Source organism: Streptomyces sp. NPDC031111 (assembly GCF_055570675.1).
Genome location: NZ_JBVIGS010000007.1, coordinates 288,519 through 344,540 on the forward strand (window position 1 = coordinate 288,519; position 56,022 = coordinate 344,540).

56 protein-coding genes and 1 riboswitch (1 of these 57 cut by a window edge) are annotated in these 56,022 nt (G+C 70.5%); of the genes, 32 read left to right on the forward strand and 24 right to left on the reverse strand.

Features of this window, described 5'->3' with window-relative positions; genetic code table 11:
* Positions 1–398 precede the first annotated feature (398 nt).
* Positions 399–893 (reverse strand): MarR family winged helix-turn-helix transcriptional regulator, encoded by a 495-nt coding sequence (locus ACZ470_RS17255; RefSeq protein ID WP_468427993.1) that lies wholly within the window; start codon positions 891–893, stop codon positions 399–401.
* Positions 894–1,123: 230 nt separating this feature from the next.
* Between ACZ470_RS17255 and ACZ470_RS17260 the strand changes: the two genes are divergently transcribed.
* Positions 1,124–1,948: a lysozyme gene (locus ACZ470_RS17260; RefSeq protein WP_468427995.1), complete on the forward strand. Its 825-nt coding sequence runs from the start codon at positions 1,124–1,126 to the stop codon at positions 1,946–1,948.
* Between the two features lie 96 nt (positions 1,949–2,044).
* Here ACZ470_RS17260 and lon read toward each other — a convergent pair whose 3' ends face one another.
* Complete coding sequence (lon, locus tag ACZ470_RS17265) at positions 2,045–4,459, reverse strand: endopeptidase La (RefSeq protein WP_468427997.1); 2,415 nt, start codon at positions 4,457–4,459, stop codon at positions 2,045–2,047.
* Between the two features lie 151 nt (positions 4,460–4,610).
* On the opposite strand from lon, the gene ACZ470_RS17270 reads away from it, so the two are divergent.
* From ACZ470_RS17270 to ACZ470_RS17300, 7 genes are all read left to right on the forward strand, one after another.
* Positions 4,611–5,300 carry a spermidine synthase family protein gene (locus ACZ470_RS17270; protein WP_468427999.1) on the forward strand — a complete coding sequence of 230 codons (690 nt, stop codon included), beginning with the start codon at positions 4,611–4,613 and terminating at the stop codon, positions 5,298–5,300.
* Between the two features lie 125 nt (positions 5,301–5,425).
* Positions 5,426–6,166 (forward strand): response regulator transcription factor, encoded by a 741-nt coding sequence (locus ACZ470_RS17275; RefSeq protein ID WP_468428001.1) that lies wholly within the window; start codon positions 5,426–5,428, stop codon positions 6,164–6,166.
* Positions 6,163–7,275, forward strand: coding sequence for a sensor histidine kinase (locus ACZ470_RS17280; RefSeq protein WP_468428003.1), 1,113 nt, complete (start codon positions 6,163–6,165; stop codon positions 7,273–7,275). Before ACZ470_RS17275 ends, ACZ470_RS17280 begins: the two co-directional genes overlap by 4 nt.
* Positions 7,276–7,566: 291 nt before the next feature.
* On the forward strand, positions 7,567–11,370 hold the full coding sequence (locus ACZ470_RS17285; protein WP_468428005.1) for a multifunctional oxoglutarate decarboxylase/oxoglutarate dehydrogenase thiamine pyrophosphate-binding subunit/dihydrolipoyllysine-residue succinyltransferase subunit: 3,804 nt from the start codon (positions 7,567–7,569) through the stop codon (positions 11,368–11,370).
* A gap of 80 nt (positions 11,371–11,450) precedes the next feature.
* Positions 11,451–11,630, forward strand: coding sequence for a DUF6104 family protein (locus tag ACZ470_RS17290; RefSeq protein ID WP_003992906.1), 180 nt, complete (start codon positions 11,451–11,453; stop codon positions 11,628–11,630).
* Between the two features lie 731 nt (positions 11,631–12,361).
* Entirely contained in the window at positions 12,362–13,234 is an 873-nt protein-coding gene (locus tag ACZ470_RS17295; RefSeq protein WP_468428007.1) for a DUF4097 family beta strand repeat-containing protein, read from the forward strand.
* 1 nt (position 13,235) lies between these two features.
* Positions 13,236–14,276: a helix-turn-helix transcriptional regulator gene (locus ACZ470_RS17300; protein ID WP_468428009.1), complete on the forward strand. Its 1,041-nt coding sequence runs from the start codon at positions 13,236–13,238 to the stop codon at positions 14,274–14,276.
* Positions 14,277–14,283: 7 nt separating this feature from the next.
* On the opposite strand, the gene ACZ470_RS17305 is transcribed toward ACZ470_RS17300, so the two are convergent.
* The 4 genes from ACZ470_RS17305 to ACZ470_RS17320 form a co-directional block, all read right to left on the reverse strand.
* The gene (locus tag ACZ470_RS17305) at positions 14,284–14,847 is read right to left on the reverse strand and encodes a Clp protease N-terminal domain-containing protein (protein WP_468428010.1); all 564 of its coding nucleotides are present in this window, start codon (positions 14,845–14,847) and stop codon (positions 14,284–14,286) included.
* On the reverse strand, positions 14,847–15,056 hold the full coding sequence (locus ACZ470_RS17310) for an HTH domain-containing protein (RefSeq protein ID WP_030860301.1): 210 nt from the start codon (positions 15,054–15,056) through the stop codon (positions 14,847–14,849). The genes ACZ470_RS17305 and ACZ470_RS17310 overlap by 1 nt, the downstream gene beginning before the upstream one ends.
* A 104-nt stretch (positions 15,057–15,160) precedes the next feature.
* Positions 15,161–16,126 (reverse strand): zinc-binding dehydrogenase, encoded by a 966-nt coding sequence (locus ACZ470_RS17315; RefSeq protein WP_468428012.1) that lies wholly within the window; start codon positions 16,124–16,126, stop codon positions 15,161–15,163.
* Positions 16,127–16,285: 159 nt separating this feature from the next.
* On the reverse strand, positions 16,286–17,524 hold the full coding sequence (locus ACZ470_RS17320; protein WP_468428014.1) for an NAD(P)-dependent malic enzyme: 1,239 nt from the start codon (positions 17,522–17,524) through the stop codon (positions 16,286–16,288).
* Between the two features lie 582 nt (positions 17,525–18,106).
* Here ACZ470_RS17320 and ACZ470_RS17325 point away from each other — a divergent pair.
* Genes ACZ470_RS17325 through ACZ470_RS17335 form a run of 3 tightly spaced genes read left to right on the forward strand, consistent with a single transcriptional unit; the run spans position 18,107 to position 20,793 of the window.
* Positions 18,107–19,063, forward strand: coding sequence for an ABC transporter substrate-binding protein (locus ACZ470_RS17325; RefSeq protein WP_468428016.1), 957 nt, complete (start codon positions 18,107–18,109; stop codon positions 19,061–19,063).
* Between the two features lie 30 nt (positions 19,064–19,093).
* A complete protein-coding gene (locus tag ACZ470_RS17330; RefSeq protein ID WP_468428018.1) occupies positions 19,094–20,032 on the forward strand; it encodes an amino acid ABC transporter permease in 939 nt (312 codons plus the stop codon).
* On the forward strand, positions 20,029–20,793 hold the full coding sequence (locus ACZ470_RS17335) for an amino acid ABC transporter ATP-binding protein (RefSeq protein WP_468428019.1): 765 nt from the start codon (positions 20,029–20,031) through the stop codon (positions 20,791–20,793). Before ACZ470_RS17330 ends, ACZ470_RS17335 begins: the two co-directional genes overlap by 4 nt.
* A 57-nt stretch (positions 20,794–20,850) precedes the next feature.
* Here ACZ470_RS17335 and ACZ470_RS17340 read toward each other — a convergent pair whose 3' ends face one another.
* Entirely contained in the window at positions 20,851–21,621 is a 771-nt protein-coding gene (locus ACZ470_RS17340; protein WP_468428021.1) for a class I SAM-dependent methyltransferase, read from the reverse strand.
* A gap of 100 nt (positions 21,622–21,721) precedes the next feature.
* Between ACZ470_RS17340 and ACZ470_RS17345 the strand changes: the two genes are divergently transcribed.
* Positions 21,722–22,372 carry a CGNR zinc finger domain-containing protein gene (locus ACZ470_RS17345; RefSeq protein ID WP_468428023.1) on the forward strand — a complete coding sequence of 217 codons (651 nt, stop codon included), beginning with the start codon at positions 21,722–21,724 and terminating at the stop codon, positions 22,370–22,372.
* Here the strand turns inward: ACZ470_RS17345 and sodX are convergent.
* A complete protein-coding gene (gene sodX / locus ACZ470_RS17350) occupies positions 22,255–22,689 on the reverse strand; it encodes a nickel-type superoxide dismutase maturation protease (protein ID WP_468428025.1) in 435 nt (144 codons plus the stop codon). The genes ACZ470_RS17345 and sodX overlap by 118 nt on opposite strands.
* A gap of 146 nt (positions 22,690–22,835) precedes the next feature.
* Between sodX and sodN the strand changes: the two genes are divergently transcribed.
* The 4 genes from sodN to ACZ470_RS17370 all read left to right on the forward strand — a co-directional run bounded on the left by sodN (position 22,836) and on the right by ACZ470_RS17370 (position 24,940).
* Positions 22,836–23,231: a superoxide dismutase, Ni gene (gene sodN, locus ACZ470_RS17355; protein WP_004983535.1), complete on the forward strand. Its 396-nt coding sequence runs from the start codon at positions 22,836–22,838 to the stop codon at positions 23,229–23,231.
* A 105-nt stretch (positions 23,232–23,336) separates the two neighbouring features.
* Positions 23,337–23,759, forward strand: a complete 423-nt coding sequence (locus ACZ470_RS17360; RefSeq protein ID WP_468428026.1) for a helix-turn-helix transcriptional regulator — start codon at positions 23,337–23,339, stop codon at positions 23,757–23,759.
* A gap of 9 nt (positions 23,760–23,768) precedes the next feature.
* Positions 23,769–24,197, forward strand: a complete 429-nt coding sequence (locus ACZ470_RS17365) for a VOC family protein (protein ID WP_468428028.1) — start codon at positions 23,769–23,771, stop codon at positions 24,195–24,197.
* Entirely contained in the window at positions 24,194–24,940 is a 747-nt protein-coding gene (locus ACZ470_RS17370; protein ID WP_468428029.1) for a VOC family protein, read from the forward strand. Before ACZ470_RS17365 ends, ACZ470_RS17370 begins: the two co-directional genes overlap by 4 nt.
* A 33-nt stretch (positions 24,941–24,973) precedes the next feature.
* On the opposite strand, the gene ACZ470_RS17375 is transcribed toward ACZ470_RS17370, so the two are convergent.
* From ACZ470_RS17375 to ACZ470_RS17410, 8 genes are all read right to left on the reverse strand, one after another.
* Complete coding sequence (locus ACZ470_RS17375; RefSeq protein WP_468428031.1) at positions 24,974–25,207, reverse strand: hypothetical protein; 234 nt, start codon at positions 25,205–25,207, stop codon at positions 24,974–24,976.
* 27 nt (positions 25,208–25,234) lie between these two features.
* Positions 25,235–25,819, reverse strand: coding sequence for a dihydrofolate reductase family protein (locus tag ACZ470_RS17380; RefSeq protein WP_468428033.1), 585 nt, complete (start codon positions 25,817–25,819; stop codon positions 25,235–25,237).
* A gap of 133 nt (positions 25,820–25,952) precedes the next feature.
* Entirely contained in the window at positions 25,953–26,285 is a 333-nt protein-coding gene (locus ACZ470_RS17385) for a hypothetical protein (RefSeq protein WP_468428035.1), read from the reverse strand.
* Positions 26,286–26,288: 3 nt separating this feature from the next.
* Entirely contained in the window at positions 26,289–27,974 is a 1,686-nt protein-coding gene (gene ctaD / locus ACZ470_RS17390) for an aa3-type cytochrome oxidase subunit I (RefSeq protein WP_468428149.1), read from the reverse strand.
* Positions 27,975–28,111: 137 nt separating this feature from the next.
* A complete protein-coding gene (locus ACZ470_RS17395) occupies positions 28,112–28,651 on the reverse strand; it encodes a hypothetical protein (protein ID WP_468428036.1) in 540 nt (179 codons plus the stop codon).
* Positions 28,652–28,830: 179 nt separating this feature from the next.
* Positions 28,831–29,466, reverse strand: coding sequence for a GNAT family N-acetyltransferase (locus tag ACZ470_RS17400; protein WP_468428038.1), 636 nt, complete (start codon positions 29,464–29,466; stop codon positions 28,831–28,833).
* A gap of 192 nt (positions 29,467–29,658) precedes the next feature.
* Positions 29,659–30,759 (reverse strand): family 2 encapsulin nanocompartment cargo protein polyprenyl transferase, encoded by a 1,101-nt coding sequence (locus ACZ470_RS17405; protein ID WP_468428040.1) that lies wholly within the window; start codon positions 30,757–30,759, stop codon positions 29,659–29,661.
* Between the two features lie 133 nt (positions 30,760–30,892).
* Positions 30,893–32,299 (reverse strand): family 2B encapsulin nanocompartment shell protein, encoded by a 1,407-nt coding sequence (locus ACZ470_RS17410; RefSeq protein WP_468428042.1) that lies wholly within the window; start codon positions 32,297–32,299, stop codon positions 30,893–30,895.
* A 295-nt stretch (positions 32,300–32,594) separates the two neighbouring features.
* On the opposite strand from ACZ470_RS17410, the gene ACZ470_RS17415 reads away from it, so the two are divergent.
* The 3 genes from ACZ470_RS17415 to ACZ470_RS17425 all read left to right on the forward strand — a co-directional run bounded on the left by ACZ470_RS17415 (position 32,595) and on the right by ACZ470_RS17425 (position 34,696).
* Entirely contained in the window at positions 32,595–33,185 is a 591-nt protein-coding gene (locus tag ACZ470_RS17415; RefSeq protein ID WP_468428043.1) for an N-acetylmuramoyl-L-alanine amidase, read from the forward strand.
* Between the two features lie 135 nt (positions 33,186–33,320).
* Positions 33,321–33,782: a DUF6010 family protein gene (locus ACZ470_RS17420; protein WP_468428045.1), complete on the forward strand. Its 462-nt coding sequence runs from the start codon at positions 33,321–33,323 to the stop codon at positions 33,780–33,782.
* Positions 33,779–34,696: a 1-aminocyclopropane-1-carboxylate deaminase/D-cysteine desulfhydrase gene (locus ACZ470_RS17425; RefSeq protein ID WP_468428047.1), complete on the forward strand. Its 918-nt coding sequence runs from the start codon at positions 33,779–33,781 to the stop codon at positions 34,694–34,696. The genes ACZ470_RS17420 and ACZ470_RS17425 overlap by 4 nt, the downstream gene beginning before the upstream one ends.
* 10 nt (positions 34,697–34,706) lie before the next feature.
* Here the strand turns inward: ACZ470_RS17425 and ACZ470_RS17430 are convergent, their stop codons facing one another.
* Positions 34,707–36,299 carry a Na+/H+ antiporter gene (locus ACZ470_RS17430; RefSeq protein ID WP_468428049.1) on the reverse strand — a complete coding sequence of 531 codons (1,593 nt, stop codon included), beginning with the start codon at positions 36,297–36,299 and terminating at the stop codon, positions 34,707–34,709.
* A gap of 60 nt (positions 36,300–36,359) precedes the next feature.
* On the opposite strand from ACZ470_RS17430, the gene ACZ470_RS17435 reads away from it, so the two are divergent.
* The 3 genes from ACZ470_RS17435 (at position 36,360) to ACZ470_RS17445 (ending at position 38,449) form a co-directional block, all read left to right on the forward strand.
* Positions 36,360–36,620 (forward strand): UBP-type zinc finger domain-containing protein, encoded by a 261-nt coding sequence (locus ACZ470_RS17435; protein ID WP_468428051.1) that lies wholly within the window; start codon positions 36,360–36,362, stop codon positions 36,618–36,620.
* A gap of 258 nt (positions 36,621–36,878) precedes the next feature.
* A complete protein-coding gene (locus tag ACZ470_RS17440; RefSeq protein ID WP_004925829.1) occupies positions 36,879–37,292 on the forward strand; it encodes an ATP-binding protein in 414 nt (137 codons plus the stop codon).
* A 17-nt stretch (positions 37,293–37,309) separates the two neighbouring features.
* The gene (locus ACZ470_RS17445) at positions 37,310–38,449 is read left to right on the forward strand and encodes an RNA polymerase sigma factor SigF (RefSeq protein WP_468428053.1); all 1,140 of its coding nucleotides are present in this window, start codon (positions 37,310–37,312) and stop codon (positions 38,447–38,449) included.
* A 7-nt stretch (positions 38,450–38,456) separates the two neighbouring features.
* Here the strand turns inward: ACZ470_RS17445 and ACZ470_RS17450 are convergent, their stop codons facing one another.
* Positions 38,457–38,900, reverse strand: a complete 444-nt coding sequence (locus ACZ470_RS17450; RefSeq protein WP_468428055.1) for a hypothetical protein — start codon at positions 38,898–38,900, stop codon at positions 38,457–38,459.
* A gap of 116 nt (positions 38,901–39,016) precedes the next feature.
* On the opposite strand from ACZ470_RS17450, the gene ACZ470_RS17455 reads away from it, so the two are divergent.
* Positions 39,017–39,985, forward strand: a complete 969-nt coding sequence (locus tag ACZ470_RS17455; RefSeq protein WP_468428057.1) for a diacylglycerol/lipid kinase family protein — start codon at positions 39,017–39,019, stop codon at positions 39,983–39,985.
* Positions 39,986–40,303: 318 nt separating this feature from the next.
* A complete protein-coding gene (locus ACZ470_RS17460; protein ID WP_037937783.1) occupies positions 40,304–40,561 on the forward strand; it encodes a WhiB family transcriptional regulator in 258 nt (85 codons plus the stop codon).
* A 194-nt stretch (positions 40,562–40,755) separates the two neighbouring features.
* On the opposite strand, the gene ACZ470_RS17465 is transcribed toward ACZ470_RS17460, so the two are convergent.
* Positions 40,756–42,222 carry a sensor histidine kinase gene (locus ACZ470_RS17465; RefSeq protein ID WP_468428151.1) on the reverse strand — a complete coding sequence of 489 codons (1,467 nt, stop codon included), beginning with the start codon at positions 42,220–42,222 and terminating at the stop codon, positions 40,756–40,758.
* A gap of 521 nt (positions 42,223–42,743) precedes the next feature.
* Here ACZ470_RS17465 and nagB point away from each other — a divergent pair.
* From nagB to ACZ470_RS17500, 7 genes are all read left to right on the forward strand, one after another.
* Positions 42,744–43,529, forward strand: a complete 786-nt coding sequence (nagB, locus tag ACZ470_RS17470; protein ID WP_468428059.1) for a glucosamine-6-phosphate deaminase — start codon at positions 42,744–42,746, stop codon at positions 43,527–43,529.
* A gap of 189 nt (positions 43,530–43,718) precedes the next feature.
* Positions 43,719–44,483, forward strand: a complete 765-nt coding sequence (locus ACZ470_RS17475) for a GntR family transcriptional regulator (RefSeq protein ID WP_468428061.1) — start codon at positions 43,719–43,721, stop codon at positions 44,481–44,483.
* A 205-nt stretch (positions 44,484–44,688) separates the two neighbouring features.
* Entirely contained in the window at positions 44,689–44,955 is a 267-nt protein-coding gene (locus ACZ470_RS17480) for a DUF3311 domain-containing protein (protein ID WP_468428062.1), read from the forward strand.
* Positions 44,952–46,580, forward strand: coding sequence for a monocarboxylate uptake permease MctP (gene mctP, locus ACZ470_RS17485; protein WP_468428063.1), 1,629 nt, complete (start codon positions 44,952–44,954; stop codon positions 46,578–46,580). Before ACZ470_RS17480 ends, mctP begins: the two co-directional genes overlap by 4 nt.
* A 79-nt stretch (positions 46,581–46,659) precedes the next feature.
* A complete protein-coding gene (locus ACZ470_RS17490; RefSeq protein WP_468428065.1) occupies positions 46,660–47,166 on the forward strand; it encodes a GNAT family N-acetyltransferase in 507 nt (168 codons plus the stop codon).
* Between the two features lie 15 nt (positions 47,167–47,181).
* Positions 47,182–47,343: riboswitch (cobalamin riboswitch) on the forward strand.
* A gap of 124 nt (positions 47,344–47,467) precedes the next feature.
* Positions 47,468–49,831 carry a ribonucleoside-diphosphate reductase subunit alpha gene (locus ACZ470_RS17495; RefSeq protein ID WP_468428067.1) on the forward strand — a complete coding sequence of 788 codons (2,364 nt, stop codon included), beginning with the start codon at positions 47,468–47,470 and terminating at the stop codon, positions 49,829–49,831.
* On the forward strand, positions 49,831–50,844 hold the full coding sequence (locus tag ACZ470_RS17500; RefSeq protein ID WP_468428068.1) for a ribonucleotide-diphosphate reductase subunit beta: 1,014 nt from the start codon (positions 49,831–49,833) through the stop codon (positions 50,842–50,844). The genes ACZ470_RS17495 and ACZ470_RS17500 overlap by 1 nt, the downstream gene beginning before the upstream one ends.
* Before the next feature lie 30 nt (positions 50,845–50,874).
* On the opposite strand, the gene ACZ470_RS17505 is transcribed toward ACZ470_RS17500, so the two are convergent.
* Positions 50,875–51,099 carry a hypothetical protein gene (locus ACZ470_RS17505; protein ID WP_468428070.1) on the reverse strand — a complete coding sequence of 75 codons (225 nt, stop codon included), beginning with the start codon at positions 51,097–51,099 and terminating at the stop codon, positions 50,875–50,877.
* Between the two features lie 93 nt (positions 51,100–51,192).
* On the opposite strand from ACZ470_RS17505, the gene ACZ470_RS17510 reads away from it, so the two are divergent.
* On the forward strand, positions 51,193–52,155 hold the full coding sequence (locus tag ACZ470_RS17510) for a helix-turn-helix domain-containing protein (protein WP_468428072.1): 963 nt from the start codon (positions 51,193–51,195) through the stop codon (positions 52,153–52,155).
* 19 nt (positions 52,156–52,174) lie between these two features.
* On the opposite strand, the gene ACZ470_RS17515 is transcribed toward ACZ470_RS17510, so the two are convergent.
* The 4 genes from ACZ470_RS17515 to ACZ470_RS17530 all read right to left on the reverse strand — a co-directional run.
* Entirely contained in the window at positions 52,175–53,542 is a 1,368-nt protein-coding gene (locus tag ACZ470_RS17515) for a bifunctional albaflavenone monooxygenase/terpene synthase (protein WP_468428074.1), read from the reverse strand.
* The gene (cyc1, locus tag ACZ470_RS17520) at positions 53,539–54,624 is read right to left on the reverse strand and encodes an epi-isozizaene synthase (protein WP_468428076.1); all 1,086 of its coding nucleotides are present in this window, start codon (positions 54,622–54,624) and stop codon (positions 53,539–53,541) included. Before cyc1 ends, ACZ470_RS17515 begins: the two co-directional genes overlap by 4 nt.
* Before the next feature lie 216 nt (positions 54,625–54,840).
* A complete protein-coding gene (gene def / locus ACZ470_RS17525) occupies positions 54,841–55,491 on the reverse strand; it encodes a peptide deformylase (protein WP_468428078.1) in 651 nt (216 codons plus the stop codon).
* Between the two features lie 124 nt (positions 55,492–55,615).
* Positions 55,616–56,022, reverse strand: partial view of a tetratricopeptide repeat protein gene (locus ACZ470_RS17530; RefSeq protein WP_217129553.1) — the final stretch only. Its footprint extends 574 nt past the window's final position; only the last 407 of its 981 coding nucleotides appear in the window; its start codon lies off the right edge, out of view; the stop codon is at positions 55,616–55,618.

A 56,022-nucleotide genomic window follows, 5' to 3' on the forward strand; every position in this document is an offset into this window, starting at 1 on the left:
GGCCACCACGCCCAGGTGACCGCGCGCGGAAGGTCGCCACGCGCGAGAAGCCTCACGCCCACGATGTCCCCGCGCGCGGGAAGACACGACGCCCAGAGGCGACCACGCTCAGGGGGCACCGCACGGGAGGCCGCCGCGCGCGAGGTCGCCACATGCGGCAGACCACCCCCCCCCAGGAGCCACCACGCCCAGGTGACCGCGCGCGGAAGGTCGCCACGCGCGGGAAGCCATCGCGCTCGGGGTTCCACCATCGCGTAGACGCACCCCCCGCGTTGCAAACGCGCGCGCCACACCCGAACGCGCTCGCGCGGACAGGGGGCCGCCGGCCCATCTCGGCCGCACCGGCGGCGCAGGCACCCCTCGGCTTCAGCCGCCGGGCGGGAGCCGGTGGCGGTCCGTCACTTCTCCATCCCCCGGTTCAGCTGGTTCAGCAGTCGGGCGAGTTCCGTGACCTCGGCCGGGTCCCAGTCGGCCAGCCGGCCGGCGTAGCGCGCCCGGCGGGCCTCGCGGACCCTGCTCACCCGTTCGTGTCCCTCCTGTGTGAGGGCGATCAGCCAGGCGCGGCCGTCGGCCGGGTCCGGCTCGCGGGCGACGAGCCCGAGCTCCTCCAGCGCGCGCAACTGCCGCGACATCGTCGCCTTGCCGACCCCGATGTAGGCGGCGAGCTCGGTGGCCCGCTGTCCGCCGCACTCATCCAGACGGACCAGCAGCCCGTACGCGGACGGTTCCAGGTCGGGATGGACCGCGCGGGCCATCTCCCCCTGGCTGGCCCGGGCGCGCCGCAGCAGCACCGTCAACTCGCGCTCCAGCGCGAGGAATCCGGGCTGGTCCACACCCGGCGCGGGCTCCGGGGAGGCGGTGCGCCCGCCGCCGTCGTTTCCGTCTTCGTGCACGTCTGCCCCTGCTTCGGTTTTCCGGTTCTGAAAGTTTCCCGCCAAGTGGCGACGTCGCCGCAGCTCCACCAGTATTTCGCAGGCGTAGACCAACGGCAGTGCGCGGACGTTTCCGCACCGTCGTGGTCCACGTGCGCAGTTTCCTTACCAGGCGATTACGTGGCATGCCCACTACATGCGATGTGGGTCACATTCCGGGTTCGCCCCCACCGACCTTTCGGAGATGCGTCATGCCTGTGCACAGATCCGGCCTCACCCGTATACGCGCGCTCGCGACCGCCGGAGCGGTCCTGCTCGCGGTCCTCTCCCTCCCTCCCGCGGCCGTGGCCGGCGAGTCCGCCCCCACCGTTCCCCCGCGCGGCTCCGCCCACATGGGCATGGGCGTGGTCGCCCATGACGGCAGCGGCGGCCGCCCCACCACCCGCGCCACCCAGACGGAGGGGGTGGACGTCTCCAGTCACCAGGGCGACGTCGCCTGGCAGACCCTGTGGAACAGCGGGGTCAGATGGGCCTACGCCAAGGCCACGGAGGGGACGTACTACACCAACCCGTACCACGCGCAGCAGTACGACGGCTCGTACGACGTCGGCATGGTCCGCGGCGCCTACCACTTCGGCACGCCCGACACGTCGAGCGGCTCCGCCCAGGCCGACTACTTCGTCAACCGCGGCGGCGGCTGGTCCGGCGACGGACGGACCCTGCCGGGCGTGCTGGACATCGAGTGGAACCCGTACGGCGACGACTGCTACGGCAAGTCGCAGAGCGCGATGGTGAGCTGGATCCGCGACTTCCTGGACCAGTACCAGGCCCGCACCGGCCGGAACGCCGTCATCTACACGGCCACCAGTTGGTGGAAGCAGTGCACCGGCAACTACGCCGGCTTCGCCTCCACAACTCCGCTGTGGATCGCCCGGTACGCGTCCACCGTGGGCGAACTGCCCGCCGGCTGGAGCACGTACACGATGTGGCAGTACACCTCGACCGGTCCGACCGTCGGCGACCACGACCGCTTCAACGGCACCCTCGACCGGGTGCGGGCCCTCGCGCTCGGCTGATCCGCCCGGGTCCCACCGTCCCACCGTCCCACCGGACACGGTGAAGGCCCGGGCCTCCCTCACGGGACCCGGGCCTTCCCTTTCCGGCCGCGTCCGTCACGCCGCGACCGGAACCTCCGGCGCCGCGCCGTTCGTCGCCGGCGACAGCGCCAGCTCCAGGACCTGGCGGACGTCGGTGACGGCGTGGACGTCGAGCTTGTCCAGCACCTCCGCCGGGACGTCGTCCAGGTCGGGCTCGTTGCGCTTGGGGATGATCACGGTGGTGATCCCCGCCCGGTGCGCGGCGAGCAGCTTCTGCTTCACCCCGCCGATCGGCAGCACCCGTCCGGTCAGCGAGACCTCGCCGGTCATCGCCACGTCCGTACGGACCAGCCGGCCGGAGAGCAGCGAGGCCAGGGCGGTGGTCATGGTGACGCCCGCGCTCGGGCCGTCCTTGGGCACCGCGCCCGCCGGGAAGTGGATGTGCGCGCCCCGGTCCTTCAGGTCGCCCACCGGCAGCTCCAGCTCGGCGCCGTGGCTGCGCAGGAAGCTCAGCGCGATCTGCGCGGACTCCTTCATCACGTCACCCAGCTGGCCGGTCAGGGTCAGCCCCGCCGCGCCCGTCTCCGGGTCGGCCAGGGACGCCTCCACGTAGAGTACGTCCCCGCCGGCGCCGGTCACGGCGAGCCCGGTGGCGACACCGGGGACGGCGGTGCGGCGCTCGGCCGGGTCCTGGGCGGACTCGGGCACGTGGTGCGGCCGGCCGATCAGATCGCGCAGATCGCCCTCGGTCACGGTGAAGGGCAGCTCGCGCTCGCCCAGTTCGTGCCGGGCCGCGACCTTGCGCAGCAGCCGCGCGATGGACCGCTCCAGGGTGCGCACGCCCGCCTCGCGCGTGTACTCGCCGGCCAGCTTGCGCAGCGCGCCCTCGTCGATCGTCACCTCGTCCTTGTCCAGCCCGGCCCGCTCCAGCTGGCGCGGGAGCAGGTGGTCGCGGGCGATGACGACCTTCTCGTCCTCGGTGTAGCCGTCGAGGCGGACCAGCTCCATGCGGTCGAGCAGGGCCTCCGGGATGGCTTCGAGGACGTTGGCCGTCGCGAGGAACACGACGTCGGACAGGTCGAGCTCGACCTCCAGGTAGTGGTCCCGGAAGGTGTGGTTCTGCGCCGGGTCGAGGACTTCGAGCAGGGCCGCGGCCGGGTCGCCGCGGAAGTCGGAGCCGACCTTGTCGATCTCGTCCAGCAGGACGACCGGGTTCATCGAACCGGCCTCCTTGATCGCCCGCACGATCCGGCCGGGCAGCGCACCGACGTACGTACGGCGGTGGCCGCGGATCTCGGCCTCGTCGCGGACGCCGCCGAGGGCGACCCGGACGAACTTGCGGCCCATCGCGTGGGCGACGGACTCGCCGAGCGACGTCTTGCCCACGCCCGGCGGACCCACCAGGGCCAGCACGGCGCCGCCGCGCCGCCCGCCGACCACGCCGAGGCCCCGGTCGTTCCGCCGCTTGCGCACCGCCAGGTACTCGGTGATCCGCTCCTTCACGTCCTCCAGACCCGAGTGCTCCGCGTCCAGTACGGCCTGGGCTCCCCGGATGTCGTACGCGTCCTCGGTGCGCTCGCTCCACGGCATCTCCAGCACCGTGTCGAGCCAGGTGCGGATCCAGGAGCCCTCGGGCGACTGGTCGGAGGACCGCTCCAGCTTGTCGACCTCCTTGAGCGCGGCCTCGCGGACCTTCTCCGGCAGGTCGGCGGCCTCGACGCGGGCGCGGTAGTCGTCGGACGCCTCACCCTCCTTCTCGCCGTTGAGCTCGCGCAGCTCCTTGCGGACGGCTTCGAGCTGGCGGCGCAGCAGGAACTCGCGCTGCTGCTTGTCGACGCCCTCCTGGACGTCCTTGGCGATGGTCTCGGCGACGTCCTGCTCGGCGAGGTGGTCGCGCAGCTGCTGGGTGGCGAGCTTCAGCCGGGCCACCGGGTCGGTGGTCTCCAGCAGGGCCACCTTCTGCTCGGTGGTGAGGAAGGGCGAGTAGCCGGAGTTGTCGGCGAGCGCGGAGACGTCGTCGATGGCCTGGACCCGGTCCACGACCTGCCAGGCGCCGCGCTTGCGCAGCCAGGCGGTGGCGAGCGCCTTGTACTCCTTGACGAGTTCGGTCACGTGTCCCGGCAGCGGGTCGGGCACGCTCTCGTCGATGCGGGTGCCCTCCACCCACAGCGCCGCGCCCGGCCCGGTGGTCCCGGCGCCGATGCGCACGCGGCCGCGGCCGCGGATCAGGGCGCCCGGGTCTCCGTCGGCCAGCCTGCCGACCTGCTCGACCGTGCCCAGCACGCCGGTACCGGCGTAGGTCCCGTCGACGCGTGGCACCAGGAGCACCTTCGGCTTTCCCGGTGCGGTGCGGGCGGCGGCCTGGGCGGCCTCCACCGCGGCGCGCACATCGGAATCGCTCAGGTCCAGCGGAACCACCATCCCGGGCAGCACGACCTCGTCGTCGAGCGGCAGCACAGGCAGGGCGAGCGGTGTGGACTCAGCAGCCATGATCTCCCCTTCGGCAGTCAAGTTGAGCTATGCCGACTCAATGCATGTGAGCCGCCGAATGTTCCCGGGGCCGCGTTCGCTCTGAGCGATCACCGCTCCGGGCCCCTGGAGGCCCCGGCCGCCGCGACGAGGGAGCTGCCAGGATGAACGCATGTCCACCCCGTACGACATTCCCGAAGCCCCCGAAGTCCTGGACCGCCGCGAGGGCCCGTACGGCGAGGTCGTGCTGCGCAGGCACGGTGACCTGTTGCAGATCATCGCCAACGGCTGCTTCCTGATGGACACCTCCGACGGCCGTTCGGAGCGGCGGCTCGTCGAGGCCGCCCTGGCCGCCCTCGGCGCCCGCGCGGAGCAGGGACCGCATGTCCTGATCGGCGGCCTCGGGGTGGGCTTCTCGCTCGCACACGCCGCCGGGCAGCCCTGGGGACGGATCGCCGTGGTGGAGCGCGAGCCGGCGATCATCGGCTGGCACCGCGAGGGACCGCTGGCCGAGCTCTCCGCCGAGGCCCTGGCCGACCCGCGTACGGAGATCGTCGAGACGGACCTCGTCGGTTACGTCAATGAGACATCGGACACGTTCGACGCGCTCTGCCTGGACATCGACAACGGGCCCGACTGGACCGTGACCGAGGACAATGACAGCCTCTACTCACCCGCCGGACTGGCAGCCTGCACAAGGGTGTTGAGGCCCGGCGGGGTACTCGCGGTGTGGTCCGCCAAGCCGTCCCCGGAATTCGAGGGAACCTTGCGGAATGCCGGGTTCCGTCGGGTGCGTACCGAAGAGATCCCCGTTGCCCGGGGCGTTCCGGACGTCGTGCACATCGGCGTCCGCCCTGGATAGCAAAGGCGCGGTGACTCCCCGTACGCTGCTGCCTTGGCGCGGATCATTCAAGCGTCAATCGCAGTGATGCGCAGACGACGGATCACCCCACGGATTCCGGAAAAAGCACACCTCAGGGGCGGGCGATGGAGCAGACACACACCTCCCACAGCGGCACGGCGACGACCACCCCCGGCGCACAGCGGCGGGTCCTGGTGGTCGAGGACGATGCGACGATCGTGGACGCCATCGCGACCCGCCTTCGTGCCGAAGGGTTTCTTGTGCAAACGGCGGGCGACGGCCCGTCCGCGGTGGACACGGCGGAGGCCTGGCAGCCCGACCTGCTGATCCTCGACATCATGCTGCCGGGCTTCGACGGCCTGGAGGTCTGCCGGCGCGTGCAGGCCCAGCGGCCGGTCCCGGTGCTGATGCTCACCGCGCGTGACGACGAGACCGACATGCTGGTCGGGCTGGGCGTCGGCGCCGACGACTACATGACGAAGCCTTTCTCCATGCGGGAGCTGGCGGCACGCGTGCATGTGCTGCTGCGCCGCATGGAACGGGCGGCCCTCGCGGCGACGACCCCGCGCAGTGGCATCCTGCGCCTGGGCGAACTGGAGATCGACCACGCGCAGCGCAGGGTGCGGGTGCGCAGCGAGGACGTCCACCTGACGCCCACCGAGTTCGACCTCCTGGTCTGCCTGGCGAACACCCCCCGCGCGGTGCTCTCCCGGGAGCAGCTCCTGGCCGAGGTCTGGGACTGGGCGGACGCCTCCGGCACCCGCACGGTGGACAGCCACATCAAGGCGCTGCGCCGGAAGATCGGCGCCGAGCGCATCCGCACCGTGCACGGCGTGGGCTACGCCCTGGAGACGCCGACGCCATGAGCGACGGGCCGGCCGGACGCAGAGGCCCCGGGGCACAGCAGCCCTGGGGCGGTGTACGCCCGTTCTCGATCCAGACCAAGCTGGGGGCGCTCGTCGTCGTCTCGGTCCTGATCACCACCGGACTGTCGGTGATCGCCGTGCACACCAAGACGGAGCTGCGCTTCATCACGGTCTTCTCGATGATCGCCACGCTGCTCATCACGCAGTTCGTGGCGCACTCGCTCACCGCGCCGCTGGACGACATGAACGCCGTGGCCCGGTCCATCTCGCACGGCGACTACACCCGGCGGGTGCGCGAGAACCGCCGCGACGAGCTGGGCGACCTGGCCCAGACGATCAACGTCATGGCGGACGAGCTGGAGGCCCAGGACCGCCGGCGCAAGGACCTGGTGGCGAACGTCTCGCACGAGCTGCGCACGCCCATCGCGGGTCTGCGCGCGGTGCTGGAGAACATCGTCGACGGCGTCACCGAGGCCGATCCCGAGACGATGCGCACGGCCCTGAAGCAGACCGAGCGGCTGGGACGCCTGGTGGAGACGCTCCTCGACCTCTCCCGCCTGGACAACGGCGTGGTTCCGCTGAAGAAGCGGCGGTTCGAGGTGTGGCCGTATCTCTCCGGGGTGCTGAAGGAGGCCAACATGGTCGCCTCGGCCCGCACGGGCATGACCTCCGGGTCGGGCGGCCACACCCGCGCGGACGTCCATCTGCACCTCGACGTGTCGCCGCCGGAGCTGGTGGCGCACGCCGACCCGGAGCGCATCCACCAGGTCATGGCCAACCTCATCGACAACGCGGTCAAGCACAGCCCGCCGCACGGCCGGGTGACGGTCAGGGCGCGCCGCGGGGCCGAGCCGCAGTCGCTGGAGCTGGAGGTGCTGGACGAGGGGCCCGGCATTCCGCGCGCCGAGTGGCACCGCGTCTTCGAGCGGTTCAACCGGGGCAACGTCAACCGGCCGCACGGCCCGGGCAGCGACGGCGGCACCGGTCTCGGGCTGGCGATCGCCCGCTGGGCCGTGGATCTGCACGGCGGCCGGATCGGAGTGGCCGAATCCGAGCGGGGCTGCCGGATTCTCATCACTCTTCCGGGAGCGTCATCCGTACCAGGTTGACGTAAAGTTCGAAGCGGAGCGGCAAGATCCATCCGTGTTCGCACTGACGGACACGTGTGATCAGGCAGAGGCCCGCGCGAGCTGCGCGTCGGGGCCCGGCCGAGTGATCCCTGAAGCGGCTCGAAGATTCGAAACCAGGGTTGTTTCCCGCCATTTCCCACGCCGAAACACGCGCTGCGATGTGACTTACGCGACGATGAACGGGCCCGGCCTGACCTTCTCGCTCTTGGGGGCGTAGCCTTTATTTCCGCTGTCCATCATCTTGCGAAGCGGAAGAGGGCGGTTGACGCCGTGTCGCCACAGTCCCCCAGTAACTCGAGCATCTCGACCGACACCGACCAAGCGGGCAAGAACCCCGCTGCGGCCTTCGGTGCCAACGAATGGCTCGTCGACGAGATCTACCAGCAGTACCTCCAGGACCCGAACTCGGTGGACCGAGCCTGGTGGGACTTCTTCGCCGACTACAAGCCGGGCGCGCCTGCGACCTCGGCCCCGGCGGGTACCGCGGCCGCGGGGGCCGCGGGAACCACCAGTACGCCTCAGCCGGCCGCACCGGCCCAGCCCGCGGCGCCCGCTCCGGCGCCCGCGCGGCCCGCCGAGGCCGCGCCCGCCGCACAGCCGGCCGCCAAGGCCCCGGCGCAGGCTCCCGCCCCGGCCAAGGCCGCGGCGCCCGCCGCCAAGCCGGCCGCCGCGAAGCCGAAGGCCGAGCCTGCCGGCGAGGCCAAGCCGGGCCCCGAGCAGGTGGTCCTGCGCGGCCCGTCCGCCGCCGTGGCGAAGAACATGGACGCCTCGCTGGAGCTGCCCACGGCCACGTCCGTGCGCGCGGTCCCGGTGAAGCTGCTGTTCGACAACCGCATCGTCATCAACAACCACCTCAAGCGGGCCCGCGGCGGGAAGATCTCCTTCACGCACCTCATCGGCTACGCCATGGTCCAGGCGATCAAGGCGATGCCGTCGATGAACCACTCGTTCGCGCGAGTGGACGGCAAGCCCACCCTGGTGAAGCCGGAGCACGTCAACCTCGGTCTGGCCATCGACCTGGTGAAGCCCAACGGCGACCGCCAGCTGGTCGTCGCGGCCATCAAGAAGGCCGAGACGCTGAACTTCTTCGAGTTCTGGCAGGCCTACGAGGACATCGTCCGTCGCGCCCGCGACAACAAGCTGACGATGGACGACTTCACCGGCGTCACGGTCTCCCTGACCAACCCCGGCGGCCTCGGCACCGTCCACTCCGTGCCGCGTCTGATGCCCGGCCAGTCGGTGATCATGGGCGTCGGCTCCATGGACTACCCGGCGGAGTTCCAGGGCACCTCCCAGGACACCCTGAACAAGCTCGGCATCTCGAAGGTCATGACGCTCACGTCGACCTACGACCACCGGGTGATCCAGGGCGCCGCCTCCGGCGAGTTCCTGCGCGCGGTCGCCAACCTCCTCCTCGGCGAGAACAACTTCTACGACGAGATCTTCGAGGCGCTGCGCATCCCCTACGAGCCGGTCCGCTGGCTCAAGGACATCGACGCCTCCCACGACGACGACGTCACCAAGGCCGCCCGGGTCTTCGAGCTGATCCACTCCTACCGGGTCCGCGGCCACGTCATGGCCGACACCGACCCGCTGGAGTACCGCCAGCGCAAGCACCCCGACCTGGACATCGTCGAGCACGGCCTCACCCTGTGGGACCTGGAGCGCGAGTTCGCCGTCGGCGGCTTCGCCGGCAAGTCCCTGATGAAGCTGCGCGACATCCTCGGCGTGCTGCGCGACTCGTACTGCCGCACCACCGGCATCGAGTTCATGCACATCCAGGACCCCAAGCAGCGCAAGTGGATCCAGGACCGCATCGAGCGCTCGCACACCAAGCCGGAGCGCGAGGAGCAGCTGCGCATCCTGCGCCGGCTGAACGCCGCGGAGGCGTTCGAGACCTTCCTCCAGACGAAGTACGTCGGCCAGAAGCGCTTCTCGCTGGAGGGCGGCGAGTCCGTCATCCCGCTGCTCGACGCGGTGCTGGACTCGGCCGCCGAGTCCCGCCTGGACGAGGTCGTCATCGGCATGGCCCACCGCGGCCGGCTGAACGTGCTGGCGAACATCGTCGGCAAGTCGTACGCGCAGATCTTCCGCGAGTTCGAGGGCAACCTCGACCCGAAGTCGATGCACGGCTCCGGCGACGTGAAGTACCACCTGGGCGCCGAGGGCACCTTCACCGGCCTGGACGGCGAGCAGATCAAGGTCTCCCTGGTCGCCAACCCCTCGCACCTGGAGGCGGTGGACCCGGTCCTTGAGGGTGTCTCCCGCGCCAAGCAGGACATCATCGGCAAGGGCGGCACGGACTTCACCGTCCTGCCGGTGGCGATCCACGGCGACGCGGCCTTCGCGGGCCAGGGCGTGGTGGCCGAGACCCTGAACATGTCGCAGCTGCGCGGCTACCGCACCGGCGGCACGGTCCACGTCGTGATCAACAACCAGGTCGGCTTCACCGCCGCCCCGGAGTCCTCGCGCTCGTCGATGTACGCGACGGACGTGGCCCGCATGATCGAGGCCCCGATCTTCCACGTGAACGGCGACGACCCGGAGGCGGTCGTGCGCGTCGCGCGCCTGGCCTTCGAGTTCCGCCAGGCGTTCAACAAGGACGTGGTGATCGACCTCATCTGCTACCGCCGCCGCGGTCACAACGAGTCGGACAACCCGGCCTTCACCCAGCCGCTGATGTACGACCTGATCGACAAGAAGCGCTCGGTGCGCAAGCTGTACACCGAGTCCCTCATCGGTCGCGGCGACATCACCCTGGAAGAGGCCGAGCAGGCGCTCCAGGACTACCAGGGCCAGCTGGAGAAGGTCTTCACGGAGGTCCGCGAGGCCACTTCGCAGCCCGCCTCGGTGGAGTCCCCGGACCCGCAGGCCGAGTTCCCGGTCGCCGTGAACACCGCGGTGACCACGGAGGTCGTCAAGCGGATCGCCGAGTCCCAGGTGAACATCCCCGACCACATCACCGTCCACCCGCGTCTGCTGCCGCAGCTCCAGCGCCGGGCGGCGATGGTCGAGGACGGCACGATCGACTGGGGCATGGGCGAGACCCTCGCCTTCGGCTCGCTGCTGCTGGAGGGCGTCCCGGTCCGGCTCGCCGGCCAGGACTCCCAGCGCGGCACCTTCGGCCAGCGCCACGCGGTCATCATCGACCGCAGCACGGGCGAGGAGTACACGCCGCTCCAGTACCTCTCCGAGGACCAGGCGCGGCTCAACGTCTACAACTCCCTGTTGTCCGAGTACGCGGCGATGGGCTTCGAGTACGGCTACTCGCTGGCCCGCCCCGACGCGCTCGTGCTGTGGGAGGCGCAGTTCGGTGACTTCGTCAACGGCGCCCAGACGGTCGTGGACGAGTTCATCTCGTCGGCCGAGCAGAAGTGGGCCCAGACCTCCGGTGTGGTCCTGCTCCTCCCGCACGGCTACGAGGGCCAGGGCCCGGACCACTCCTCGGCCCGTCCGGAGCGGTTCCTCCAGCTCTGCGCCCAGAACAACATGACGGTCGCGATGCCGACGTCGCCGTCGAACTACTTCCACCTCCTGCGGTGGCAGGTGCACAACCCGCACCACAAGCCGCTGGTCGTCTTCACCCCGAAGTCGATGCTGCGCCTGAAGGCCGCGGCGGCGAAGGCGGAGGAGTTCACCACCGGTCAGTTCCGCCCGGTCATCGGCGACGCCTCGGTCGACCCGGCCGCGGTGAAGAAGGTCGTCTTCACGGCCGGCAAGGTCTACTACGACCTCGAGGCCGAGCGGCAGAAGCGCGGCGCGACGGACACGGCGATCATCCGCATCGAGCGCCTGTACCCGCTGCCGGGTGCGGAGCTCCAGGCGGAGATCAAGAAGTACCCGAACGCCGAGAAGTACCTGTGGGCCCAGGAGGAGCCGGCGAACCAGGGTGCCTGGCCGTTCATCGCGCTCAACCTGATCGACCACCTCGACCTGGCGGTCGGTGCCGACATCCCGCACGGCGAGCGTCTGCGCCGCATCTCGCGGCCGCACAGCTCGTCCCCGGCGGTCGGCTCCGCGAAGCGCCACCAGGCCGAGCAGGAGCAGCTGGTGCGCGAGGTCTTCGAGGCGTAACCGGCAGCCGTACGCGCGGGCCGCATCCCCTGTCACGGGGGGTGCGGCCCGTCCGCTTTCCCGCCCATATCCTTGTCCTCATGTACTTCACGGACCGTGGCATCGAGGAACTGGAGAAGCGGCGCGGCGAGGAGGAAGTCACCTTCGAGTGGCTGGCCGAGCAGCTGAGGACGTTCGTCGACCTCAACCCCGACTTCGAGGTCCCGGTGGAACGCCTGGCCACCTGGCTCGCCCGCCTGGACGACGAGGACGACGAGTAACCCTCACGTCCCCCGCGGGCAGCCGCATGCCGCGCTGTCCGCGGGCAGTCGTGCCGCAGGGCGGCACGAGTGGGCGGCGACGGCACCGCAAACGCCGGGCCGCACAAACCCACCCCCGCACCCGTGCATACCCGCGGCCAGCCGCACCCCGCGGCACCCTCCGCAGGCAGCCGCATGCCGCGTCAGCCGCGGGCAGTCGTGCCGCAGGGCGGCACGGGTGGGCGCGACGGCACCCCGCAAACGCCGGGCCGCACAAACCCACCCCCGGCACCCGTACGTACTCGCGGGCAGCCGCATTCCGCACTCTCCGCGGCCGGCCGCACCCCGCGCCCTCCGCAGGCAGCCGCATGCCGCGTCAGCCGCGGGCAGTCGTGCCGCTGGGGCGGCACGGGTGGGCGCGACGACACCCCGCAAACGCCGGGCCGCACAAACCCACCCCCGCACCCGTGCATACCCGCGGCCAGCCGCACCCCGCGGCGCCCTCCGCAGGCAGCCGCATGCCGCGTCAGCCGCGGGTCGTGCCGCAGGGCGGCACGGGTGGGCGCGACGGCACCCCGCAAACGCCGGGCCGCACGAACCCACCCCCGCTCAGCACCAACGCGCAGACACCCCAGCACCCAAGGATCACCAGAACGAGTGTCTTGACTTTGCCGCGCCGCGATATATCGTGAATCACGTAAGACGCGATATGCCGCGTCGTCGGGTACGCCCGTTCCCAGGAGGTCGTCAGCATGTCCGAGTCGTCCGTAGCAGAGCCCACAAAGCTCACCTTCGACGCCCCCGTGCACGAACTCCACGTACGCATCGTCAACGGAACAGTGAACGTGGTCGGCACCGACGAAGGTTCCGCCCGCCTGGAGATCTCCGAGATCGAGGGCCCACCCCTGGTGGTCACCGAGAAGAAGGGCGTCCTCACGGTCGCCTACGACGACCTGCCCTGGAGGGGCTTCCTCAAGTGGCTGGACCGCAAGGGCTGGCACCGCAGCGCGGTGGTCTCCCTGGCCGTCCCCGCACACACCCGGGTCGAGGTCGGCGTGGTCGGCGCCGGCGCCGTCGTCTCCGGCATCCGGGGCCCCGCCGCGGTGAAGGGCGTCACGGGCGACACGACCCTGGTCGCCGTCTCCGGCAAGGTCCGCGCGGAAACCGTCTCCGGGAACGTGGAGGCCCAGTCCGTCACCGGCGACCTCCGCTTCGCCTCCGTCTCCGGCGACCTCACCGTCGTCGAGGGATCCGGCCCCTCCGTGCGGGCGGACACGGTCAGCGGCTCCATGATCGTGGACCTCGACCCCGACGGCCCCACCGACGTCAACCTGAACAGCGTCTCGGGCGAGATAGCCATCCGGCTGCCGTACCCGGCGGACGCCGAGGTCGAGGCCAACACCGCGAGCGGCGCCATCTCCAACGCCTTCGAGGACCTCCGGGTACAGGGCCAGTGGGGCGCCCACAAGCTCACCGGCCGGCTGGGCGCGGGCAGCGGCAAGCTGCGCGCCACCACCGTCTCCGGCTCCATCGCCCTGCTGCGCCGCCCGGCCGGGGAGGACGATCCCGAACCGCGGGACGGATCGGGAGACAATGCCGGTACGACCGACAAGAAGGTGCTCTGACATGCCCCCCGTCTTCGCCCACGGACGCCTCCGTCTCTACCTGCTGAAGCTGCTGGACGAGGCCCCGCGCCACGGCTACGAGGTGATCCGCCTCCTCGAAGAGCGCTTCCAGGGGCTGTACGCGCCGTCGGCGGGCACGGTCTACCCCCGTCTGGCCAAGCTGGAGGCGGAGGGCCTGGTCACGCACACCACCGAGGGCGGCCGCAAGGTGTACTCCATCACGGACGCCGGCCGCGCCGAACTCGCCGACCGCAGCGGTGAGCTCGCCGATCTGGAGCTGGAGATCCGGGAGTCGGTCGCCGAACTGGCCGCCGAGATCCGGGCCGACGTCAGCGGCGCGGCGGGTGATCTGCGCCGCGAGATGCGGGCCGCGGCCGGCAAGGCCCGCCAGAGCCGTACCGGCGAATCCTCCACCGAGGAGGAAGGTCTCTTCGGTGACTTCGGGGTCTTCGGCGACAAGGACGCCTGGCGCGCCGCCAAGGAGGAGATGCGCCGCGCCAAGCAGGAGTGGAAGGAACAGGCCCGGCGCGCCAAGGACGAGAGCCGCCGCTCCCGCGAGGAGGCACAGCGCGCCCGCCGCCAGGCCAAGGAGGCCCAGGACAGGGCGCAGGAGGAGGTGCAGCGCATCATGCGGCAGGTCCAGGAGCAGGTCCAGGGCCACTTCGCCCGGGGCGACTGGCCGACGGGGCTGCGCGAGGGCCTGGGCGAACTGGCGAAGGAGATGGGCGGGTTCGGCAAGGACTTCGCCTTCGGCCGCACCGGCGCGGGGACGGCCACCGGCAAGACCTCGGAGCCGTCGTACTCCCAGACCCCCGAGGACTTCCCCGCCGACTACACCCCCGCCTGGGCTCACGAGGACGCCGCGGACTCCACCGGCGACCCCGCCCGCGACCTGGACCGTCTGCTGGACCGCTTCCGGGACGACATCCGGGACGCGGCCCGCGACCACGGGGTCACGTCGGACCAGCTCCGCGACGCCCGCCGCCATCTGTCCACGGCGGCGGCCCACATCGGGGTGATACTGCGCACCCCGAAGGTCTGACCCGCCGTCAGCCCGCCTTGGCCTCGCCGCCGCCGTACAGCACCCTGGTCACGGACTCGTACGTCACGCCGTGGTCGGCGAGGACCTCGGCGGGGACGCCGGGGCGGACGGTGAGGGCGAGCAGGATGTGCTCGTCGCCGATCCGGCGGTCCCGCAGCCCGGCGGCGGCCCGCAGGGCACCCGTGAGCACCTCCTTGGCCGTGCGGTCGAAGGGCCGGTGTCCCGACTTCCGGCCGCCGGCCTTCCGGTCGCCGGACATGGCCCCGGCCCCGTGCACCTCCTCCACGCGGGCCACGATCTCCGGCACATCGATCCCCAGTCCGGCGAGGGCGTCGGTGTCGGCCTGGGACAGTCCGGCCCGCCGCCGCGCCTCCTCCAGCGCCGCCCGTACCGACGCGCGCCGTTCGCCGGCGCCGAGGGCGGCCAGCGCGAACGAGGCCCGGCTCCCTTCCCGGTCCAGGAGGGCGAGCAGCAGATGCTCGGCGCCGACCCGCTCGGCTCCCGTCTCCTCCGCCTGCCCGACCGCGCCCTTCACCACGTCACGGGCGTCCTTCGTGAACCGCTCGAACATCAATGCCTCCCGTACTTCTTGTGCACGGCCTGCCTGCTGACCCCGAGCTCGGTGGCGATCTCCTGCCACGACCAGCCCTGATTGCGCGCGTTGCGCACCTGCACGGTCTCCAGTTGCTCCAGTAGCCGGCGCAGGGCGGCGACGGCCCGCAGGCCGACCCGTGGATCGCGGTCGCCCGCCCGCTCGGCGAGGTCGGTTGCCTCAGTCATACTGTCAACCTACGTTGACATCACCCGAATGTCAACCACGGTTGACATGACGACGGCCGGCCCGGAGAACCGGACCGGCCGTGAAGAGAGGCGGGACCCCGCCGTCAGGGGTTCGTGAGCACGATCTTGCCGAACTGTCCGCCGGACTCCATCCTTTCGAAGCCCTCCCGCGCCCGGTCCATGGGCAGCGCCTCGTCGATGACGGGCCGTACACCGGTGGCGGCGCAGAAGGAGAGCAGGTCCTCCAGCTCGTCCTTGGTCCCCATGGTCGACCCGACGACCTTGAGCTCCAGGAAGAAGATCCGGGTCAGCTCGGCGTGCGAGGGCCGGTCACCACTGGTGGCGCCGGAGATCACCAGCGTGCCACCGGGGCGCAGGGACTTCACCGAGTGGGACCAGGTGGCCGCCCCGACGGTCTCGATCACCGCGTCCACCCGCTGCGGCAGCCGCGCTCCGGGCTCCACCGCCTCCACGGCGCCGAGTTCCAGCGCCCGCTTCCGCTTGGCCTCGTCGCGGCTGGTGGCGAAGACCCGCAGCCCCGCGGCCTTGCCCAGCGCGATCGCGGCCGTGGCGACGCCGCCCCCGGCGCCCTGCACCAGTACGGAATCGCCCGGCCGCACCCCGGCGTTGGTGAACAGCATCCGGTACGCCGTGAGCCACGCGGTCGGCAGACAGGCGGCCTCCTCGAAGGAGAGCTCCTTCGGCTTGGGCAGGACGTTCCAGGTGGGCACGGCGACCTGCTCGGCGAAGGTGCCCTGGTAGCGCTCGGTCAGGATGGAGCGGGGCTCCTTGGGCCCCACCCCGTGGCCGCTCTGGCCGATCACCGAGTGGAGGACGACCTCGTTGCCGTCCTCGTCGACACCGGCGGCGTCGCAGCCGAGGATCATCGGCAGCTTGTCCTCCGCGAGGCCCACGCCCCGCAGTGACCAGAGGTCGTGGTGGTTGAGGGAGGCGGCCTTGACCGTGACGGTGCTCCAGCCGGGCCGGGACTCGGGAGCGGGACGCTCTCCCAACTCCAGACCCGTCAGCGGCTGGTCACGGTCGATTCGGGCGGCGTAGACAGCGAACATGACCTTGACGATAGGTTCCCCGTCCCGCCGAAGGAACCAGGCCCCGCTGTGAGACACGCCCTCTTGCCACGCGGCGGCGGTGGCCACCCGGTCGGACCAGTGCCCGGCAACGGAATCGGCCCCGTCCACGCGGGGACGGGGCCGACGGGGAAGCACGCCTCAGCGGCGGGCGACACCCTCCGCCCGGGCGGCCGCGGCGACCGCCGCCGTCACCGCGGGGGCGACCCGCTCGTCGAACGGGGACGGGATGACGTAGTCGGCGGCGAGATCGTCACCGACCACCGAGGCCAGCGCCTCGGCCGCCGCCAGCTTCATCCCCTCGGTGATCCGGGAGGCCCGCACCTGGAGCGCGCCCGCGAAGATCCCCGGGAACGCCAGCACGTTGTTGATCTGGTTCGGGAAGTCCGACCGCCCGGTGGCCACGACGGCCGCGTACTTGTGCGCGACCTCCGGGTGCACCTCCGGGTCGGGGTTGGCCATGGCGAAGACGAACGCGCCCTCGGCCATCGACGCCACCGCAGGCTCCGGCACCGTGCCGCCGGAGACGCCGATGAAGACGTCGGCGCCGGCCAGCGCCGACTCCAGCGAGCCCGAGAGGCCGGCCTTGTTGGTGAACGACGCCAGCTCCGCCTTGATCGGCGTGAGGTCGTCGCGGTCGCGCGACACGACGCCCTTGCGGTCGGCCACGGCGACATCCCCGATGCCGGCCTCGACCAGCATCTTGGCGATCGCGACACCCGCGGCGCCCGCGCCCGAGATCACGGCCCGCAGGTCGCCCAGCGGGCGTCCGCTCAGCCGCGCCGCGTTCCGCAGCGCCGCCAGCGTCACGACCGCCGTGCCGTGCTGGTCGTCGTGGAAGACCGGGATGTCCAGCCGCTCCTGGAGCCGCCGCTCGATCTCGAAGCACCGGGGAGCCGAGATGTCCTCCAGGTTCACCCCGCCGAAGGAGGGGGCGAGCCGGACCACCGTCTCGACGATCTCGTCCGCGTCGGTGCAGTCCAGGGCGATCGGGACCGCGTCCACCCCGCCGAACTGCTTGAAGAGGATGGCCTTGCCCTCCATCACCGGGAGGGAGGCCTCGGGCCCGATGTCACCGAGCCCCAGAACGGCCGTACCGTCCGTCACGACGGCGACGACCTGCGACTTCCACGTGTAGTCGTGGACGAGGTCCGGCTGCTCGGCGATCGCGCTGCACACCTTCGCGACGCCGGGCGTGTAAGCCAGGGACAGATCGTCCTTGTCGCGGATCGGCACGGTGGCCTGCACAGCCATCTTGCCGCCGCGGTGCAGCGCGAACGCCGGGTCGAAGGAATCCAGGGGCGCTGCCCCGCTCTCCGGTTCCTTGTGACCGTTCCGGCTTTCGCTGTCGCTGCGAGGATTGACAATCTCCGCTGCCACTTGGTTTTACCCCTTAAGTGTTCATGGTTTGAGGGTTGCCACTCCTGGTGAGGGGTGGGCGGGACCGCGCAAGGCCCGAAGGGTTGATGCGTACGGGCCGAACACGACGGGCGCGCCGCACACGCGCCCTGAGCCCCGGATGAGGGGTGTAAAGAACCTTCTTACCGGACGGACGCCGTCGGCGACGAGTCCATAACGCGAAGGTCACATGCCGTCGTCCTGACGTGTCGCTTGTTATCAGGACAAGGCCGGGATGAAGTAGGAGCAAGCCCACAACCACGACAAAAAGCTCGGTGGACTGGTCCACATCCTGGGATGCACCGGAGATCTTCCGGCCGGAACGGTTGATTCCCGCAGACTGTCCGGCCAGATGTCCCGGAGTGATGCGGTTCGGGGGTCACCCGTTATCCGATTTTGACATCACGAGCCCCCTGAATGGCTCAGTCCGAATGGCAAGATGCCGTAATCGCACGAGGTCGCGACACTCGAAGACGTGTGTTCTCGTCGACCTGCGGCGCTGCCGATGCCCATCGGCAGTGGCCACCCATCGGCATCTCCACCCATCCGCCGGAGGAACCCACCATGACCGCAAGCACCACCCGTCGTACCACCGCCGCGCGCTCACGGATTGCAGCGGTCGGCGCGATCGCGGTCGCAGGCGCACTGCTTCTCACCGGCTGCGGTGACCAGACGGAGAAGGGCAGCGACAACAGCACCGCGGACTCGTCCACCGCGCCCCTCGCCGACAAGCTCCCGGCCGACATCCGCGACGCGGGCGTCATCAAGGTCGGCTCGGACATCGCGTACGCCCCCGTCGAGTTCAAGGACGAATCCGGCAAGACGGTCGGCATCGACCCGGACCTCGCGGACGCCATGGGCAAGCAGCTCGGCGTGAAGTTCGAGTTCGAGAACGGCACCTTCGACACGCTGCTCGGCGGTCTGCGCTCGGACCGCTACGACATCGCGATGTCCGCCATGACCGACACCAAGGACCGCCAGGAGGGCGTCGACTCCGACACCGGCAAGAAGGTCGGCGAGGGCGTGGACTTCGTCGACTACTTCACCGCCGGTGTCTCGATCTACACCAAGAAGGGCGACGACCAGGGCATCAAGACCTGGGCCGACCTGTGCGGCAAGAAGCTCGTCGTCCAGCGCGGCACGGTCTCGCACGACCTGGCCAAGGCCGAGGCGGAGAAGTGCCCGGCGGGCAAGACGATCACCATCGAGGCCTTCGACAACGACCAGCAGGCCCAGACCCGTCTGCGTGCGGGCGGCGCCGACGCCGGGTCCTCCGACTTCCCGGTCGCCGCGTACGCCGTGAAGACCTCCGGTGGCGGCAAGGACTTCCAGCTGGTCGGCGAGCAGGTCGACGCCGCCCCGTACGGCATCGCGGTCGCCAAGAGCGACACCGAGCTGCGGGACGCCCTCAAGGCCGCGCTCGACGCGGTGATCGAGAACGGCGAGTACCAGAAGGTCCTCGAGAAGTGGGGCGTCACGGAGGGCGCCGTCGAGGAAGCCACCATCAACGGCGGCAAGTGACCGCCCCGGCGGCACTGAAAGGCAACACCCGTGACTGCTGACATCACCAAGACGGACGGACCGGCGGGGACCCCGCCGGCCGGTCCGGAGGCCATCAAGGCCGTTCCGGTCCGGCACTACGGCCGTTACGTATCGGCCGTACTCGCCCTCGGGATCTTCTTCGCACTCGTCTGGGCGTTCGCGAACGGCGACATCAACTGGGGCGCGATCCCCGACTACTTCTTCAACGACCGCATCCTCACCGGCGTCCGCGAGACGCTCTGGCTGACCTTCCTGTCGATGGTCATCGGTATCGCCGGCGGCCTCCTGCTGGCCGTGATGCGGCTCTCCAAGAACCCGGTGACCTCGTCGATCGCCTGGTTCTACATCTGGTTCTTCCGTGGCACGCCGGTCCTGGTCCAGCTGTTCGTCTGGTTCAACCTGGGCTTCGTCTTCGAGTACGTCAATCTCGGACCGGTGTACAAGGACGAGTGGTCCCAGTTCATGACGCCGTTCCTGACGGCGCTGCTCGGACTCGGCCTGAACGAGGCCGCGTACATGGCGGAGATCTGCCGCGCCGGTCTGCTGGCCGTCGACGAGGGCCAGACCGAGGCCGCCCACGCGCTCGGCATGAGCCACGCCAAGACGCTGCGCCGGATCGTCGTCCCGCAGGCCATGCGCGTGATCGTGCCGCCCACGGGCAACGAGGTCATCAACATGCTGAAGACCACGTCCCTCGTCGCGGCGGTCCAGTACTACGAGCTCCTGCGCTACGCCCAGGACATCGGCACGACCTCGGGCGCCACGGTGGAGATGCTGTTCCTGGCGGCCGCCTGGTACCTGATCCTCACCTCGATCCTCAGCGTGGGCCAGTACTACGTGGAGCGGTACTACGCCCGCGGGTCCAGCCGCCAGCTGCCACCCACCCCGTGGCAGAAGGTGCGTGCCCACCTGACGTCCCTCTCCAGCCGCAAGGGGGCCACGGCATGACGAACGCGATGGTCAAGGCGGAGGGCGTCCACAAGTCCTTCGGTCCCGTGGAGGTGCTCAAGGGCATCGACCTGGAGGTGAAGTCCGGCGAGGTGTTCTGCCTCATCGGCCCCTCCGGCTCAGGCAAGTCCACCTTCCTCAGGTGTATCAACCACCTCGAGAAGATCAACGCCGGGCGTCTGTACGTCGACGGCGAGCTGGTCGGCTACCGCCAGAAGGGCGACAAGCTGTACGAGCTCAAGGACAGCGAGGTCGCGCTGAAGCGCCGGGACATCGGCATGGTCTTCCAGCGCTTCAACCTGTTCCCGCACATGACGGCCGTCGAGAACGTCATGGAGGCGCCGGTCCAGGTCAAGGGCGTGAGCAGGACGCAGGCCAGGGAGCGCGCGATGCAGCTCCTGGAGCGCGTGGGCCTCGGCGACAAGGCCGGGAACTACCCCTCGCAGCTCTCCGGCGGCCAGCAGCAGCGCGTGGCGATCGCGAGGGCCCTCGCGATGGACCCGAAGCTGATGCTCTTCGACGAGCCGACCTCGGCGCTCGACCCGGAGCTGGTCGGTGACGTCCTCGACGTCATGCGCGACCTCGCCGAATCGGGCATGACGATGGTCGTCGTCACCCACGAGATGGGCTTCGCCCGCGAGGTGGGCGACAGCCTGGTCTTCATGGACGGCGGTGTGGTGGTCGAGTCGGGCAACCCGCGCGACGTCCTGACCGACCCGCAGCACGAGCGCACGAAGGCGTTCCTGTCCAAGGTGCTCTGAAGCGACACGCGAAGGGGCGGTACGGAGTCCGTACCGCCCCTTCGCGTTCCCCTCCGGCTACTTCAGGGCGAGCAGCAGGGTGTCCGACGGGGAGCACCACACCGGGCGCGCCTCGCCGAACCCCTTCTCGCGCAGCACACGGGCGTGCCAGGCCGCCGGCGGCATCTCACCGTCGGCATGCTCGCCGTAGATCTCGAAGCGGCGGGCCGTGGGACCGGCGAGTACGGGGTCCTCGGCGGCGAGCCGCCACCACTCCGCCCAGTCGAGGGAGCCGTCCCGCTTGGCCCGGTCCATGCGCGCGTGGCGCAGGGCGCGCTCGGCCGCGTTGATCCGGGGCGTGGTGTCGTCGATCATGTGGTCCGCGTTCATGAAGACACCGCCGTCGCGGACGAGGCCCGCGATGTGCCCGTAGAGGTCGGCGAGGGGTTCCCGGTGCAGCCAGTGGAGGGCGGTCGCGGTCAGCACGGCGTCGTAGGAGTCGTACGGCAGTTTCGCCCGCCAGTGGGGATCCTTGAGGTCGGCGGCGACGAAGGTGGCCCGCTCGTCGCCCGCGAAGGTGCCCTCGGCGATGGCGAGCAGCGCCGGGTCCAGGTCGACGCCGGTGCTGGTGGCGTCCGGGAACCGGTCGAACAGCCGCGCGGTGATGCTGCCCGTGCCGCAGGCGAGGTCGAGTACGCGCGGGGCGGTGCCGACGAGGGCCTCCACCATGTCGAGCATGATCCGGAAGCGTTCCTCGCGGTCCGGCATGTACCACTCCTGCTGCCGGTCCCAGCTCTGCTGCCAGGCCCGCCAGTCGGTGGTGGCCGTACTGGTGTCCGCGTCCGTCATCGAGCGCCTCCCTGGTGTACGTCACGTAATACCCTGGATCCACGACCGTCTGTTACCCGACCGCACGCACGACCATAGAGCCCCTGCGTAAGGACTACAAGTGGAACTGGCCTATTACTCGGATTACGCCGTACGCCTCGTCAACACCGAGGAACCGGCCCGGGGGAAGGACACACTGACCTCGGTCGAGGCCGTGCGCGATCTGTTCGGCGAGAACCGGTCGGCCGCCCGTCGCGCGACCGACGCCGATGTGACGCGGTTCCGCTCGGTCCGGGCCCGGCTGCGCTCGGTCTTCGAGGCGGCGGACGGCGGCGACGAGACCCTCGCGGTCGACCTGCTGAACTCGCTGCTGCTGGAGTTCCCGGTGAGCCCGCAGATCTCCGGGCACGACATCCGCGACGACGACGGCAGCCCGCTGTGGCACATGCACCTGGCCGACCACCCGTCCAACGCGACCGCGGGCTACGCCGCCATCGCCGCGATGGGCCTGGCTTTCCACCTCACCGAGTACGGCGTGGACCGGCTCGGCCTGTGCGAGGCGTCGCCCTGCCGCAACGCCTACCTGGACACCTCGACCAACCGCTCGCGGCGCTACTGCTCCGACCGCTGCGCCACCCGCGCGAACGTGGCCGCCTACCGGGCGCGCAAACGCCTGGAGGCCGACCGGTCGGAGAACACGGGCCTGGCCGACGACAGCGCCCAGCCCACCACGGCCAGCGGCGAACGCCGCCCGGAGCTGCGCGGCCGGTAACGGAACCGGACCCGGCCGAGCACCAGCTCGTCGGGCACCACCCCGTAGTCGGTGCTGTCACCCCCCGCGTACGCGTTGTCCCCGAGCACCCACCAGCCGCCGTCGCGCCGCTCGGCGGCCCGTTTGACGACGAGCAGGTCCTGCTGGAACGGATGCCGCAGCACGATCACGTCACCGCGTCTGACCCGGGCGCCGTAGTGCACCAGGAGCCGGTCCCCGTGGTGCAGCGTGGGCACCATGGACGGCCCGGTCACCTCCGCCAGCCCGAAGGGCAGCGGCGCCCTGGCCCGCTCGGCGTCCTGCGACAGCTCCGGCATCTCCCGGCACCTCCCCGGTTCTTCCTCCACCAGTCTCAGTCTGACCCCGGACTTTTGTCCTAAGCCCGCGGGGGCACCCGCGAAAAGCCGTCCGCCACGGAGTAATGTCCAGTGTGAGAAGACGATCACGAGGAAGGAAACGCTCCATGCTTTCCCGCCTGTTTGCCCCCAAGGTCAAGGTCAGCGCGCACTGCGACCTGCCCTGCGGTGTCTACGACCCGGCCCAGGCCCGCATCGAGGCGGAGTCGGTGAAGGCCGTCCAGGAAAAGATGGCCGGCAACGACGACCCGCACTTCCAGGCCCGTGCCACGGTCATCAAGGAGCAGCGCGCCGAGCTGGCGAAGCACCACGTCTCCGTGCTGTGGAGCGACTACTTCAAGCCCCCGCACTTCGAGAAGTACCCGGAGCTGCACCAGCTGGTCAACGACACCCTGAAGGCCCTCTCGGCCGCCAAGGCGTCGACGGACCCGGCGACCGGCCAGAAGGCCCTGGACTACATCGCCCAGATCGACAAGATCTTCTGGGAGACCAAGAAGGCCTGACCCGGCCTGTGGGAGTTCCGAAGGGCCCCGCCGCTCCGTGCGGCGGGGCCCTTCGGCGTTCGGGGACGGCTGCCCCGGTCGCGGGGGGCGTGCGATGCTGGGCGGATGGAGCTGGAGGATCTGGTGCGGCTGCGGCGGGCCCGTGACCGGATGGACCGGGAGTACGCCGAGCCGCTCGACGTCACGGAGCTGGCGCGGACCGCGCTGATGTCGCCCGGACACTTCCAGCGCAGCTTCCGCGCGGCCTACGGGCAGACGCCGTACGCCTATCTGATGACCCGGCGCATCGAGCGCGCCAAGGCGCTGCTGCGGCGGGGCGATCTCACGGTGACGGAGGTGTGCCTCGCGGTGGGCTGCACCTCCCTCGGGTCGTTCAGCTCCCGGTTCACCGAGCTGGTCGGGGAGACGCCGAGCGCGTACCGGGCCCGGTCGCACGAGGAGAGCGCGGTCATTCCGCCGTGTGTGGCACGGATGTACACCCGTCCGGTCCGGGGCCGGGCCCGGGCCAATCCGAGCGAAACCTTCTAGCGTGGGCGTATGGACACAGGAACGGATGTGAAACTCTCCCAGTGCTTCATCGCCGTCGACGACCACGACAAGGCGCTGGCCTTCTACCGCGACGTGCTGGGGCTCGAGGTCCGCAACGACGTGGGTTTCGAGGGGATGCGCTGGGTGACGGTCGCCTCGCCGGAGCAGCCGGACGTGGAGATCGTGCTGGAGCCGCCCGCCGCGAACCCCGACGCCTCCCCCGGTGACAAGCAGGCCATGGCGGAGCTGCTGGCCAAGGGCATGCTGCGCGGGGTCAATTTCACCACCACCGACTGCGACGCCCTCTTCGAGCGGGTCCGGGCCGCCGGTGCGGACGTGCTCCAGGAGCCGGTGGACCAGCCGTACGGAGTGCGTGACTGCGCGTTCCGCGACCCGGCGGGGAACATGCTGCGCTTCATGGAACGCCCCGGACGGTGAGCGTTCGCTGGACGTACGCCTTCATCGACCGGCCCGCCTCCGAGGCCGGCCGGGCCGGTGAGTTCTGGACGGCCGTCACAGGGACCCGGCTGTCCGAACCCAGCGGGGACAACGGGGAGTTCACGACCCTCCTGGCGGACGGCGCCGACCCCTGCGTGGGCCTCCAGAGGATCGTTTCGGGCCGGGGCGGCGCTCATCTCGACTTCTCCGTGGACGATGTGCCGGAGTTCGTCGCGCACGCCTCGCGGGCGGGCGCGCGGACGGTCGCCGAGCACGAGGGGTGGGCCGTACTGCGGTCGCCCGCCGGGCAGTTGTTCTGCGCCATACCCTGGCACGGGGAGTCGGTCCGGGCGCCCGTCGTGCGCGGCAGCCGTCTGGACCAGGTGTGCCTGGATGTGCCGCCGTCCGGTTTCGACACCGAAGTCGCCTTCTGGGGCGGCCTGTTGCCCGCCTGGGACTCCGCGCCCGGCTCACGCCCGGAGTTCCACGTGGTCAGGCCGCCGGCCGGGCTGCCGGTGCGCGTTCTGCTCCAGCGACTGGAGGAGGAACGGCCCGTCTCCGCGCATCCGGACCTCGCCTGCGCCGACATCGGCGCGACCCGGGCGCGGCACGAGGAGCTCGGTGCGGTGTTCGTGGCGGCGTTCGGACACTGGACGGTGATGCGGGACCCGGTGGGCGGCACCTACTGCCTGACCGGCCGTGATCCGGAGACGGGCGGCCTCACCCACCGGTCCGACCAGTAGGCCGTGCCGAGGCGGACCGTTGCCACCGCGCGGTCAGCGCTTCGTGCGGCCCGAGTCCTCGGTCTCCCTCGGCGCCGGCGCGGAGCCGGCTTCCTCGGCCCGGGCGTCGTCCCTCCCGGCCTCGTGGCCGGGGAACGCCTCGCACTTCGGGTTGCGGCACGGTCCGCGCACCCACACCGGTACCCACGCGCCCAGCGTCTTGTGGCGCCGGATCTCCATCTCCACTGGCTGTCCGCAGGCGGGACAGACGGGTTGTTCGCTGTCCATGCCCCCAAGGGTAGGCCCGGCGCCCGTTCAGCGCTTCCTGCTGTACGTCCGCACCAGCACTCCGTTGCCGAACGTGCGCACCGACTCCAGGGTGAAGTGCGTGATCGAGAAGCCGGAGGCGAACATCGGCATGCCGGATCCCTGCACGATGGGATACGTCTTGATGATCAGCTCGTCGATCTCGTCGACCAGTTCGCCGGCCAGCTGGGCACCGCCGCACAGGTAGATGTCGAGCTCGCTGTCCTCCGCCTTCAGCTCGCGCACCCGGCCGACCAGGTCGTCCGCGATGATGTCGACGTTGGGGTCGGGCGACTCCGTCAGCGTGCGGGAGGCGACGTATTCGCGCAGGTGGGCGTAGGGGCTGGTGATGCCGTCCCGCAAGGCCAGGTCGTAGCTGCCCCGGCCCTGGATGATCGTGTCGAACCGCTTGTTCGGCAGGTCGTCGACGTTCATCTGCCTGCGGCCGTGGGTCGGGATGGTCTCGGGGTACTCCGCCGCGAGGAATCCGAAGAACTCCTCGTCGACGTAGGCGAACATCGCCGACGCGTCGCCCTTCGGGTCCCCGATGAAGCCGTCGATGGAGCAGGCGATGTAGTACGTGAGCTTTCGCAACGCGGTCTCTTTCCGTGGACTGCCTCGTGTGAACAACTCCAGTTGTAGTACTTCGCTTGTAGTGGTGCAAGGTAATTGGCGGGATCGGGGACAAGTGGGAGTTGGAGGTTCCGGATTTCGCGGTATCCGGCGATCACGGCGGGGACGGTGGCGGCAACCGCGCCCACTGCCGGGCCGCCTCCCGCTGCTCACCGACGCGTCGCACGGCGGCACCGGCCCACAGGACGACGGCGGCCGTTCCGCCCAGGGCCGCCACGACCGCCGGCATCCACCACGCCGTGGCCACGAGCAGCACCGGGGCGAGCGCCCCGAGCGTGCCCCAGCCGGTCAGACAGGCGAGCGCCGCGGTACGGCGGGACAGTGGCCGGTCGGCTCCGGCGCGCAGGTCGATGAGGGCCGGCAGGTACCAGACGGATCCGGCGGCCGTCAGCACCGCGCATCCCAGGGCCAGAACGGGCTGCGGCACGGCTCACCGCGCCGATTCGAGCGCGGCGATCTCGGGGTGGTGCAGGTCGAACGCCGGGGACTCGCTGCGGATCCGCGGCAGGGTGCGGAAGTTGTGCCGCGGGGGTGGGCAGGAGGTCGCCCACTCCAAGGAGCGGCCGTAGCCCCAGGGGTCGTCGACGCCGACCGGCTTGCCGTACTTGGCCGTCTTCCAGATGTTGTAGAAGAACGGCAGGATCGACAGGCCGAGCAGGAACGACCCGATCGAGGACAGGGTGTTGAGGGCGGTGAAGCCGTCGGCCGCGAGGTAGTCGGCGTACCGGCGCGGCATGCCCTCCACGCCCAGCCAGTGCTGGACCAGGAAGGTCAGGTGGAAGCCCACCGTCAGCGTCCAGAAGGTGATCCTGCCGAGGCGTTCGTCCAGCAGCTTGCCGGTGAACTTGGGCCACCAGAAGTGGAAGCCCGCGAACATCGCGTACACGACCGTGCCGAACACCGTGTAGTGGAAGTGGGCGACGACGAAGTACGTGTCGGAGACGTGGAAGTCCAGCGGGGGCGAGGCCAGGATGACACCGGTCAGACCGCCGAAGAGGAAGGTCGTCAGGAAGCCCAGCGTCCACAGCATCGGCGTCTCGAAGGAGAGACTGCCCTTCCACATCGTGCCGATCCAGTTGAAGAACTTCACCCCCGTCGGCACCGCGATCAGCATCGTCATGAAGGCGAAGAACGGCAGCAGCACACCGCCCGTGACGTACATGTGGTGCGCCCACACGGTCACCGAGAGGCCGGCGATCGCGATCGTAGCGCCGATCAGTCCCATGTAGCCGAACATCGGCTTGCGGGAGAAGACCGGGATCACCTCGGAGACGATGCCGAAGAACGGCAGGGCCAGGATGTACACCTCGGGGTGGCCGAAGAACCAGAACAGGTGCTGCCACAGCAGCGCCCCGCCGTTGGCCGAGTCGAAGATGTGGCTGCCGAACTTCCGGTCGCACTCCAGCGCGAACAGCGCCGCCGCCAGCACCGGGAACACGATCAGCACGAGCAGCGCCGTGAGCAGGACGTTCCAGGTGAAGATCGGCATGCGGAACATCGTCATACCGGGAGCGCGCATGCAGATGATCGTGGTGATGAAGTTGACCGCGCCCAGGATCGAGCCGAAGCCCGACAGGGCCACGCCCATGATCCACAGATCGGCGCCGATACCCGGTGAGTAGACCGCGTTCGACAGCGGGGCGTACAGGAACCAGCCGAAGTCGGCGGCTCCGCCCGGGGTGAGGAAGCCGGCGGCAGCGATCGAGGAGCCGAACAGGAACAGCCAGAAGGCCAGCATGTTCAGCCGCGGGAACGCCACGTCCGGCGCGCCGATCTGAAGCGGCATGATCCAGTTGGCGAAGCCCGTGAACAACGGCATCGCGAACATCAGCAGCATGATCGAGCCGTGCATCGTGAACGCCTGGTTGAACTGCTCGTTCGACATGATCTGGAGGCCCGGGCGGGCGAGTTCCGCGCGCATCATCAGGGCCATGACCCCGCCGACGATGAAGAACACGAACGCGCTGACCAGGTACAGCGTGCCGATCTTCTTGTGGTCGGTGGTCGTCAGCCAGTCCACCCAGGCGGCCCGGCGCGCCGCGGGCGCCTGGGCGGCCACCCCCTCCCGCGGGACCGGGCGTGCCCGTTCGTCCTCCGCGGTCCTCACGTGCTCCATGCGTGTCTCGTCCACCGGACGTCTTCCTCCCCATGCTGTGTCGCGCGCCCATGATCGGCGGCGGGGAGAGGGGTCCACATGGGTCGAAGGGTCCCTGGGAGGGTCCCGGGCGGGGACCGATGGTCCCTGTTCGTGATTCAGCCCGCTGTTCCGGTCGCGGGCACCGGTTGCCGCGCGGCACCGGCGGGCCACACGATCTCCACGGGGACACCCCGGGCGCGGGCGTAGGTCACCAGGTGGGCCGTGGCGTCACGCCCGTTGGACGGGGAGCCGTCCCAGACGGCCAGCACAAGGCCGCCGACGGCGACGAGCCCCTCGTCCGCGCCGATGCAGGAATCGCGGTCCCCCGGGTCGTAGGCCAGCAGGCGCACCTGCTCGGCGAGGGTGAGCAGTTCGCCGGTGGCCATCCGGTCGCGGTCGGGCGGCATGACGGGCACCCCGGCACTCGTGGGGATCGCCACGAGCAGCGGGCATCCCGCCGCCCGCGCGGCCCGGCCGGACGCCAGTGGCGTACCCGCGCCGGTCCGCACCGTGACCACGACCTCGGCGGGCCGCCGCGCCAGCCGGGTCCGCAACGTGGACTCCACCAGCCGGAGCGTGTCCGGGGTCAGGTCGGCGTGCCCGACCACCGCGATGCCCCCGCCGATCTTGCCGTCGCCCCGCGCCGCCGTACTCATCCCGCCCCCGCCGCCTCGTCGTCCGACGCCCGCCGGCCGGCTTGGAGGGGTCGGCGGGCGCTACCCGCAGGCCAGTGAAATCCGGGCGTCCATCGGCGGCCAGGGCCGAACGTCCCTTTCCGGGTCCCGGATGCGCGCAGGTGCTTCTCCCGGGGCGCGGTGCGGCGCGGGGACGGGGGTCATCCGTCCAGGCCGGCCCGTGCTCCGGGGGTCCGGGGTTCGCGCCACATGGGCCACATGTACGGGCCGTCCGGGAGGGCGAGGGGCTCCCCGGCCGCCTCGAAGCCGAGGCGCCGGTACAGCAGGACACTGCGCTCACTGCTCGCCTCGAGATACGCCGCCCGGCCTTCCCGGTCGCAGCGGTCGAGAACGGAACCGATCAGCGCGGTGCCGAGCCCCTCGCCCTGGCGGCCGGGTGCCACGCCGATCATCCACAGGTACTCGTGGGCCCGCCCCGCGGGGTGGATGCCCGCGGTGAGCCGGCCGATCAGCTCCACGCGCTCGTTCTCCGGGTCGACTGCCTCGCGCATCCGCGCGAAACCGTCGTCGTCCGGGCGCTCGTCGCCGTGCCCGGGGTCGTCCGCCGGTACGGACATCCACAGCGCGCACGCCGAGCCGTCCTCGGTGATGTCGACGCGCCCCTCGGCGAGCACGACGTCGGTGAAGGCGGCCATGAGCCTGTGGTGCGTCGTACGGCGGTACTCGTCGCCGGGGAACACCCAGCCACTGACCGGGTCGTCCTGGAACGCCTCGTCCAGGAGCCGGACGATCGCCTCCCGGTCTCCGTCCCCAGCCGTCCGGATCGCCACACCCATGTCCGCCCCTTCGTCTCAACCGTCGCTGTCCGTACGGACGTTGAGCCTAGTGGGGGACGGGCGCGGGGAGGGCGGGCCCCGCACATCGTGGGGAAGTGCGGGACCCGCCGGGCCGGGGCCACGGTGCCGTGCGGAGTCAGGAGCCGCACGGCACCCGGTGGCTCCGGGGCCGGATCGACGGCCGGCGAACCGTCAGGTGCTGCGCCGTGTCACGAACTCGGCCAGGGCCAGCAGCCCGCCCGCCGCCTCCGGGTCGGGCACCGCGCGGGCCACTTCCTGCATCGCCCGGGCCATCCGGTCGGCCGCCTGGGTCTGCGCCCAGTCCCGGCCGCCCGCCCGTTCCACCGCCAGGGCGATCTGCTCCAGGTCCTCCTCCTTCCGGTGCGGGGCCGCGTACACGGCGGCGAGTTCCGCGGCCGCCGGGGTGCCGGAGGTGAGCGCGGCGACCACCGGCAGCGACTTCTTGCGGGCGGCCAGGTCCGCGCCGGCCGGCTTGCCGGTGCGGCGCGGATCGCCCCATATGCCGATCACGTCGTCGATGAGCTGGAAGGCCAGACCCGCCTCCCGGCCGAACGCGTCCAGTGCCGCCACGTCCGCCTCCCCGGCCTCCGCGTACAGCGCCCCGGTCGCGCAGGCGCAGCCGAGGAGCGCGCCGGTCTTGGACTCGGCCATGGCGACCGTCTCGTCGAGGGTGACCTCGTCGGGACCCCGTCGCTCCATGGCCGTGTCGGCATGCTGCCCCGCGCACAGCTCGACGACGCAGTCCGCGAGCCGGGCCGCCGCGGTGGTGGACGCCGGATGGGGGTCCTCGGCGAGCAGTCGCAGGGCGAGCGCCTGAAGGGCGTCACCGGCGAGGATCGCGTCGGCGTCCCCGAACACCGTCCAGGCGGTGGGCCGGTGGCGGCGGGTGGTGTCCCGGTCCATCACGTCGTCGTGCAGCAACGTGAAGTTGTGGATCAGTTCCACGGCGGCCGCCGCCCGTACTGCGGCCGCCCGGGCCACCGGGCCGCCCAGGGCGGACGCCGCAGCGAGCACCAGGGCGGGGCGGATCGCCTTGCCCGAACCACCCCCGGCCGGTGTGCCGTCCGCCTCCTGCCAGCCGAAGTGGTACAGCGCGATCCGGCGCATCGAGCCGGGCAGCGAGTCGATGGCGGCCCGCAGCACCGGGTCGACCGTGGCCCGCGCCCTCTCCAGCAACATCATCGCCTCGTGCCCGTCGCCGGGCCGCTGCCGCGGCACCGCGGGACTCTCGGTCGTGCCCTCCGTCGTAAGCCCGGTCACGGACTCCGTCATCGACTTCCCCCTGGAACCGACTCGGTGGTGGAGCGGAAGGATGGCGTTTCCGCACCCGTCGAGCGCGTACCTCCGAGGTGTACCCGCCCGGACGGGCGGGGACACGGCGTGCGGTGCGGGAGGCGGCGGAAGGTCATCGCCAACGGCCGATCTCGACGTTCTCCAGGACGCCGAGCGCGTCCGGTACCAGGACCGCTGCCGAGTAGTAGGCCGTGACCAGGTATTTGATGATGGCTTGTTCGTTGATGCCCATGAACCGCACGGACAGACTCGGCTCGATCTCGTCGGGGATGCCGGCGGCCCGCAGTCCGATCACGCCCTGGTCCTCCTCTCCGGTACGCAGGGCGATGATGGAGGTCGTACGGGCCTCCGTCACCGGGATCTTGTTGCACGGGAAGATGGGCACACCGCGCCAGGTGGGGATGCGGTTGCCGCCCATGTCGATGGTCTCCGGGACGAGCCCCCGCTTGTTGAGCTCACGGCCGAACGCGGCGATGGCGCGCGGGTGGGCGAGCAGCAGCCTGGTCCCGCGCCGCCTGCTGAGCAGTTCGTCCATGTCGTCGGGGCCGGGCACGCCGTCGTGCGGCTGGATCCGCTGGTCGTACTCGCAGTTGTGGAGCAGACCGAATTCGCGGTTGTTGACGAGTTCGTGCTCCTGGCGCTCCTTCAGCGCCTCGACGGTCAGCCGGATCTGCTGCTCCGTCTGGTTCATGGGCTGGTTGTAGAGGTCGGCCACGCGGGTGTGGATGCGCAGCACGGTCTGGGCGACGCTGAGTTCGTACTCCCGCGGCCTGGCCTCGTAGTCGACGAAGGTGTGGGGGATGTCGGGCTCACCGCTGTGGCCGGCGGCGAGGTCGATCTCCTTCTCGCCGTACTTGTTGGTCCGCTGCCCGGGGACCGTGAGCTCCCGGCGAAGGTGCTCGCGCAGGGTCTCGGACCGCTCGGCGACCTGCTGGACGGCCTCGCGCGGCAGGACCAGCACGGTGCAGGCGGTCAGGGTGCGGGCGGTGTACTCCCAGATGGCGTCCTCGCCCACCAGTGCCTGCTCGCCGAAGTAGGCGCCGTCGGCCAGCACTCCGAGGGACTCGTCCTCGCCGTAGGGGCCGGTGCCGACCCGCTCCACCCGGCCGTGCGCCAGCAGGTACACCTCGTCGGCCGGGCTGCCGAAGGACGCGATCACCTGGCCGGCGCCGATCTCCCGCTGCCGGCAGCGCGAGGCGAGTTCGGTCAGCACCTCCTCGTCCTCGTACGACCTCAGCATCGGCAACTCGCCCAGCTCCGCCGGGATGATCTCGACGCGGTCGCCGGTTTTCACGAACGTCATCCGGCCATCGCCCACGGCGTACGTCAGCCGCCGGTTGACCCGGTACGTACCGCCCTGCACATCCACCCAGGGCAGCATGCGCAGCAGCCACCGCGAGCTGATCTCCTGCATCTGCGGCACGGACTTGGTCGTGGTGGCCAGGTTCCGCGCCGCCGCCGTACCGAGGCTCTGCTGCTGCCTGGCCTGCTCCGTGCGGACCTCTTCGCCTACCGACATGGAGAATTGCCCTCCCCGATTGATGATCGACGCCCGGCCGGGCCGTGCGTCGCGCTGCGTGATCAAGCGTTCCTCACGCAACGTGCTCGCGCCATTACACGATCGAGCGGGGTTGGATCTTGGGAGAGTTGGGCACAGTTGGGGCGCCCGTTCGATGGGCCGTAGCGGACGGAACTTGTCCGGATCGGCTCGCACAGGACCCGAACGAGTAGTTGAACCCGCGCCTTTCAGGTATAGGCCCTGTACCAGGCGGGCGCGACAGGCGGCCGCCGGCCGGCACGTAAGGAGGGCGGTCATGGCCCCACCCATGTCCGCGAGCGCGTTCCTGCGCGCTCTGAAGGCGGAGGGTCTCACGGTCGTCGAGGTCGGCGACTGGCGCGACCACAACCGCAACCACAAGGGCCCGTGGGGCCCGGTCCACGGCGTGATGATCCACCACACCGTGACCAAGGGCAGCGCCCGCACGGTCGACATCTGCCGCAAGGGCTACGCGGATCTGCCCGGACCCCTGTGCCATGGCGTGATCACCAAGGACGGCCGGGTCCACCTGGTCGGCTACGGCCGCGCCAATCACGCGGGGCTCGGCGACGACGACGTGCTCCGTGCGGTGATCGCGGAGACCCGGCTGCCCGCGGACAACGAGCTGAACACGGACGGCAACCGGCACTTCTACGGCTTCGAGTGCGAGAACCTGGGCGACGGCGAGGATCCCTGGCCGGCGGCCCAGCTCGAGGCCATCGAGAAGGCCGCGGCGGCCGTCTGCCGCCACCACGGCTGGAACGAGCGGTCGGTGATCGGGCACAAGGAGTGGCAGCCGGGGAAGGTGGATCCGCGCGGGTTCACGATGACCTCGATGAGGGAGCGGATCCGCGACCGGCTGGCGTGACCCGGCGACACCCCGGCCGGTGACCGGCCGGCTGGCGACAACCCGTTGGAAGCTGTCACTCGCTCCCCTGGGACCCGGGGGAGCCCGCTCCTAGCGTGGTGAACCGTCCCTGATGTCCCAGGAAAAGGCCTCACCATGCAGTACGTCGCCCAGTACATCGCCCCGATCGGCATCGGCGTCCTCTACGCCCTGCTGATGTCCCTCGTCCGTGAACCGCACCGGCGACGCCTCAACGCCCTCATGGTCGCCGGTGCGGGCGCCGCCTACCTCAGCGGCGGCGGGCTGGGCGGCTGGGAGTTCGCCTTCACGGCGCTGGTCACCTATGTCGCGTTCCGCGGCCTGGAGTCGTGGACGTTCATCGGCATCGGCTGGCTGCTGCACACCGCGTGGGACATCGTCCACCACATCAAGGGCAACCCCATCATCCCGTTCGCCCACACCTCGTCCCTGGGCTGCGCGATCTGCGATCCGGTGATCGCCCTGTGGTGCCTGCGGGGCGGCCCGTCCCTGATCGAGACGGTCCGCGGCCGCGCCCGCGGGAACGACACCGCCCCCGAACACGTGACCGAGCCGGCTCGGGCGACAATGACCCCGTGACCGGCTCCGACACCCCCGCCCCCCGCGCGCTCGCGGGCCTGCGCCCGCGGCTGCCCTCGCCGCTGCGGGAGGTCGTGGACGAGCGGTTCGAGCGGCGGGGCGTGCGGCTCCTGCTGAAGCGGGACGACCTGATCCACCCCGAGCTGGTCGGCAACAAGTGGCGCAAGCTCGCGCCGAACCTCTCCGAGGCGGCCGGGCGGACCGTGCTCACCTTCGGCGGCGCGTACTCCAACCATCTGCGGGCCACGGCCGCCGCCGGCCGGCTGCTCGGCCTGCGCACGGTCGGTGTGGTGCGCGGGCAGGAACTCGCCGGCCGCCCGCTCAACCCCTCGCTGGCCCGGTGCGCCGCCGACGGTATGCGGCTGCACTTCGTCGACCGGTCGACGTACCGCCGCAAGACCGAGCCGCCGACGCTGGCGGCGGTGCTCCGCGCGGCGGACGCCGAGGACGCGTACGTCGTGCCCGAGGGAGGCAGCAACCCCGCCGCGGTGCGCGGCTGCCGGGCGCTCGGGGAGGAGCTGGCCGGCCGGGCCGACGTGGCCGCGGTGGCCTGCGGCACCGGCGGCACCCTCGCCGGACTGGCCGCCGGGCTCGGCGACGGGATGCGCGCGCTGGGCGTTCCGGTGGTCCGGGGCGGCTTCCTCGCCGACGAGATACGGACCCTGCAGACCGGCGCCTTCGGCGGCCCGCGCGGCGACTGGAGCCTCGACGACCGCTTCCACTTCGGCGGCTACGCCCGTGTCACACCGGAACTCGACGCGTTCGCCGAGGACTTCGAACACCGGCACGGCGTCCCCGTCGAACGTCTCTATGTCGCCAAGTTGCTCTACGCCCTTGTCGCCCTGGCGGAGGAGAACGCGTTCCCGCGCGGAAGCACGGTCGCCGCGGTGATCACCGGCCGCCCCTTCCCGTGACCGGCATCCCCTAGGTCGTCTCCCGGTACGCCGCCGCTTCCTCCAGGTCCAGTCGGCGCAGCAGCGTGCGCAGCATCTCGTCGTCGATGTAGCGGCCGTCGCGCAGCCGGACGAACACCTCGCGCTCCGCGCCGATCATCTCCCGCGACAGCCGCCGGTAGGTGTCGTCCACCGACTCCCCCGTGACCGGGTTGACCTGCCCGAGCCGCTCCCAGACGGCGTTGCGGCGGCGCTCCAGGACGGCCCGGAGCCGGTCGGCGAGGGGTGCGGGCAGGGCGTTGCGCTCGTCCGACAGGAGTTCGTCCAGGCGCTGCTCGGCGATCCGGGAGGCCTGCGCCTGGGCGTTGGCCTCGGCCAGCGTCTCGGCCTGCTCGTCGCGCCCGGGGAGCTTCAGCACCCGGATCAGCGGGGGCAGCGTCAGGCCCTGCACCACCAGGGTGCCGATGACGGTGGTGAAGGTCAGGAAGAGCAGCAGGTTGCGCTGCGGGAAGTCCTCACCCTCGGCGGTGACCGGGATCGAGAACGCGATGGCCAGCGAGACCACGCCCCGCATCCCGGCCCACGCGATGACGAACGGCGCCTTCCAGCCGGGTCTCCCCTCGCGTTCCCGGAGCTTCGCCGACAGCAGCGGCGGCAGCCAGGTCGCCGGGTACACCCAGACGAACCGCATGACGACGACCACCGCGAACACGGCGAGCGCGTACCAGGCGGCGTCGATGCCCTCGTACTCGCCGAGCCCCTGGAGGACGACGGGCAGTTGCAGTCCGATCAGGGCGAACACCGCGGACTCGAGGACGAACGCGACCATCTTCCACACCGCGTCCTCCTGGAGCCTGGTGGCGAAGTCGACCTCCCACGCGCGGTGTCCCAGGAAGAGGGCCACGACCACGACGGCGATGACTCCGGAGGCGTGCACCTGCTCGGCGACGGCGTACGCGACGAACGGGATCAGCAGGGAGAGCGTGTTCTGCAGCAGCGCCTCCTTCACATGGGTGCGCAGCCAGTGCAGCGGTGCCATGAGCACCAGGCCGACCGCCACCCCGCCGACCGCGGCGACCAGGAACTCCACGACTCCCCCGGCCCAGGTCGCGCCCTCGCCGACCGCGGCCGCCACCGCCACCCGGAACGCGGTGATCGCGGTGGCGTCGTTGAACAGGGACTCGCCCTGGAGGATGGTGGTGATCCGGGAGGGCAGGCCGACCCGGCGTGCCACCGCCGTCGCCGCGACCGCGTCCGGCGGGGCCACCACGGCGCCGAACACCAGCGCCGCGGTCAGCGGCAGGCCCGGCACCATCAGGTACAGCACCCAGCCGACGGCGAAGGTCGCGAACAGCACGTACCCCACCGACAGCAGCGCCACGGGCCGCAGCTGCGCCCGCAGATCGAGGTAGGAGCTGTCGGTGGCCGCCGTGTGCAGCAGCGGCGGCAGGATCAGCGGCAGGACGACATGCGGGTCGAGCGTGTACTCGGGCACGCCGGGGACATAGCTGACCGCCAGGCCGGCCGCGACCAGCAGCAGCGGGGGAGGCACCGGCGTGCGCCGGCCCGCCGCGGCGATCGCGGCACTGCCCGCCACCAGCAACAGCAGCGGCATCACGTCCATGTCCTGCCCACCCTCGTTTTTCCACGCGGCCTTCCGCGCGGGCGTCGTAACCTGGCAATCATGAAACAGTGCACGCACGCCGACGCGCTGCCGCACCCGGAACCCGTCCCGCTCGGTGAGACGTGTCCGGAGTGCCTGCGGGACGGCACCGATCCGGTGCAGCTGCGCCTCTGCCTCACCTGCGGTCACGTCGGGTGCTGCGACTCCTCGCCGAAGCGGCACGCGACGGAGCACCACAGGGAGACCGGCCACCCCGTGATGCGGACCCATGAGCCCGGCGAGGACTGGCGCTGGTGCTTCGTCGATCACGTACTCGTGTGACCCGGAGCGACCCCGGTGCCGGACGGTTCGACCGTCCGACGTCTGGGTACGTCAATGCGGCGCGCGCTCTTCCCATTTGGGAGCCGCAGACCCCTAGCCACGGAGCGTATTCATAGTTTTACCATGAGTGACAGTATGCGGGCCGGGGTCCCGGGGACAGGACCGCCGAGAGCGCGATAGCGTCACCGCTGAACCACGTAGCGCGTTACCCGGGGGCGAACCCGGCCCTGAAACGCTTGTACCACCTTGGAGGTGAGGGTGTCCCAGATCGCAGGCGAGCCCGCGACCCAGGACTTCGTGGAAGTCCGGCTGCCGGCCGCGGGGGCCTACCTGTCGGTGCTGCGTACGGCCACGGCCGGCCTCGCGGCCCGTTTGGACTTCACCCTCGACGAGATCGAGGACCTGCGCATCGCGGTCGACGAGGCCTGCGCGATCCTGCTCCAGCAGGCCGTGCCGGGGTCGGTGCTCAGCTGTGTGTTCCGACTCGTCGACGACTCGCTCGAGGTCACCGTCTCGGCGCCGACCACGGACGGTCACGCCCCTTCGCGGGACACCTTCGCCTGGACCGTCCTGTCCGCGCTCGCGGGCAAGGTCTCCTCCGCCGTCGACGAGGACAAGACCGTGTCGATCAGCCTCTACAAACAGCGCGGCGCGGGACCCGGGCCGGCGTGAGGAGCGAGGACGGGCCGGTGCGGGACGAAGAACGCGGCACACGGGAGCTGCCGGCCGAGCGCATGCCGGACGGCATCGACGGCATCCCCGAGCAGGCCCGGCCGCATCCGGAGGGCGACTCCACGGAGGCCGTCCCGCCGGGCGGAGGGCAGTCCGGCGGTGCCGTGCGCGGCACACATCCGGCCGGGCCGGCCGGGGTCGCTCCCGGCCACGGGGGCGCCCCCGTGCAGGCGAGGCCGGCGACGGGGGACGAGGCGAGCGCTCGGGGAAGGGCGACGGGCGGGACGATGAGCGAGCACGAGCGACACGCCGAGGACGAGGCGCCGCGGGCGCCCGCCGCCCGGGGCGCGCGGAGCACTCCGAGTGCGCCGGGCACGCAGGGCACGCACCCGCACCACGACCCGCTGGACCGCAGCGGAGCGCGCGCCCTGTTCCTCGAACTGCGCACGCTGAAGGACGGCACCCCCGAGTACGCGGAGCTGCGCAACCGCCTGGTGCGCATGCATCTGCCGCTCGTCGAGCATCTCGCGCGCCGCTTCCGCAACCGCGGTGAGCCGCTGGACGACCTCACCCAGGTCGCCACCATCGGGCTGATCAAGTCGGTCGACCGCTTCGACCCGGACCGGGGCGTGGAGTTCTCGACGTACGCCACGCCGACGGTCGTCGGCGAGATCAAGCGGCACTTCCGCGACAAGGGCTGGGCGGTGCGCGTACCGCGCCGGCTCCAGGAACTGCGGCTGGCCCTCACCACGGCCACGGCGGAGCTCTCCCAGCTGCACGGCCGCTCCCCCACGGTGCACGAGCTGGCCGAGAAGCTGGCCATCTCGGAGGAGGAGGTCCTGGAGGGTCTGGAGTCCGCGAACGCGTACTCCACGCTGTCCCTGGACGTCCCCGACACCGACGACGAGTCCCCGGCGGTCGCCGACACCCTCGGCGCCGAGGACGAGGCGTTGGAGGGCGTGGAGTACCGGGAGTCGCTCAAGCCGCTCCTCGAGGACCTGCCGCCGCGCGAGAAGCGGATCCTGCTGCTGCGCTTCTTCGGCAACATGACCCAGTCGCAGATCGCGCAGGAGGTCGGCATCTCGCAGATGCACGTCTCCCGGCTGCTGGCCCGCACGCTGGCCCAGCTGCGGGAGAAGCTGCTCGTGGAGGAGTGACCCGGCGCTACTCCCCGGCGTTCCCGGGTCCCCGGATGCCGAGGGCCCGGGTCGTCTCGGGGTTGATCAGCAGGACGAGCGCGGTGACGGCCACGACGGCGAGGACGATGCCGGCCGGGATGGCCACACCGTCGGAGCGCAGCATGTTGTAGGCCACCGGCAGCGCCATGAGCTGTGTGATGACGGCGGGGCCGCGGCTCCAGCTCCGCCGTGCGAACAGACCCCGCGCGGCGAGCAGTGGCAGCAGCGCGAGCGCGATCAGCGTCACTCCGCCGGTGACGGCCTGCCCGCGGTCGTCCGGTTCGCCCGCGAGTCCGAGGACCAGCAGCCACACCCCGCCGACGACCAGGGCGAGCCCTTCCAGGGCGGCGAGGGCCGCCGCGTACGTCAGCCGGCGCGGGCGGGGGCCGGAGTCGTCCGAGGTGGTGGTGGGGGTCTGCTCGCTGCTCACCCCTGAAGGGTAGCCCTCGCCCCACGCGCCCCCGTGGCGAGGTTCACGCCCCCGCCTCCCCCTCCGCCCCGGACTCGGTCTGGGCCCGGTACCGCTCAGTAGGTACGCTGCACGTCATGCGTGCACTTCTCGTGGTCAACCCGGCGGCAACCACCACCAGTGCGCGTACGCGCGATGTACTGATCCACGCGCTCGCCAGCGAGATGAAGCTGGACGCGGTCACCACCGAGTACCGCGGACACGGACGCGACCTGGGCCGGCACGCCGCGGAGAGCGACGACATCGACCTGGTGGTGGCCCTCGGCGGGGACGGCACGGTCAACGAGGTCGTCAACGGTCTGCTGCACGCGGGCCCCGACCCGGAGCACCTGCCGGGCCTGGCCGTGGTCCCCGGCGGCTCCACCAACGTCTTCGCCCGCGCCCTGGGCCTGCCCAACCAGCCCGTGGAGGCCACCGGCGTCCTGCTGGACGCGCTGCGCGAGGGCCGGGAGCGCACCGTCGGCCTGGGGCTGACCTCCGGCACTCCGGGCACGGAGGACGAGGCGGTGCCGGCCCGCTGGTTCACCTTCAACGCGGGGCTGGGCTTCGACGCCGGCGTGGTCGGCCGGGTGGAGCAGCAGCGGGAGCGCGGCAGGAAGTCCACCCACGCGCTGTACATGCGCCAGGTGGTCCGTCAGCTGCTCGGCGAGCCGCACCGGCGGCGCGGGGTGATCACCATGGAGCACCCGGGCGAGGAGCCGGTCACGGATCTGGCGGTCTCCATAGTCTCGAACACCTCGCCGTGGACGTTCCTCGGCAATCGCCCCATCTACGCCTCGCCCCGGGCGTCGTTCGACACGGGCCTCGATCTCTTCGGTCTGAGCCGGCTGTCCACCGCCGCTGTTGCCCGGTATGGCACCCAGTTGCTCACTTCGTCCCCGGAGCGCGGACCCCGTGGCAGGCATGCGGTCTCCCGGCACGATCTGACGCGCTTCACCTTGCATTCGAAGGCGCCGCTGCCCCTCCAGATGGACGGTGACCACCTGGGGCTGCGAACCAGCGTGACGTTCACAGGCGTACGCCGTGCACTGCGTGTGATTGTGTGAGCAGAAAGGGCCAAAGTCCTTTCAGTCGAACGTTTAGGCCAGCATCCACCCCATGGAAGTACGGCTGTGACCTAGTCGACACCGAAGAATCAAAAAAAACTTTCCGGAAGGGGTTGTATCCGTCGCCGAGGTTTGCGAGTCTCTTCTTGGCGATCGGGACGGCCCGCAACACCGGCCTCCACAGATCACCGGAACCCCTCACCAAATCCAAGGACCACGCCAGGGAACCTGGCGGTCGGCCCTTCCCTTGTTGAGGGATTCGTGAAAGCGTTCACATTCACAAGCACCCTGCAGTAATACCAAGGAGAGGTAGCAGCCATGGACTGGCGTCACAACGCCGTTTGCCGCGAGGAAGACCCCGAGCTCTTCTTCCCCATCGGCAACACCGGTCCCGCGCTGCTGCAGATCGAGGAAGCCAAGGCCGTCTGCCGTCGCTGCCCGGTGATCGAGAACTGCCTTCAGTGGGCGCTCGAGTCCGGTCAGGACTCCGGCGTCTGGGGTGGTCTCAGCGAGGACGAGCGTCGCGCGATGAAGCGCCGCGCCGCCCGCAACCGGGCCCGTCAGGCCTCCGCCTGACAACCCCCTGCTGACAGCCTGAGCTTGGCGGCGCATACATCGCGTATGCATCTCCCGCCCCCGAGCCGCAGCGCGTAGTTCCCCGAAGCCCTCGACCACGTTCGAGCAGGGGAACCCACAAGGAACGAGCATCAGCCCCGGACCGCTTCCCGGTCCGGGGTCTTTTGCTGCGCCCGCTCCCCCGCGACCGGGCGCTACTTGTCCGACTGCACCGGGATGTCCAGGATCACCCTGGTCCCCCGCTCCGGGGCCGGCACCATGTCGAAGGTGCCGCCCAACTCGCCCTCCACCAGGGTCCGTACGATCTGGAGGCCGAGGTTGCCCGCGGTGTGCGGGTCGAAGCCCTCGGGCAGACCCACCCCGTCGTCCTGAACGGTGACCAGCAGGCGGGTCTCCTTCGAGGTGCCGCCGCGGACCGCGGACACCTCGACGGTGCCGGTCTCGCCCTCGCGGAAGCCGTGCTCCAGCGCGTTCTGAAGGATCTCGGTCAGCACCATCGACAGCGGGGTGGCGACCTCGGCGTCGAGTATGCCGAAGCGGCCCGTGCGCCGGCCGGTGACCTTGCCCGGGGAGATCTCGGCGACCATCGCCAGAACGCGGTCGGCGATCTCGTCGAACTCCACCCGCTCGTCCAGGTTCTGGGAGAGCGTCTCGTGCACGATCGCGATGGACCCCACACGGCGCACCGCCTCCTCCAGCGCCGCGCGTCCGCGCTCGGACCCGATACGGCGGGCCTGGAGACGCAGCAGCGCCGCCACCGTCTGGAGGTTGTTCTTCACCCGGTGGTGGATCTCCCGGATGGTCGCGTCCTTGGTGATCAACTCGCGTTCGCGGCGGCGAAGTTCGGTGACGTCACGGAGCAGGACCAGCGAACCGATGCGCGTCCCCTTCGGCTTGAGCGGGATCGCCCGGAACTGGATCACCCCGTCGTGCGCCTCGATCTCGAACTCGCGCGGCGCCCAGCCGCTGGCCACCTTGGCCAGCGCCTCGTCCACCGGCCCTCGGGAGGGGGCCAGTTCGGCGGTGGTCCGACCGAGGTGATGGCCCACCAGGTCCGCCGCGAGACCCATGCGGTGGTAGGCGGACAGGGCGTTCGGGGAGGCGTACTGGACGATGCCGTCGGCGTCGAGCCGGATCAGCCCGTCGCCCACGCGGGGCGAGGCGTCCATCTCGAGCTGCTGGTTCGCGAACGGGAAGGCACCGGCCGCGATCATCTGAGCGAGGTCGGAGGCGCTCTGGAGGTAGGTGAGCTCCAGCCGGCTCGGGGTGCGCACGGTGAGCAGGTTGGTGTTGCGCGCGATCACGCCGAGGACGCGCCCCTCACGCCGTACGGGGATGGACTCGACCCGTACGGGAACCTCCTCGCGCCACTCCGGGTCCCCCTCGCGCACGATCCGGCCCTCGTCCAGGGCCGCGTCGAGCATGGGCCGGCGGCCGCGCGGGACCAGATGGCCGACCATGTCGTCCTGGTAGGAGGTCGGGCCGGTGTTGGGCCGCATCTGGGCGACGGAGACATAGCGGGTGCCGTCGCGGGTGGGGACCCACAGGACCAGGTCGGCGAAGGAGAGGTCGGAGAGCAGCTGCCACTCCGAGACCAGCAGATGGAGCCACTCGAGATCGGTGTCGTCGAGGGCGGTGTGCTGGCGTACGAGTTCGTTCATGGAGGGCACGTCAGCGAGCGTACCCGGGGGTCGGCGCCGCCCCCGAAAACACCCGCGGGCCGCGGCGCCTGAGAGGGACCCTCAACCCTCCCGGCACCGCAGCCCGGAGCAATATCGGCCGTGGGGTTGTGCGGTCCCGGTCGGCCGAGGACGAGGATCCGGGGCAGTCAGGGCAGAGAGCTCCGGTTCCTCGGTTCCGCCTTCCTGTGCGGGGAAGGCAGGCTTGTTGTGTCCTGCTACGCATTGTGGACTAGACCAGTGCCCGTGTAAATGCGTCGGACGCCGTTCGTCGGTGACGCGTGCCTCGCGTCGTGGTCGGTCGGACGCGCATGCGTCCGCCACGCAGCCTAACCCGTGGGGTTCCCGCGCGGGGCCAGTCGGAGGCGGCAATTTCGGCGAGCGGCGCCCTTGCCCGCTCTGTTAGATTGAGATTGGTCTAAACCACATTGCCACAGCCCCACGGACCCGTGCCCGCGGGTCCCCGTCCCAGTCGAGTCCCCCTGAAGATCGGCAGGCCCACCGTGGAAGTTGTCATCGTTGCGGACGCCAAGGCGGGCGGCGAGCTCATCGCCGAGTCCATGGCCCAGCTCCTGCGGCGCAAGCCCGACGCCCTGCTGGGCGTGGCCACCGGTTCGACGCCGCTGCCCATCTACCAGGCGCTGGCGGCGCGGGTGCGCTCCGGAGCCGTGGACGCCTCACGGGCCCGGATCGCCCAGCTCGACGAGTACGTGGGGCTGCCCGCCGACCACCCCGAGTCCTACCGCTCGGTGCTCCGGCGCGAGGTGCTGGAGCCGCTCGGGATCGGAATGGACTCCTTCATGGGCCCCGACGGCACCGCCGAGGACGTCCAGGGCGCGTGCGAGGCGTACGACAGGCAGCTGGCCGGGGCCGGCGGCGTGGACCTCCAGCTGCTCGGGATCGGGACGGACGGGCACATCGGGTTCAACGAACCGTGCTCCTCGCTCGCCTCCCACACCCGGATCAAGACGCTGACCGAGCAGACCCGGGTGGACAACGCCCGCTTCTTCGACGGCGACATCGACCAGGTCCCGCACCACGTCATCACCCAGGGCATCGGCACCATCCTGGAGGCCCGCCACCTGGTCCTGCTCGCCACCGGGGAGGGCAAGGCGGACGCCGTCGCGGCGACCGTCGAGGGCCCGGTGGCGGCGGTGTGCCCGGCCTCCGCGCTCCAGCTGCACCCGCACGCCACCGTGGTCGTCGACGAGGCCGCCGCCTCCAAGCTGAAGCTCGCCGACTACTTCCGGCACACCTACGCGAACAAGCCGGAGTGGCAGGGCATCTGAGCGCGGGCCCGAGGGGCGGACGGCGGCACCGGCGGCCCGGCCGTGGACTAGACCAACCCCCGGCGCAGGGGTATACAAAGGGGATCACGGAGCGTGCGGGGCACACCCCCGCCCCGAGCCGTGCCACGATGTCAGCCGTGGCCGATGGGATGTCGGTCGTTTCGGCACCCGGAGCCGGGAAGGCAGAGCATGAGCACCGACGTCAGCAGTGCGGAGAACGAGGGTGGGACAGCGGTCCGTACGGCGCGTGTGCCCAAGTACTACCGGCTGAAGAAGCATCTGCTCGACATGACGGAGACGGCGCCGCCCGGTACTCCGGTCCCGCCCGAGCGCACGCTGGCGGCGGAGTTCGACACCTCGCGCACCACCGTGCGCCAGGCGCTCCAGGAGCTGGTGGTCGAGGGGCGTCTGGAGCGCATCCAGGGCAAGGGCACGTTCGTCGCCAAGCCCAAGGTCTCCCAGGCGCTCCAGCTCACCTCGTACACCGAGGACATGCGGGCCCAGGGCCTGGAACCCACCTCCCAGCTGCTGGACCTCGGCTACATCACGGCAGACGACCGGCTCGCCGGGCTGCTGGACATCACGCCCGGCGGCCGCGTGCTGCGCATCGAGCGGCTGCGCATGGCCAACGGTGAGCCGATGGCCATCGAGACCACCCATCTGAGCGCGAAGCGCTTCCCGGCGCTGCGCCGCAGCCTGGCGAAGTACACGTCCCTCTACACCGCCCTCGCCGAGGTGTACGACGTCCATCTCGCGGAGGCCGAGGAGACCATCGAGACGTCCCTGGCCACCCCGCGCGAGGCCGGCCTGCTCGGCACCGACGTCGGCCTGCCGATGCTGATGCTGTCCCGGCACTCGCTGGACCGGGACGGACAGCCGGTGGAGTGGGTGCGGTCGGTGTACCGGGGTGACCGGTACAAGTTCGTGGCGCGTCTGAAGCGGCCCCAGGACTGAGCCGGACCCGGCCGGATCCGGCCCGGGACCCGAACGGCGAAACCCGACGAAGCGGGTGGTTGACAGGAATTTCGTTGCTGTTGCCTCTCGGTTGGGCGGCGCCTGGGTACCGCTGTGCGGACGAGGGGTTACGACCGCACCACTCCCTGACCTAGATTTCCTGCGCATTACCGCCGGTGATCAGTGAGGGGACGGGAGCCGTCTGATGTCACAAGCCCCAGAAACCAGAGGAGGGCCGGTGGTGACGCCCATGCGCGTCGTCATCGCCCTCTGTCTCGTCGCACCGTTCGTGGCCATGCTCTGGGTCGGGTCCTACGCGAAGACCGACCCCGTGTTCATCGGCATCCCGTTCTTCTACTGGTACCAGATGATGTGGGTGCTGCTCTCGACCGCGCTCACGATGATCGCGTACAAGCTGTGGCAGCGTGACCAGCGCGCCCGCTCGGCCTCGAAGGGCGGTGCGTCGCAGTGAACGACGGCGTGAACGGCGTGGCACTCGCCGTCTTCATCTTCTTCTTCCTGCTGGTCACGGCGATGGGGTTCATGGCCGCGCGCTGGCGCAAGGCCGAGAACGAGCACAGCCTCGACGAGTGGGGCCTGGGCGGGCGCTCCTTCGGAACCTGGGTCACCTGGTTCCTGCTCGGCGGCGACCTGTACACCGCGTACACCTTCGTGGCCGTGCCGGCGGCGATCTACGCGGCGGGCGCGGCCGGCTTCTTCGCGGTGCCGTACACGATCCTGGTGTACCCGCTGATCTTCACCTTCCTGCCCCGGCTGTGGTCGGTGTCGCACAAGCACGGCTATGTGACGACGTCCGACTTCGTGCGCGGCCGGTTCGGCTCGAAGGGGCTGTCCCTGGCCGTCGCGGTCACGGGCATCCTGGCAACGATGCCGTACATCGCGCTCCAGCTGGTCGGCATCCAGGCCGTGCTGGACGTGATGGGCGTCGGCGGCGGCGAGGACACCAACTGGTTCATCAAGGACCTGCCGCTGCTGATCGCCTTCGGTGTGCTGGCGGCGTACACGTACTCGTCCGGTCTGCGGGCGCCGGCGCTGATCGCGTTCGTGAAGGACACGCTGATCTACATCGTGATCGCGGTGGCGATCATCTACATCCCCATCAAGCTGGGCGGCTTCGACGAGATCTTCGCCAAGGCGGGCGCGGCCTTCAACGAGACCAACCCGGCCACGGGCGCGCCGCGCGGCGCGCTGGTACCGGGCGAGGCGGGACAGTGGACGTACGCCACGCTGGCGCTGGGCTCGGCGCTCGCGCTGTTCATGTACCCGCACTCGATCACGGCGACGCTGTCCTCGCGCAGCCGTGAGGTGATCCGCCGCAACACCACGATCCTGCCGCTGTACTCCCTGATGCTGGGCCTGCTGGCGCTGCTGGGCTTCATGGCGATCGCGGCCGGGGTCAAGGTCAGCAACGGCCAGCTGGCGATCCCGCAGCTGTTCGAGAACATGTTCCCGGACTGGTTCGCGGGCGTGGCCTTCGCGGCGATCGGCATCGGCGCGCTGGTGCCGGCGGCGATCATGTCGATCGCGGCGGCGAACCTCTTCACCCGCAACATCTACAAGGACTTCATCAAGCCGGACGCGACGCCGAAGCAGGAGACCCAGGTCTCCAAGGTCGTGTCCCTGCTGGTGAAGGTGGGCGCGCTGGTCTTCGTCCTGACCATGGACAAGACGGTCGCGATCAACTTCCAGCTGCTGGGCGGCATCTGGATCCTTCAGACCTTCCCGGCACTGGTGGGCGGTCTGTTCACCCGCTGGTTCCACCGCTGGGCGCTGATCGGCGGCTGGGCGGTCGGCATGATCTACGGCACGGTCGCCGCGTACGGGGTGGCCTCGCCGACGCAGAAGCACTTCGGCGGGTCGTCCGAGGAGATCCCGGGCATCGGCGAGATCGGTTACATCGGTCTCACCGCCTTCGTGATCAACGTCCTGGTCACGGTGGTGCTGACCTTCGTCATGAGGGCCGTCAAGGCGCCCGAGGGCGTCGACGAGACCAAGCCGCAGGACTACACGGCGGACGCGGGCGACCCCGGTGTCCAGGTGGAGCTCCCGCCGGCCACGGCGGGCAGCTCGCACTGACGCGGTACACGCCTGAGGCGACGGGCCGCCGGAGAAAATCCGGCGGCCCGTTGTCGTACCCGTCCGGCACACTCCCCTCATGGACATCGTCATCCGGCCGGTGGAGCCCGGCGAGCACACGGAACTCGGTGAGATCACCGCGCGGGCCTATCTGCTGGACGGGCTGCTCGACTTCGGGGAGAGCGACGCGTACCTCGACGAGCTCAGGGACGTGGCGAAGCGGGCGGCCGCCGCGGAGGTGCTGGTCGCCGTGGAGAACGGGTCGGTGCTGGGCGGGGTGACGTTCGTGCCGGGCCGCGGCCCGATGGCCGACATAGCGGGGCCGGGCGAGGCGGAGATCCGGATGCTCGCGGTCGCCCGCGAGGGCCGGGGCCGGGGTGCCGGGGAGGCGCTGGTGCGCGCCTGCGTCGACCGGGCGCGGGCCGTCGAGGGCTGTGTTCGGATCGTGCTGTCGACCCAGCGCACCATGCGCTCGGCCCACCGCGTCTACGAGCGGCTGGGTTTCACCCGCACCCCGGAGCGCGACTGGAACCCTCTGCCGGAGCTGGACGACATCACTCTTCTCACCTATGAGTTGACGCTCTGACACCTCCGCGACACAACATATGGGCCTGCTGGCGGCACCCGGCACAAGATGTATGCTCATGCTCGCTGTCGCCGCAGGGGAATCCGGTGTGAATCCGGAACTGTCCCGCAACGGTGTACCCATGCCCGCGTGCGCATGGGCGTCAGTCCGAGGACCTGCCGACAGTGCGCCCGGCCGTCCGGTCCGGGTGCCCTGACGTCCGGGCCTCGCGGAATGGGCCGGTGGACGCGACGCCCCGTGCGCTCGTGTGCTGCCCCCTGCCCTCTTCGAGGCCCCCGTGCCGAGCGAGGGAGAGCCCCACGTGACCATCGCGCCAGCCGATCCGGCTTCAGCGATCGACGTGACCGCGGAGAGCGACGGACCCGGTGCCGCGTTGCTGCGGACCCTGACCGAGCTGACCGCCGACCTGCCCGACGCCGACCCCGGCCGGGTCGCCGCCGCCGCGCTGCGCGGCCGGTCCGCCCGTGCCGACGAGGCCGAGCTGCGGGAGCTGGCCACCGAGGCGGCGGCCGGTCTCATCTCCGAGGACCCGGCCTACTCCCGGCTCGCCGCCCGGCTGCTGACCATCGGCATCCGCGCCGAGGCCGCCTCGCAGGGGGTCACGTCCTTCACCGAGTCCGTCGCGACCGGGCACCGCGAGGGCCTGATCGCCGACCGGACCGCCGACTTCGTCCGGCTGCACGCCGCCCGCCTCGACGCGCTGATCGATGTCCGGGCCGACGACCGCTTCGGCTACTTCGGCCTGCGCACCCTGCACAGCCGTTATCTGCTGCGGCACCCGGTCACCCGCAAGGTGGTCGAGACGCCCCAGCACTTCCTGCTGCGGGTCGCCGCCGGTCTCGCCGAGGACGACACCGTCCGCGCCCTGGACGAGGTCGCCCGGCTGTACGGGCTGATGAGCCGCCTGGACTATCTGCCCTCCTCGCCCACCCTGTTCAACTCCGGTACACGGCACCCGCAGATGTCGTCCTGCTATCTGCTGGACTCCCCCAAGGACGAGCTGGACTCGATCTACGACCGCTACCACCAGGTCGCGCGCCTCTCGAAGCACGCCGGCGGCATCGGCCTGTCCTACTCCCGCATCCGCGCCCGGGGTTCGCTGATCCGCGGCACCAACGGGCACTCCAACGGCATCGTGCCGTTCCTGAAGACACTCGACGCCTCGGTCGCCGCCGTGAACCAGGGCGGTCGGCGCAAGGGCGCGGCGGCCGTCTACCTGGAGACCTGGCACTCCGACATCGAGGAGTTCCTGGAGCTGCGGGACAACACCGGCGAGGACGCCCGCCGTACGCACAACCTGAACCTCGCGCACTGGGTGCCGGACGAGTTCATGCGCCGGGTGAACGCCGACGCGTCCTGGTCGCTGTTCTCCGCGGCGGACGTGCCCGAACTGGTCGACCTGTGGGGCGAGGAGTTCGACGCGGCGTACCGGGCCGCCGAGGCGAAGGGCCTGGCGCGGAAGACGCTCCCGGCCCGCGAGCTGTACGGGCGCATGATGCGCACGCTCGCGCAGACCGGCAACGGCTGGATGACCTTCAAGGACGCCGCCAACCGGACCGCGAACCAGACGGCGACCCCGGGGCACGTCGTTCACTCGTCGAACCTGTGCACGGAGATCCTGGAGGTCACCGACGACGGGGAGACGGCGGTCTGCAACCTGGGGTCGGTCAATCTGGGCGCGTTCGTCGACCAGGCGGCCGGTGACATCGACTGGCAGCGTCTCGACGAGACCGTCCGCACGGCCGTCACCTTCCTCGACCGGGTCGTGGACATCAACTACTACCCGACCGAGCAGGCGGGCCGCTCCAACGCCCGCTGGCGCCCGGTGGGCCTGGGCGCGATGGGTCTCCAGGACGTCTTCTTCCGGCTCCGCCTGCCCTTCGACTCGGCCGAGGCGAAGGCGCTGTCCACGCGGATCGCCGAGCGGATCATGCTCGCCGCGTACGAGACCTCCGCCGACCTCGCCGAGCGCAACGGCCCGCTCCCGGCCTGGGAGAAGACGCGTACGGCCCGGGGCGTGCTGCACCCCGACCACTACGACACGGACCTCACCTGGCCGGAGCGCTGGGCGGCGCTGCGCGAGCGGATCGCCTCCACGGGGATGCGCAACTCGCTGCTCCTGGCGATCGCGCCCACCGCCACCATCGCGTCGATCGCGGGTGTGTACGAGTGCATCGAGCCGCAGGTGTCGAACCTGTTCAAGCGCGAGACGCTGTCCGGGGAGTTCCTCCAGGTCAACTCGTATCTGGTGGAGGACCTCAAGCGGCTCGGCGTGTGGGACGCGCGCACCCGTGAGGCGCTGCGCGAGGCCGGCGGCTCGGTGCAGGACTTCGCCTGGATCCCCGAGGACGTACGGCGGCTGTACCGCACGGCGTGGGAGATCCCGCAGCGCGGCCTGATCGACATGGCCGCCGCCCGCACCCCGTTCCTGGACCAGGCGCAGTCGCTCAACCTGTTCCTGGAGACGCCGACCATCGGCAAGCTCTCCTCGATGTACGCCTACGCCTGGAAGCAGGGCCTGAAGACCACGTACTACCTGCGCTCCCGCCCGGCGACCCGGATCGCCCGCGCGGCACGCGCGTCCGTCCCCGTCCAGCAGCCGGCCGACCCCGAGGCGGTCGCCTGCTCCCTTGAGAACCCCGAGTCCTGCGAGGCCTGCCAGTAATGACCAGCGAGAACAAGAACCTGCTCGACCCGGGTTTCGAACTGACCCTGCGCCCCATGCGCTACCCCGACTTCTACGAGCGCTACCGGGACGCGATCAAGAACACGTGGACGGTGGAGGAGGTCGACCTCCACTCGGACGTGGCCGATCTCGCCAGGCTCAGCCCCGCCGAGCAGCACCTGATCGGCCGGCTGGTCGCCTTCTTCGCCACCGGCGACTCGATCGTGGCGAACAACCTGGTGCTGACGCTGTACAAGCACATCAACTCCCCCGAGGCGCGGCTGTATCTGTCGCGGCAGCTCTTCGAGGAGGCGGTGCACGTCCAGTTCTATCTGACGCTGCTGGACACCTATCTGCCCGACCCGGACGACCGGGCGGCGGCCTTCGCGGCCGTGGAGAACATCCCGTCGATCCGGGAGAAGGCCGAGTTCTGCTTCAGGTGGATGGACTCGGTCGAGACGATCGACCGGCTGGAGACGCGGGCGGACCGCCGTCGCTTCCTGCTGAACCTGATCTGCTTCGCCGCGTGCATCGAGGGCCTGTTCTTCTACGGGGCCTTCGCCTACGTCTACTGGTTCCGCAGCCGGGGCCTGCTGCACGGTCTGGCGACCGGCACCAACTGGGTGTTCCGCGACGAGACGATGCACATGTCCTTCGCCTTCGACGTGGTCGACACCGTGCGCAAGGAGGAGCCGGACCTCTTCGACGAGGAACTCGGGCAGCAGGTCACCGACATGCTGCGCGAGGCCGTCGAGGCGGAGCTCCAGTTCGCGCGCGACCTGTGCGGGGACGGGCTGCCGGGCATGAACACCGAGTCGATGCGGCAGTACCTGGAGTGCGTCGCCGACCAGCGGCTGGTCCGGCTCGGCTTCGCGCCGGTGTACGGCTCGGAGAACCCGTTCTCCTTCATGGAGCTCCAGGGCGTCCAGGAGCTGACGAACTTCTTCGAGCGGCGGCCGTCCGCGTACCAGGTCGCCGTGGAGGGCACGGTCGACCTGGACGAGGACTTCTAGGGGACCCGGCGTCCCCGTGCCGCCCCGCCGTCACGCCGCTCGTGCGGTGCGGTGCGGGGCGGCACCCTTCGCCGGGCGCGGGGCCGCCGCCGGCGCCTCCCGGTGCTCGGCGGCGCGGGCGGCCTCGGCCCGCTTGATCTGCCGGTCGATCCGCCGCTCGCGCGCGAGGCCGATCAGCGCGGGCAGGGTCATGAAGACGAACAGGCCGAGAACGGCCACCATCGCGATCAGTGCTTGTGTCTGCTGTGCATCCATGGACACCACTGTCCCGCCCGATACTCCTTACCGGGAGTGGCAGGACTGCCGTACACCCTCGATTTACTGCCAACGGCGAGGCACACTGGAGCCATGCTCCACAACGTGGCCGCCGTCCTGCTCGACGGTGTGAATCCCTTCGAACTCGGTGTCGTCTGCGAGGTCTTCGGTGTCGACCGCAGCGACGACGGGCTGCCGGTCTACGACTTCGCCGTCGCCTCGGCCGACGGTCCCGCCGTACGCGCCAACACGGGCTTCACCCTCCAGATCGAGCACGGTCTGGAGCGGCTGGAGACGGCGGACCTCATCGCCGTGCCCGCCGGCTCCTGCTACGACTCCCGGGAGTTCCCGCCCGAGCTGCTGGACGCCCTGCGCCGGGGCGTGGACCGGGGCGCGCGGGTGCTCAGCGTCTGCTCCGGGGTGTTCGTGCTCGCCGCCGCCGGGCTGCTCGACGGCCGGCGCGCCGCCGCGCACTGGAAGCACGCGGAGGCGCTGACCAGGCGATATCCCCACCTGATCGTCGAACCGGATGTGCTGTACGTCGACGAGGACCCGGTGATCACCTCCGCGGGCACCGCCGCCGGCATCGACGCCTGTCTCCATCTGGTGCGCAAGGAGCAGGGGCCGGAGGTGGCCAACAAGATCGCCCGGCGGATGGTGGTGCCCCCGCACCGGGACGGCGGGCAGGCCCAGTACATCGAGCGCCCGCTGCCGCAGTCCGAGGGCGACACCATCGCCGAGGTGCTGGTGTGGATGGAGCGGCATCTCGACGAGGAGACCACCGTGGAGCAGCTCGCCGCCCGCGCCCACATGTCCCCGCGCACCTTCGCCCGGCGCTTCCAGCAGGAGACCGGCACCACGCCCTACCGCTGGATCCTGCGCCAGCGGGTGCTGCTCGCCCAGCATCTGCTCGAGGCCACGGACGAGACGGTGGACGCCGTGGCCGGCCGCACCGGCTTCGGCAACGCGGCGGCACTGCGCCACCACTTCGTCCGCGCCGTCGGTACCACCCCGCACGCCTACCGGCGCACGTTCAGGGGCCCGGAGGCCGCCTGAACGCGCGCCGCGCGGCCGGTCAGCGGGGCACCGCCCGCAGCATCAGGCGGCGCGGCCGGAGCGTGACGCCGATCCGGGGCCGGGCGTCGGAGCCGCTCACCTGGTCGAAGCGGTAGGCGGAGGCGACCACGGCGGTGATGAGCGTGAGCTCGGCCATCGAGAAGTGGTCGCTGGGGCATTTGCGGTTGCCCACGCTGAACGGGCTCATCGCGTACTTGGGCACGTCCTTGGCCCGCTCCGGGTGCCAGCGGTCGGGGTCGAACTCCTCGTGCCGCTCGTACGACCGCCGGTCGCGCTGGATCGCGTAGGGACTGTAGATGATGTCCGCCCCACGGGGAATGCGGTATCCGCCGAGTTCCGTGTCGGTCACCGCACGGCGCGTCAATATCCATACGGCCGGATGCAGCCGCAGGGTCTCCGTGACGACATTCGCGGTGTACGTCAGCTTTCGGACATCCTCGAATGCCACCGGGCGGTCACCCACGACGGTTTTCACCTCGTCGCGGATCTTGTCGCCGAGTTCAGGGTGCTCGGTGAGAACCAGGAGCAGCGACATGATCGTGGCTCCGACGGTTTCGCTGCCGGGCGTGATTATGGCGATGACCTGATCGTGGATCTCCTGTTCCCCGATGGGCTCTCCATTCTCGTCCTTCGCCTCCAGCAAAGCCGTCAGCAAATCGTCCGGCTTTTGACCGCTTGCCCGTCGGTCGGCGACGATCTCGTCGACCAGGAGGTGCAAATCGGCCAGCGCCCGGTTGAATTCGCGGTTGGCCGGCAGCGGCACCTTGTAAAGCGGTCCGAGCGGCACCACCATGCGCTGGTACATACCGCTGAACAGCGCGGCGAGGTCGGCGCAGATGCGGTCGGCCCGGGCGTCCATGTAGCTGCCGCGCATCAGGCAGCGGGCGGCGACCCGGACGGCCACGCGAAAGGACTCCACCGTGACGTCCAGCACCTCGCCGGAGCGCCAGCGCTCCACGAGCGCGTACGCCTCCTCCGCCATGATCGGCCCGTAGGCGGGGATGGCGTCGAGCCGGAAGGCGGGCTGGATGGTGCGCCGCTGGCGCCGGTGCAGGGAGCCGTTGGCGGTGGCCACGCCCTGGTTCCCGAGCAGGCTCTCCAGGGACTCCCACAGGGGTCCGGCGATGATGTAGTCGGGGCTCAGCGCCACCGCCCCGGTGAGGTCGGGGGTGGTGACGGCGTACACCTTCTTCGGTCCGAGTTTCAGGCGCACGACGTCACCGTGGTCGCGCAGCCGGGACATGAAGGCGAGCGGATCGCGGGCCAGTTTCCAGCCGTGGCCGAGGAGGGGGACGCCCCCGCCGGCCAGGGGCGGCTCGCGCAGTTCGGCCGCGGGTGGTCCGGGTTTCACCGACTCGACGGTCATGACTCACCTGCCGCTTCGTTGTTGACGTACGGGGGCGTGGACCGGTCGTCCCAGCTGTCGACCCGGTACCGGCCGGACTCGTGGTGGAACCAGTACACGGAACTGAACCAGTTCCGCATATTGCCGACGCAGGCACGCACGGCGGCACTCGTTTCCTTTCCTCGCACCGTTCCGTCGTCGAGGCCGTCGGCGAGGCGTAAGGCGTCCTGCTCGGCGTCCAGGAATTCGCTGATGCATTCCTCGACGCGACGCCGCACATCCGTGATTGCCTCTTCGAGGGTCATGCCCTCGTGCATGATGAGACTGATTCCCAGATTGTGCACCTCACTTCCGGCTATTTCCTTCGGCAGTGAACACAGGTCGTTGTACCAGGCGGCGAATTCCTGACTGAGCAGGGCCGCCTTCCGATAGGCCGGGTCCTTTCTCACCGCGTCCGGCAACTCACTGCCCGCGCTGGACTCCAGGAGATCGGTCCAGATCCAGTGCGCGAAGGTGAGCCGGCGCAGTTCCAGGTATTCCTCGACGGTGGGGACGATCCCCTCCGCGCGGTTGCGGAACTCCCGGTCGTACGCCTCGATCACCGCGTGGAAGTGCCGGGCGAACCGGGCGTTCCAGCCGCCCGGCAGGAACGAGTACAGCCGCTCCACGCTGTCCGCGAGCCCGGCCACCACGGGATCCTCGTGACCCACGTGGTCACCGGGGCGGTCGAGGGCCCTGTGCAGCAGGTCCTTCAGCCGCAGCCAGGCGTCGCGGCGGCCGTGCACGATGTCGCGGTCGTGACGGTCGTCCCAGACGAAGAACCACGCGCTGTAGTCCGCTATCGCCTGAAGGACCTCGTCGGGGGCGCCGATGTAGTAGCCCGCCATGAGGTCCGTGTAGCACAGGCCATCGGCATATTCATCCACCTTGTCCGCCGGCATGAGCCGCTTTTCGAGCAGCCACGCCCGGGTCGTCTCCTGAAGCGTCGGCCAATACGGGTGGAGTTGCCGGGGAAACGCCGCCTCGATCACCGGGAGAGACAGCGCCGGTGGAACTGCGATGGTGGTCGGTGTCGATGTGGTGCCGTGTGACAAAGCATGCACGAACAATCCCCTCTCTGCCGCCAGTTGCGTGCGCCCGCCCCCGAGCCGGGCGCACGCCGTGCGTATCCACTCCTCCATTCAGCACCACAACTGACCGTTCTGGGAACGGATTTGCTCCTTTCACTACTCCTGGAGGCGCACAGACGAACGGCGTCCGATCGAAGAAGAACTCGATCGAACGCCGTTCGTGCGAAGTGAGAGAGTGCCGAGGACCGGTCAGCCGTTGGCCACCACGGGGTAGCGCGGCTCGTTCTCGGCCATCTGCCGCAGCGCGTCCTTGCGTTCCCGCTTGGACAGCCGGTCGATGTAGAGGTAGCCGTAGAGGTGGTCGGTCTCGTGCTGCAAACACCGTGCGAAGTAGCCGGTGCCGCGTACCCGGACGGGGTTGCCCCGCTCGTCCTGGCCGGTCACTTCGGCGTAGTCGGGACGGGCCAGCGGCATGTAGGCGGTGGGCACGGACAGGCAGCCCTCGTTGCTGTCGTCCAGCCGGCGCTGCTCGGCGGGCAGTTCGACGAGCTTGGGGTTGCAGATCACGCCGACGTGCCGCGCGCCCTCGTCGTCCGGGCAGTCGTAGACGAAGACCTTCTTGTCCACGCCGATCTGGTTGGCGGCCAGGCCCACGCCCTCGGCGGTGCGCTGGCTGGCGAACATGTCGGCGACCAGCTGCTGGAGCTCCTCGCCGAAGTCCGTGACGTCCTGGCACTCCTGGTGCAGCACCGGGTTGCCGACCACGGTGATCGGGCGCGAGGTGCCGCGCTCCCGCCACGCCGTCTCGCGCTCCTCGCAGTCCTCCGTGTCGATGACGTACCCCTCGCCGTCGACGGGGAGCACGCCCGCGTGCTGCTGATCGGTGTCCTGCTGAGCCATGACCGACGTGTGCCTTCCTGGAAAACAAGGGTGTGATGCTGATACAGGGTACGGGGAAGCGCCCCTTGAGGGGCGCGGGGAACTGCGCGATCAACCACGACGATTCCGCGGCCGGGCAACAACCTCAGCAGACCTCTTCAAGATCCCGCCAATCCCGCGAGTCCGGACTGTCCGCAACCCACCCGTCCAACAACCCCCGAACCAAGGAAGCCGGCGCCGCAACGCCGCATTCCCGCTCCGGCACCCACAACTGCCCGTCCGTCCGGTGACCGAGCGGCCCCGGATGCCCCGGCTCGCTGTGATCGTGCGGGTCCAGGTGCTCGCCCTCGCCCTCGTCCGACGGCATCCGGGACTCCGAGCACATCCGGCACAGCAGCCGTACGGAGGACGACCAGTCCTCGGCCGCGAACCCGGCGTCGGAGGCCAACTGCTCCAGCGCGTCCCGGTCGGCCTCGGTCGCGGCCTCCAGCAGGACCACCCAGGTCGGCACCGGCGAGGGCGCCCACAACTCGATCTCGTCGAACACCGGGT

Coding starts and splice junctions, on each gene's coding strand:
- sodN (WP_004983535.1), top strand. CDS start 22,836: ATGCTTTCCCGCCTGTTTGCCCCCAAGGTCAAGGTCAGCGCGCACTGC.
- ACZ470_RS17405 (WP_468428040.1), bottom strand. CDS start 30,759: ATGACGGAGTCCGTGACCGGGCTTACGACGGAGGGCACGACCGAGAGT.
- ACZ470_RS17505 (WP_468428070.1), bottom strand. CDS start 51,099: ATGGATGCACAGCAGACACAAGCACTGATCGCGATGGTGGCCGTTCTC.
- ACZ470_RS17415 (WP_468428043.1), top strand. CDS start 32,595: ATGGCCCCACCCATGTCCGCGAGCGCGTTCCTGCGCGCTCTGAAGGCG.
- ACZ470_RS17480 (WP_468428062.1), top strand. CDS start 44,689: ATGTCACAAGCCCCAGAAACCAGAGGAGGGCCGGTGGTGACGCCCATG.
- ACZ470_RS17365 (WP_468428028.1), top strand. CDS start 23,769: ATGGACACAGGAACGGATGTGAAACTCTCCCAGTGCTTCATCGCCGTC.
- ACZ470_RS17475 (WP_468428061.1), top strand. CDS start 43,719: ATGAGCACCGACGTCAGCAGTGCGGAGAACGAGGGTGGGACAGCGGTC.
- ACZ470_RS17465 (WP_468428151.1), bottom strand. CDS start 42,222: ATGAACGAACTCGTACGCCAGCACACCGCCCTCGACGACACCGATCTC.
- ACZ470_RS17295 (WP_468428007.1), top strand. CDS start 12,362: ATGTCCGAGTCGTCCGTAGCAGAGCCCACAAAGCTCACCTTCGACGCC.
- ACZ470_RS17340 (WP_468428021.1), bottom strand. CDS start 21,621: ATGACGGACGCGGACACCAGTACGGCCACCACCGACTGGCGGGCCTGG.
- ACZ470_RS17260 (WP_468427995.1), top strand. CDS start 1,124: ATGCCTGTGCACAGATCCGGCCTCACCCGTATACGCGCGCTCGCGACC.
- ACZ470_RS17400 (WP_468428038.1), bottom strand. CDS start 29,466: ATGGGTGTGGCGATCCGGACGGCTGGGGACGGAGACCGGGAGGCGATC.
- ACZ470_RS17325 (WP_468428016.1), top strand. CDS start 18,107: ATGACCGCAAGCACCACCCGTCGTACCACCGCCGCGCGCTCACGGATT.
- sodX (WP_468428025.1), bottom strand. CDS start 22,689: ATGCCGGAGCTGTCGCAGGACGCCGAGCGGGCCAGGGCGCCGCTGCCC.
- def (WP_468428078.1), bottom strand. CDS start 55,491: ATGGCTCAGCAGGACACCGATCAGCAGCACGCGGGCGTGCTCCCCGTC.
- ACZ470_RS17280 (WP_468428003.1), top strand. CDS start 6,163: ATGAGCGACGGGCCGGCCGGACGCAGAGGCCCCGGGGCACAGCAGCCC.
- ACZ470_RS17315 (WP_468428012.1), bottom strand. CDS start 16,126: ATGTTCGCTGTCTACGCCGCCCGAATCGACCGTGACCAGCCGCTGACG.
- ctaD (WP_468428149.1), bottom strand. CDS start 27,974: ATGGAGCACGTGAGGACCGCGGAGGACGAACGGGCACGCCCGGTCCCG.
- ACZ470_RS17275 (WP_468428001.1), top strand. CDS start 5,426: ATGGAGCAGACACACACCTCCCACAGCGGCACGGCGACGACCACCCCC.
- ACZ470_RS17290 (WP_003992906.1), top strand. CDS start 11,451: ATGTACTTCACGGACCGTGGCATCGAGGAACTGGAGAAGCGGCGCGGC.
- ACZ470_RS17460 (WP_037937783.1), top strand. CDS start 40,304: ATGGACTGGCGTCACAACGCCGTTTGCCGCGAGGAAGACCCCGAGCTC.
- ACZ470_RS17510 (WP_468428072.1), top strand. CDS start 51,193: ATGCTCCACAACGTGGCCGCCGTCCTGCTCGACGGTGTGAATCCCTTC.
- ACZ470_RS17305 (WP_468428010.1), bottom strand. CDS start 14,847: ATGTTCGAGCGGTTCACGAAGGACGCCCGTGACGTGGTGAAGGGCGCG.
- ACZ470_RS17455 (WP_468428057.1), top strand. CDS start 39,017: ATGCGTGCACTTCTCGTGGTCAACCCGGCGGCAACCACCACCAGTGCG.
- ACZ470_RS17490 (WP_468428065.1), top strand. CDS start 46,660: ATGGACATCGTCATCCGGCCGGTGGAGCCCGGCGAGCACACGGAACTC.
- ACZ470_RS17420 (WP_468428045.1), top strand. CDS start 33,321: ATGCAGTACGTCGCCCAGTACATCGCCCCGATCGGCATCGGCGTCCTC.
- ACZ470_RS17410 (WP_468428042.1), bottom strand. CDS start 32,299: ATGTCGGTAGGCGAAGAGGTCCGCACGGAGCAGGCCAGGCAGCAGCAG.
- ACZ470_RS17270 (WP_468427999.1), top strand. CDS start 4,611: ATGTCCACCCCGTACGACATTCCCGAAGCCCCCGAAGTCCTGGACCGC.
- ACZ470_RS17360 (WP_468428026.1), top strand. CDS start 23,337: ATGGAGCTGGAGGATCTGGTGCGGCTGCGGCGGGCCCGTGACCGGATG.
- lon (WP_468427997.1), bottom strand. CDS start 4,459: ATGGCTGCTGAGTCCACACCGCTCGCCCTGCCTGTGCTGCCGCTCGAC.
- ACZ470_RS17300 (WP_468428009.1), top strand. CDS start 13,236: ATGCCCCCCGTCTTCGCCCACGGACGCCTCCGTCTCTACCTGCTGAAG.
- ACZ470_RS17435 (WP_468428051.1), top strand. CDS start 36,360: ATGAAACAGTGCACGCACGCCGACGCGCTGCCGCACCCGGAACCCGTC.
- ACZ470_RS17430 (WP_468428049.1), bottom strand. CDS start 36,299: ATGGACGTGATGCCGCTGCTGTTGCTGGTGGCGGGCAGTGCCGCGATC.
- ACZ470_RS17335 (WP_468428019.1), top strand. CDS start 20,029: ATGACGAACGCGATGGTCAAGGCGGAGGGCGTCCACAAGTCCTTCGGT.
- ACZ470_RS17500 (WP_468428068.1), top strand. CDS start 49,831: ATGACCAGCGAGAACAAGAACCTGCTCGACCCGGGTTTCGAACTGACC.
- ACZ470_RS17375 (WP_468428031.1), bottom strand. CDS start 25,207: ATGGACAGCGAACAACCCGTCTGTCCCGCCTGCGGACAGCCAGTGGAG.
- ACZ470_RS17515 (WP_468428074.1), bottom strand. CDS start 53,542: ATGACCGTCGAGTCGGTGAAACCCGGACCACCCGCGGCCGAACTGCGC.
- ACZ470_RS17310 (WP_030860301.1), bottom strand. CDS start 15,056: ATGACTGAGGCAACCGACCTCGCCGAGCGGGCGGGCGACCGCGATCCA.
- ACZ470_RS17395 (WP_468428036.1), bottom strand. CDS start 28,651: ATGAGTACGGCGGCGCGGGGCGACGGCAAGATCGGCGGGGGCATCGCG.